Source organism: Enterobacter cloacae complex sp. HYC003_NIDB (genome assembly GCF_056673375.1).
Genome location: NZ_CP114221.1, coordinates 113602 through 171272, shown reverse-complemented (window position 1 = coordinate 171272; position 57671 = coordinate 113602). Strand labels below are relative to the sequence as shown.

At 44.7% G+C, this 57671-nt stretch carries 55 protein-coding genes and 2 pseudogenes (2 of these 57 only partly in view); 15 read left to right on the top strand and 42 right to left on the bottom strand.

The annotated features are described in order from the left end of the window. The 4 genes from O1722_RS24385 to O1722_RS24370 all read left to right on the top strand — a co-directional run. Positions 1-431 carry the 3' portion of a vWA domain-containing protein gene (locus O1722_RS24385; protein ID WP_001253658.1) on the top strand. The gene continues 208 nt to the left of window position 1, outside the view, so only the last 431 of its 639 coding nucleotides appear in the window; its start codon lies off the left edge, out of view; the stop codon is at positions 429-431. A gap of 84 nt (positions 432-515) precedes the next feature. Next, a complete protein-coding gene (locus O1722_RS24380) occupies positions 516-1556 on the top strand; it encodes a TerY-C metal binding domain-containing protein (protein WP_001253656.1) in 1041 nt (346 codons plus the stop codon). Continuing rightward, positions 1556-3193, top strand: a complete 1638-nt coding sequence (locus O1722_RS24375; protein WP_000081059.1) for a PP2C family serine/threonine-protein phosphatase — start codon at positions 1556-1558, stop codon at positions 3191-3193. Before O1722_RS24380 ends, O1722_RS24375 begins: the two co-directional genes overlap by 1 nt. Positions 3194-3218: 25 nt before the next feature. After that, the gene (locus O1722_RS24370; RefSeq protein ID WP_001284318.1) at positions 3219-4718 is read left to right on the top strand and encodes a helix-hairpin-helix domain-containing protein; all 1500 of its coding nucleotides are present in this window, start codon (positions 3219-3221) and stop codon (positions 4716-4718) included. Between the two features lie 165 nt (positions 4719-4883). Here the strand turns inward: O1722_RS24370 and O1722_RS24365 are convergent, their stop codons facing one another. Both O1722_RS24365 and O1722_RS24360 read right to left on the bottom strand, forming a co-directional pair. Continuing rightward, positions 4884-5966, bottom strand: a complete 1083-nt coding sequence (locus O1722_RS24365) for a competence protein CoiA family protein (RefSeq protein ID WP_001232447.1) — start codon at positions 5964-5966, stop codon at positions 4884-4886. 360 nt (positions 5967-6326) lie between these two features. Next, positions 6327-6539 (bottom strand): Hha/YmoA family nucleoid-associated regulatory protein, encoded by a 213-nt coding sequence (locus O1722_RS24360; RefSeq protein ID WP_001285422.1) that lies wholly within the window; start codon positions 6537-6539, stop codon positions 6327-6329. A gap of 169 nt (positions 6540-6708) precedes the next feature. On the opposite strand from O1722_RS24360, the gene O1722_RS24355 reads away from it, so the two are divergent. Then, positions 6709-7884 carry a tyrosine-type recombinase/integrase gene (locus tag O1722_RS24355; protein WP_000795949.1) on the top strand — a complete coding sequence of 392 codons (1176 nt, stop codon included), beginning with the start codon at positions 6709-6711 and terminating at the stop codon, positions 7882-7884. Between the two features lie 301 nt (positions 7885-8185). Here O1722_RS24355 and O1722_RS24350 read toward each other — a convergent pair whose 3' ends face one another. The 23 genes from O1722_RS24350 to trhI form a co-directional block, all read right to left on the bottom strand. After that, entirely contained in the window at positions 8186-9091 is a 906-nt protein-coding gene (locus O1722_RS24350) for a hypothetical protein (protein WP_001198595.1), read from the bottom strand. Positions 9092-9100: 9 nt separating this feature from the next. Next, a complete protein-coding gene (locus tag O1722_RS24345) occupies positions 9101-10063 on the bottom strand; it encodes a DNA replication terminus site-binding protein (protein ID WP_000119428.1) in 963 nt (320 codons plus the stop codon). Between the two features lie 90 nt (positions 10064-10153). Next, a complete protein-coding gene (locus tag O1722_RS24340; protein WP_000549069.1) occupies positions 10154-10600 on the bottom strand; it encodes a hypothetical protein in 447 nt (148 codons plus the stop codon). Between the two features lie 16 nt (positions 10601-10616). After that, a complete protein-coding gene (locus O1722_RS24335) occupies positions 10617-11153 on the bottom strand; it encodes a hypothetical protein (RefSeq protein ID WP_000107167.1) in 537 nt (178 codons plus the stop codon). Between the two features lie 73 nt (positions 11154-11226). Next, positions 11227-11484 carry a hypothetical protein gene (locus tag O1722_RS24330; RefSeq protein ID WP_001371933.1) on the bottom strand — a complete coding sequence of 86 codons (258 nt, stop codon included), beginning with the start codon at positions 11482-11484 and terminating at the stop codon, positions 11227-11229. 7 nt (positions 11485-11491) lie between these two features. Next, positions 11492-12082 carry a hypothetical protein gene (locus O1722_RS24325; RefSeq protein ID WP_000578891.1) on the bottom strand — a complete coding sequence of 197 codons (591 nt, stop codon included), beginning with the start codon at positions 12080-12082 and terminating at the stop codon, positions 11492-11494. A 44-nt stretch (positions 12083-12126) separates the two neighbouring features. Then, positions 12127-12402, bottom strand: a complete 276-nt coding sequence (locus O1722_RS24320; protein ID WP_001004200.1) for a hypothetical protein — start codon at positions 12400-12402, stop codon at positions 12127-12129. A gap of 263 nt (positions 12403-12665) precedes the next feature. After that, on the bottom strand, positions 12666-13622 hold the full coding sequence (locus tag O1722_RS24315; RefSeq protein WP_000149830.1) for a hypothetical protein: 957 nt from the start codon (positions 13620-13622) through the stop codon (positions 12666-12668). A 171-nt stretch (positions 13623-13793) separates the two neighbouring features. After that, complete coding sequence (locus tag O1722_RS24310) at positions 13794-14732, bottom strand: hypothetical protein (RefSeq protein WP_000472041.1); 939 nt, start codon at positions 14730-14732, stop codon at positions 13794-13796. Between the two features lie 66 nt (positions 14733-14798). Next, entirely contained in the window at positions 14799-15719 is a 921-nt protein-coding gene (locus O1722_RS24305) for a hypothetical protein (protein WP_000991697.1), read from the bottom strand. A 68-nt stretch (positions 15720-15787) separates the two neighbouring features. Further along, positions 15788-16723, bottom strand: coding sequence for a hypothetical protein (locus O1722_RS24300; RefSeq protein ID WP_000691119.1), 936 nt, complete (start codon positions 16721-16723; stop codon positions 15788-15790). A gap of 69 nt (positions 16724-16792) precedes the next feature. Further along, positions 16793-17671, bottom strand: coding sequence for a hypothetical protein (locus O1722_RS24295; protein WP_000762003.1), 879 nt, complete (start codon positions 17669-17671; stop codon positions 16793-16795). A gap of 78 nt (positions 17672-17749) precedes the next feature. Beyond that, positions 17750-18271, bottom strand: a complete 522-nt coding sequence (locus O1722_RS24290) for a hypothetical protein (RefSeq protein ID WP_001011130.1) — start codon at positions 18269-18271, stop codon at positions 17750-17752. A gap of 269 nt (positions 18272-18540) precedes the next feature. Beyond that, a complete protein-coding gene (locus O1722_RS24285; RefSeq protein WP_000220379.1) occupies positions 18541-19773 on the bottom strand; it encodes a DUF7146 domain-containing protein in 1233 nt (410 codons plus the stop codon). A gap of 113 nt (positions 19774-19886) precedes the next feature. Further along, positions 19887-20108 (bottom strand): hypothetical protein, encoded by a 222-nt coding sequence (locus O1722_RS24280; RefSeq protein WP_000192120.1) that lies wholly within the window; start codon positions 20106-20108, stop codon positions 19887-19889. Between the two features lie 72 nt (positions 20109-20180). Next, positions 20181-22187: a VWA domain-containing protein gene (locus O1722_RS24275; protein ID WP_000762700.1), complete on the bottom strand. Its 2007-nt coding sequence runs from the start codon at positions 22185-22187 to the stop codon at positions 20181-20183. A gap of 76 nt (positions 22188-22263) precedes the next feature. Continuing rightward, positions 22264-23391 carry a DUF3150 domain-containing protein gene (locus O1722_RS24270; RefSeq protein ID WP_000174396.1) on the bottom strand — a complete coding sequence of 376 codons (1128 nt, stop codon included), beginning with the start codon at positions 23389-23391 and terminating at the stop codon, positions 22264-22266. 63 nt (positions 23392-23454) lie between these two features. Next, a complete protein-coding gene (locus O1722_RS24265) occupies positions 23455-23628 on the bottom strand; it encodes a hypothetical protein (RefSeq protein WP_001176645.1) in 174 nt (57 codons plus the stop codon). A 131-nt stretch (positions 23629-23759) separates the two neighbouring features. Beyond that, complete coding sequence (locus O1722_RS24260; protein ID WP_000063335.1) at positions 23760-24818, bottom strand: ATP-binding protein; 1059 nt, start codon at positions 24816-24818, stop codon at positions 23760-23762. Positions 24819-24875: 57 nt separating this feature from the next. Further along, complete coding sequence (locus O1722_RS24255) at positions 24876-25853, bottom strand: hypothetical protein (RefSeq protein ID WP_000810361.1); 978 nt, start codon at positions 25851-25853, stop codon at positions 24876-24878. Between the two features lie 60 nt (positions 25854-25913). Next, positions 25914-26291, bottom strand: coding sequence for a hypothetical protein (locus O1722_RS24250; protein WP_000120822.1), 378 nt, complete (start codon positions 26289-26291; stop codon positions 25914-25916). Positions 26292-26348: 57 nt separating this feature from the next. Beyond that, entirely contained in the window at positions 26349-27221 is an 873-nt protein-coding gene (locus tag O1722_RS24245) for a hypothetical protein (protein WP_000041927.1), read from the bottom strand. Between the two features lie 394 nt (positions 27222-27615). Next, positions 27616-29400 carry an IncHI-type conjugal transfer helicase TrhI gene (gene trhI, locus O1722_RS24240; RefSeq protein WP_000517885.1) on the bottom strand — a complete coding sequence of 595 codons (1785 nt, stop codon included), beginning with the start codon at positions 29398-29400 and terminating at the stop codon, positions 27616-27618. A gap of 179 nt (positions 29401-29579) precedes the next feature. Between trhI and O1722_RS24235 the strand changes: the two genes are divergently transcribed. After that, positions 29580-30452 (top strand): hypothetical protein, encoded by an 873-nt coding sequence (locus O1722_RS24235; RefSeq protein ID WP_000771834.1) that lies wholly within the window; start codon positions 29580-29582, stop codon positions 30450-30452. A 28-nt stretch (positions 30453-30480) separates the two neighbouring features. Here O1722_RS24235 and trhN read toward each other — a convergent pair whose 3' ends face one another. The 8 genes from trhN to hdtA form a co-directional block, all read right to left on the bottom strand. Next, complete coding sequence (gene trhN, locus O1722_RS24230; RefSeq protein ID WP_000776701.1) at positions 30481-33669, bottom strand: IncHI-type conjugal transfer protein TrhN; 3189 nt, start codon at positions 33667-33669, stop codon at positions 30481-30483. Between the two features lie 18 nt (positions 33670-33687). Further along, on the bottom strand, positions 33688-34743 hold the full coding sequence (trhU, locus tag O1722_RS24225; protein WP_181231580.1) for an IncHI-type conjugal transfer protein TrhU: 1056 nt from the start codon (positions 34741-34743) through the stop codon (positions 33688-33690). Positions 34744-34887: 144 nt separating this feature from the next. Next, positions 34888-36399: a TrbC family F-type conjugative pilus assembly protein gene (locus O1722_RS24220; RefSeq protein ID WP_001256132.1), complete on the bottom strand. Its 1512-nt coding sequence runs from the start codon at positions 36397-36399 to the stop codon at positions 34888-34890. Beyond that, positions 36386-36898 carry an IncHI-type conjugal transfer protein TrhF gene (gene trhF / locus O1722_RS24215; protein WP_001286760.1) on the bottom strand — a complete coding sequence of 171 codons (513 nt, stop codon included), beginning with the start codon at positions 36896-36898 and terminating at the stop codon, positions 36386-36388. The genes O1722_RS24220 and trhF overlap by 14 nt, the downstream gene beginning before the upstream one ends. Positions 36899-37175: 277 nt before the next feature. After that, positions 37176-41480: an IncHI-type conjugal transfer protein RSP gene (rsp, locus tag O1722_RS24210; RefSeq protein WP_001232109.1), complete on the bottom strand. Its 4305-nt coding sequence runs from the start codon at positions 41478-41480 to the stop codon at positions 37176-37178. A gap of 119 nt (positions 41481-41599) precedes the next feature. After that, on the bottom strand, positions 41600-42154 hold the full coding sequence (locus O1722_RS24205) for a plasmid transfer protein (RefSeq protein WP_000235773.1): 555 nt from the start codon (positions 42152-42154) through the stop codon (positions 41600-41602). Between the two features lie 8 nt (positions 42155-42162). Beyond that, a complete protein-coding gene (locus tag O1722_RS24200) occupies positions 42163-42588 on the bottom strand; it encodes a hypothetical protein (RefSeq protein WP_000836981.1) in 426 nt (141 codons plus the stop codon). Then, entirely contained in the window at positions 42578-43030 is a 453-nt protein-coding gene (gene hdtA / locus O1722_RS24195; RefSeq protein ID WP_000952689.1) for a H transfer determinant A, read from the bottom strand. Before hdtA ends, O1722_RS24200 begins: the two co-directional genes overlap by 11 nt. A gap of 443 nt (positions 43031-43473) precedes the next feature. Between hdtA and O1722_RS24190 the strand changes: the two genes are divergently transcribed. Continuing rightward, positions 43474-44442: an IS5-like element IS903B family transposase gene (locus tag O1722_RS24190; RefSeq protein ID WP_072201439.1), complete on the top strand. Its 969-nt coding sequence runs from the start codon at positions 43474-43476 to the stop codon at positions 44440-44442. 56 nt (positions 44443-44498) lie between these two features. On the opposite strand, the gene O1722_RS24185 is transcribed toward O1722_RS24190, so the two are convergent. Continuing rightward, the gene (locus O1722_RS24185) at positions 44499-45137 is read right to left on the bottom strand and encodes a hypothetical protein (RefSeq protein WP_012695436.1); all 639 of its coding nucleotides are present in this window, start codon (positions 45135-45137) and stop codon (positions 44499-44501) included. An 11-nt stretch (positions 45138-45148) separates the two neighbouring features. Continuing rightward, the gene (gene parM, locus O1722_RS24180) at positions 45149-46186 is read right to left on the bottom strand and encodes a plasmid segregation protein ParM domain-containing protein (protein WP_000818954.1); all 1038 of its coding nucleotides are present in this window, start codon (positions 46184-46186) and stop codon (positions 45149-45151) included. A 363-nt stretch (positions 46187-46549) separates the two neighbouring features. On the opposite strand from parM, the gene O1722_RS24175 reads away from it, so the two are divergent. Genes O1722_RS24175 through O1722_RS24165 form a run of 3 tightly spaced genes read left to right on the top strand, consistent with a single transcriptional unit; the run spans position 46550 to position 48844 of the window. Beyond that, on the top strand, positions 46550-47497 hold the full coding sequence (locus tag O1722_RS24175) for a metallophosphoesterase (protein WP_000718595.1): 948 nt from the start codon (positions 46550-46552) through the stop codon (positions 47495-47497). After that, the gene (locus tag O1722_RS24170) at positions 47494-48330 is read left to right on the top strand and encodes a hypothetical protein (RefSeq protein ID WP_000700976.1); all 837 of its coding nucleotides are present in this window, start codon (positions 47494-47496) and stop codon (positions 48328-48330) included. Before O1722_RS24175 ends, O1722_RS24170 begins: the two co-directional genes overlap by 4 nt. Next, the gene (locus O1722_RS24165; protein WP_000598517.1) at positions 48323-48844 is read left to right on the top strand and encodes a hypothetical protein; all 522 of its coding nucleotides are present in this window, start codon (positions 48323-48325) and stop codon (positions 48842-48844) included. Before O1722_RS24170 ends, O1722_RS24165 begins: the two co-directional genes overlap by 8 nt. Before the next feature lie 161 nt (positions 48845-49005). Here O1722_RS24165 and O1722_RS24160 read toward each other — a convergent pair whose 3' ends face one another. After that, on the bottom strand, positions 49006-49710 hold the full coding sequence (locus tag O1722_RS24160) for an IS6-like element IS26 family transposase (RefSeq protein ID WP_001067855.1): 705 nt from the start codon (positions 49708-49710) through the stop codon (positions 49006-49008). A gap of 136 nt (positions 49711-49846) precedes the next feature. On the opposite strand from O1722_RS24160, the gene O1722_RS24155 reads away from it, so the two are divergent. Further along, on the top strand, positions 49847-50707 hold the full coding sequence (locus O1722_RS24155; protein ID WP_002904004.1) for an extended-spectrum class A beta-lactamase SHV-12: 861 nt from the start codon (positions 49847-49849) through the stop codon (positions 50705-50707). A gap of 20 nt (positions 50708-50727) precedes the next feature. On the opposite strand, the gene O1722_RS24150 is transcribed toward O1722_RS24155, so the two are convergent. Further along, on the bottom strand, positions 50728-51489 hold the full coding sequence (locus O1722_RS24150; RefSeq protein ID WP_002210513.1) for a DeoR/GlpR family DNA-binding transcription regulator: 762 nt from the start codon (positions 51487-51489) through the stop codon (positions 50728-50730). A gap of 261 nt (positions 51490-51750) precedes the next feature. Between O1722_RS24150 and ltnD the strand changes: the two genes are divergently transcribed. From ltnD to O1722_RS24135, 3 genes and pseudogenes are all read left to right on the top strand, one after another. Next, positions 51751-52653, top strand: coding sequence for an L-threonate dehydrogenase (gene ltnD / locus O1722_RS24145; RefSeq protein WP_002903955.1), 903 nt, complete (start codon positions 51751-51753; stop codon positions 52651-52653). An 11-nt stretch (positions 52654-52664) separates the two neighbouring features. Beyond that, a pseudogene (gene otnK / locus O1722_RS24140) lies at positions 52665-53917 on the top strand (3-oxo-tetronate kinase). Further along, positions 53910-54245: pseudogene (locus O1722_RS24135) on the top strand (class II aldolase/adducin family protein); the annotation flags it as partial. The pseudogenes otnK and O1722_RS24135, both read left to right, overlap by 8 nt. Before the next feature lie 41 nt (positions 54246-54286). On the opposite strand, the gene O1722_RS24130 reads toward O1722_RS24135, so the two are convergent. The 4 genes from O1722_RS24130 to O1722_RS24115 all read right to left on the bottom strand — a co-directional run bounded on the left by O1722_RS24130 (position 54287) and on the right by O1722_RS24115 (position 56863). Next, positions 54287-54991 (bottom strand): IS6-like element IS26 family transposase, encoded by a 705-nt coding sequence (locus tag O1722_RS24130; RefSeq protein WP_001067855.1) that lies wholly within the window; start codon positions 54989-54991, stop codon positions 54287-54289. A gap of 75 nt (positions 54992-55066) precedes the next feature. Further along, entirely contained in the window at positions 55067-55567 is a 501-nt protein-coding gene (locus tag O1722_RS24125) for a GNAT family N-acetyltransferase (RefSeq protein WP_000376623.1), read from the bottom strand. Positions 55568-55694: 127 nt separating this feature from the next. Next, the gene (sul1, locus tag O1722_RS24120) at positions 55695-56534 is read right to left on the bottom strand and encodes a sulfonamide-resistant dihydropteroate synthase Sul1 (protein WP_000259031.1); all 840 of its coding nucleotides are present in this window, start codon (positions 56532-56534) and stop codon (positions 55695-55697) included. Continuing rightward, positions 56528-56863 (bottom strand): DMT family transporter, encoded by a 336-nt coding sequence (locus O1722_RS24115; RefSeq protein ID WP_052238321.1) that lies wholly within the window; start codon positions 56861-56863, stop codon positions 56528-56530. The genes sul1 and O1722_RS24115 overlap by 7 nt, the downstream gene beginning before the upstream one ends. Between O1722_RS24115 and hypA the strand changes: the two genes are divergently transcribed. After that, positions 56756-57121, top strand: coding sequence for a hydrogenase maturation nickel metallochaperone HypA (gene hypA / locus O1722_RS24110; protein ID WP_025999322.1), 366 nt, complete (start codon positions 56756-56758; stop codon positions 57119-57121). The genes O1722_RS24115 and hypA overlap by 108 nt on opposite strands. Positions 57122-57124: 3 nt before the next feature. Here hypA and ampR read toward each other — a convergent pair whose 3' ends face one another. Further along, on the bottom strand, positions 57125-57671 hold the 3' portion of the coding sequence (gene ampR / locus O1722_RS24105; RefSeq protein WP_004193231.1) for a LysR family transcriptional regulator AmpR. Its footprint extends 329 nt past the window's final position; only the last 547 of its 876 coding nucleotides appear in the window; its start codon lies off the right edge, out of view; the stop codon is at positions 57125-57127.

Below are 57671 nucleotides of genomic sequence, written 5' to 3'. Positions count from 1 at the left end.
TTTCTGACATCGTTGTGCCAAGCGCAGGCGGGACGTTCACCGGTGCTGCCCTTGAATGTCTGATGCAGTGTGTTGAACGGGATGTACGTCGCTCAGATGGTGATACCAAAGGAGACTGGCGTCCTCTGGTATTCCTGATGACTGATGGAACCCCTTCTGATGCCCTGGCGTACGGTGAAGCGGTAAAAGCGATTCGCGGCCGGGGATTCGGATCCATCATTGCCTGCGCCGTTGGTCCTAAAGCAGGCCATGAGCACTTAAAACAGCTCACCGATAAGGTTGTGTCTCTGGAGACGCTAGATTCAACCGCGTTTGCAGGTTTCTTTAAATGGGTATCGGCCAGCGTGTCTTCCGGCAGCACAAGCGCGGGGATTAATAACGGAACTGATACCCTTCCCCCTCCTCCACCAGAAATCCAGCTGGTGCTCTGACAGACAGAAAGGTGCTGTTTCCGGGCAGCACCTTTCTGTACAGCAACGTTTTCTGCTGGCCGTACCAGCCGTACGAGGAAAATTATGAGACGCCTTCCCGTGTTTTTTGTCCTGGACTGTTCAGAGTCCATGATTGGTGAAAACCTGAAAAAAATGACTGATGGTCTGCAAATGATCGTCGGAGATTTAAGAAAGGATCCACACGCACTTGAAACAGCCTGGGTCTCGGTAATCGCATTTGCCGGTGTAGCCCGTACGATTGTACCTCTTCACGAAATTGCCTCGTTCTACCCTCCCCGCCTTCCCGTTGGCGGCGGTACGAGCCTTGGAGCTGCATTGCGTGAGCTGACCGTGCAAATTGATACCCAGGTCAGAAAAACCACTCATGAGGCTAAAGGCGACTGGAAACCCGTCGTGTATCTCCTTACCGACGGACGTCCGACTGACGACACAACCGCAGAAGTGAAGCGCTGGAAGGATCACTACGCGAGTAAAGTGAATCTCATTGCCGTTGGCCTGGGGCCGTCAGCGGACCTGAATATCCTGCGGCAACTGACAGAGAATGTCATGCTGTTCACCGAATCTCAGGAAGGGGACTTTACCCGCTTCATCAAATGGATCACGGCCTCGGTTACGGCGCACAGCCGCAGCGTCGGGGACGACAAACAACCTGAGCTCAGCCAGACTGAATACATAGTCCGGCTGGCCAAGGACGAGCCAGTAAAAGCGTACGACGAAAACTGCGTTACGCTTACCGGCCGTTGCAGCAAGACCCGTCGTCCGTACCTGATGAAGTATGAACGGCCACCAGCAAGGGTTTCCGGGCTCGATTTCAGTCTGAACCTGAACAGCTTTAATATTGCCGGATGCTATCCCATCGATGAGGACTATTTTGCGTGGTCAGATGCCACCGCTACCGGTTTGCAGGTAAATACCAGCGAACTGCATGGCGTACCGGGTTGCCCCCACTGCGGTAATGCCAGTGCGTTTGCCCTGTGCTCATGCGGAAAGTTGCTGTGTATTGACGGCCCGGATGACGTGATCTGCCCGTGGTGTGAAACAGGCCTGTCATTCAGCAATGATGGCGGAAACACTAACTTCGACGTAAACAGAGGGAGAGGTTGATGTCGCAAAATGCTTTACTTGAAGAGAAGATTATCCGCTTAGTTCTGTCTGAGCTGGGCCACCCTGTTGAAGGTGAGCGGCTTTTACTTCTATCGCAGGACCCATCCCTTACCGAAGAAATTATGCGGCTTAAAGAGCGGATTGAGAGCCTTGCACAGGGTTTATCTGCGCGGGTTAGCGAAGGTGATAACGACGCAGAGATTGCCGCCTCGTCAGCATCCAGTCTTTCCGATCAGCAACAAACGGTCGTAAGTGTTGCTGATAACCCGGGCATTGACGCTACCGATACATCAGCACTGCAACCCCTGCCAGAAAATGAGCCTCATCCTCCGTTCTGGAAGCTGATGCCTTATTACGAATTTGATAAACCAGCACAGAGGGAAGACGAAAACCTGTCTTCCCTGGTATTAAAACCCGGGCAGATACCGACAGGCCAGCAGCGGGCCAGCTTAGCTGTGCCACCTGCCGTTCCCCCGAGAGCTAAAATAACGATCCCCAACGCCCGCGCAGGCGAACGTTTCTCTTCGCCGGTTGCTATCGTTCTGGGTGAGGGCCAGCAGGCTACTGTCAGGGACGTTGTCTTTCCCCGGAACATTGGCCTGTCTTTTGACAAAGAACAGGAGTTGCTGACAGGTACTCCCACCGAAAGCGGCGATATAGAGCTTTCAGTAATCTGGTCATGCACGTCGCACGACGAATGTGAAACAAAACAGCTATTTATAATCAATCCCGATCCGAGAAGCCTGTGGAAGGTGGTAGAGCCACCAGCAGACGCTCCCTACCCTAAGTCCCATCTGGACGCTGCTGGCCTGGTCAGGGGTGATATACGTATTGCTGCCGCCAGTCGCCGGGGACGCTCTCATGAGCATGCCGGAAGCTTCAGAGATGACGACTTCTACATCAACCACTGCCAGGAAACAGGATGGTCTGTCATGCTGGTCGCAGACGGAGCCGGTAGTGCGGTAAATTCCCGGGAAGGCTCCCGGATTGCAGTCAAAACGGCTGGCGATTACCTTTTAAATCAGCTCAGTGGTGTGAAAGGCGTCCATTTAAAGCAGCACATCACGGCGTGGGAAGGGAGCGATCAGCAGGCAACAATAAACGCCATGCTTCATCATTTTAAACAGGCAGCTACGCTCGCGGTCAACAGTATCCAGAACGAAGCCATTTGTGCAGAACAACCTGTGAAATCCTATTCAACAACCCTTCTGGCAACTGTAGCGCTACGAACTGATAACGAGCTGTTTGCGGCTGCATTCTGGCTTGGTGATGGTGCGATAGGTGCATACAGCCCTTCCGGTAAAGTCAGGATACTGGGAAATCCCGATAGCGGAGAATACGCAGGACAAACCCGTTTCCTTGACCAGAGCATTATCGCAGACCCCTCGTTTAGCGGCCGCATCAGCGTGGGTAAATGGAATGATGTATCTCACTTGATCCTCATGACAGACGGCGTCTCAGACCCTCTGTTTGAGACGGATAATGGGCTTCGCAGTGACGAAAAATGGACCCGTCTCGTTGATGAGCTCAACCCTGTCCTTACAGACGCCAGTATTGCGCCTGAGAGGTTAGGCGACTGGCTTAACTTTTTCTCCACAGGGAACCATGATGACCGCACTATTGCGGTGTTGTGGTAAGGGATACGCTTTTTCGGTGATCAATATGGCAAATATCGTTACGTGCAAAACAAAGGACGGCGAAACAGTCCAGTATGTTGACGAGGTAATTGGTTCGGGCTCGATGAAGGATGTTTACTTTTCGCCTGATAAATCATACGTCGTCGCTTTTTATCATAAACCGCAGAACGAGCAGGCCCGGGATCGGATTGATATGATCACCGGACGCTACAGGCAAAACATTTTTGGCCAGTCCGGAGGTGAATACTGGAAGGACCTGTTTTGCTGGCCGACCCATGTTGTTGAGCATGGGCATAAAATCGGCATCGTGGTTCCAACCTACAAAAGCTACTTTTTCTTTAAATACGGCTCTAAAAACGATGATTTTCTTGGCATAAAAGGTCGTGAAAAGGAAGGCAAATGGTTTGCCAGCGCCAGCAACCAGAACAAATTTCTCGACCCACGTGAACGAGGCAATACGCTTACCTATCTCAAGGTCTGTCTGCTGCTGACAAGAGCCGTCAGAAGGATGCATGCGGCAGGTCTCTGTCACAGCGATCTAAGCTATAAAAACGTGCTTATCGATCCAGAAATGGGACATGCCTGCATCATTGACGTAGACGGCCTGGTTGTCCCTGGAAAGTATCCTCCCGACGTGGTGGGCACCCCGGATTTTATCGCTCCGGAAGTGGTGAAAACCAGTCATCTTTCCAAAGAGGATCCGAACCGCGTATTGCCAAGCATTACTACTGACCGTCATGCGCTGTCGGTGCTTATCTACATGTATCTGTTCTTCCGTCATCCGCTACGTGGCGGAAAAATACATGACATGTCGGATGAAGTACGTGATGAGACCTTATCTATGGGTGAGAAGGCACTCTTCATTGAACATCCGACAGACAAAAGCAATGCAGTCAAAGTCAGTCAGCTATCGTCCTTTTCACTGCCCTGGGCTGACCCGGAGAAAATTCCTTACACCATCATGGGCCCTTATCTGACACCTTTGTTTGAGCGCGCCTTTATAGATGGCTTACACGATGCCACTAAACGCCCGACCGCCGATGAGTGGGAAAGCGCCCTGGTTAAAACAGTCGATCTGATACAGCCCTGCCAGAACAAGGCGTGTGAACAGAAATGGTACGTTTTCTCGGGTAAGACAAAGCCGGTTTGTCCCTACTGCGGTACGCCATACAAGGGTAAATTACCGGTTCTAAATTTATATTCTTCCCGAAAGGAAGGCAGTTATCGTCCTGACGACCACCGGTTGATGGTGTGGAGCGGGCAGTCAATCTATGCGTGGCATGTGAATCGCCTCATTGCGCCAAATGAGCGTACAACCGATTTGCAAAGGAAACGAGTTGGGTATTTTGTTTTCCATAACGATCAGTGGTGGTTAGTAAATGAAGGCATAAATGGGCTTATGTCATTACCGGATAAACGACAGATTGCCATTGGGGAAAAAATTGAACTGACGAATAACGCTCAGTTTGTTCTGTCAAAGGAGGAAGGCGGCAGGCTGGTCGTCGTTCAGTTAGTAGAAAACTAACGGACGCCCATAACGACTAAAACGTTCTGGCAGCATACTGAACCTGTTTAATGAATCACTATATTAAGCTGTGTCAAATTTAAGCTGCCAGAAAAACTGACTGTCTGTGCCGGATATGCGGTACACCTCCTGCGGCAAGGGTTTAATGCGCAAAGCCCAATTTATTTATAAGAGTGAATAGTTTTGTGGCTCTACCCTGCCGCTCTCCTTTCCTGTGTCATGGTTTTTAACATCTGAAATACTGACATTGTTAAGCCGGTGATTGTATAAGGCGATGCGGACAATCTCATGAAGATATTCAAGTTCGTTTTGTGTCAAGGACTGGCCTTCCTGGGTTTTTGAAATCATTTCCTGCCAGCAGATCAGTCTTTCGTAACTGACATGTTCGCTGTTTTCCAGGCAGTGCAACCTGAAATAGCGAAGGAACAAAGGAAATTCATCGGTCTGAGCGATGTCATAAGCCCGAACCGTTAACCTACACAGACATACAATCGTATCCTGCTGTAACCTGACTAACGCGTTATGACTGCCCGGAAGGATATCAGGCAATTTCATCTTACAGTCAGCAAGGCGCTGAAGAAGAGGCCCTTCCTCTGAAGGCTCCCGTCCCCGATACTCCTGAAGAGGTTCAGATTCAAGTTCATGCATTAATGGATGATATAGCCATTCCCGGGAACTGGTCTCATCAATGATCAGGCTTTCAATGCACTCACTGTATGTTGTTTTACGTCGCCCGAGCTGCACCTGACTGATTTCATATTCAATATCTGGAAGATCGATACGCAATGCGGCAACTCTTTCGGAAGGATGAAGGTGGTCAAAGGTTAACTTCGCAGAAATGCTACGATCCCTGTCCAGAAAGACGGCCACACATAAATCATTAACCTTTACGAACAGATCAGCTGTGCCTCCGAACATACTGCCGCTTCCAATAACCTCATTCAGTGAAACCGGCCCACCATCGTCGCCAGCGAGAAGATTTGGGAAACCAAGAACCTGGTGCTCGTTGATGACTTCAATAATTTTTCCCCGGATGGCTTCCATCAGACCATCACAGTCACCGGCTACAGCAGTACTGTGTGAGAAATGCCAAAGCTTGACCTCCCCCTGCTTTGCTAACAGATCAGTTTTGCAAGCGGGGCAGATGCAGTTACAGTCGATACCCCGGCTGACCTCTGTAATATCTAAAAAGAGTCCTGATTCTCTCTGGAGTCCAAATGGAATACCAAATGTGTAACTCTTACGCATGGCTGCACCCCGTTTTTGATAATTATTCAAACTATATCCGAAATAACGGAGGAGGATTTCTGTAAAACGAATTAAAAGAAATGATTTTTTAGTTTTCCAGATTAATGTTTGACAAGAATCAAATGAGAGCCTTACAAATATGGAGAGAGAAGTTTAGGTAAAGTAACTTTTATCACAACTTCTAAAATTAAGGAGAATATCGGATGTATTTAGCAGTGGGCTTGGCTTATGATTAAAGTCTTTCTCCGAACTTAATAAGAAAGTTAAAAAGACAGGCTATTACAGTGCCTTTAGCCCCGAAAGGGGCATAAACTATTTTCAAATCCAGACACAGTCTTTTTGTTGTGCCAATATCAATAATTACTCGCGAACAAAGGTCCACACACTCGCAGGAACTTTGTCATATAACTTTTTCATTGTCAGTTCAGCTTTACGATGATCATAAGCACCAGAAATTTCAAGAGAGGCGACACCCGAGTTTTTTTCACATAACCTTTCAAATACTTTTTCGAGCGTTTCGAACGAACTACACTTACGGAATTTCATTAAATAAGACTGCTTTGTGTCAGACATAATCAACCTTCTTTAGACAGGCCTCAACTGGCCAGGGATAATCTTAATATCATTTTTCACTTAAGCCTAACGATTTCACAACCTTTTTCGTTGTTTCCACCCTGTTCATAACCAGGTACATGAGTGCTAAAATGACTGTAAATAAAACCAGTGTATCCCGGTGAGCAGGATGAAGAATCAATCAGTGATCAGACAGTTTTCGGAAAGCGAATTGCATCAGCAGCTGGAAACGTTCGGCAACCATGATAAACAGCTTTCACGCTTGATCCGTTACTTTTCCCATCTGAGATACAACACAGCTAAAACCTATCTGCACTGGCTACGAGTATGGAACGAATGGTATCAGGCGAATGCCCGGTTGCATACAGACTGGCCAGTAAGTTCGCTCCCCGTGTCTGAGGAAGCTCTGCTGGCGTTTATGGGGCATCTTGAAGGCAAATTGTCACGAAGCAGCATAAACAGCTGTCTTCAGGCCTTAAACAGTATCCATAAAAAAGGGCTTAACCTGCCCGGGATTATTACGTCTGAAGCATGGTACATGCTGGAAGCCTTAAAACAATCGGAAGCCCGGAAGCGAAAGACGACTAAACAGGCAACTCCCTTTCTTATTGGCGATCTCAAGGCTCTGATAAAGTTACGCAGTACTACAAACTCAGTTCGTAAGCTTCGTGACCTGTGCCTGATCTGGACAGGCTTTGAAACACTGCTCCGTTCATCCGAAATTCGCCGTATACGTCTGAAAGATCTGTCTCTGGATAGTATGACCGGTGAATTTAACCTGACGGTATACCGTACAAAAACGAACATCAGTACACTTCTTACCTACCGGCTGACACGTCAGTTAACTAACTGCCTCTTGAGATTGATGAACCTTGTGAAAATGGATCAGCACAGTCATCCGGATGAATACCTTTTCCAGGCCGTAAATTTCCATGATACAGGCTATATGCCACCCGGCTGGAAGCTTCGGAGTAAAGGGAATGAGCTATCTGAGCTTCTTAAACGGCATAACCTGCCCTACCGTGCTAAACAAAGTCTTCTGAACGATGAAGATGAGGAAGACACTGTGGACGATGCCGGTATGCTCAGCAAAAATTCCCTTTTACGGGCATTTAAAGAAATGTGGAATGAGCTTTATCCAAATGAGACTAAAACCCGTTACTGGACAGGGCACAGCGTTCGTGTAGGCGGTGCGATACAGCTGGATATTGAAGGTTACTCGCTACCACAGATTATGGAAATGGGGAACTGGTCGAATGAAGAAATGGTTATGCGCTACATTCGCAATATTGAAGCTGGTAAAAAAGCCATGATCAAGCTTATGCGAAATGCCTTTGATGAATAGCGCCCTCACGGGCGCATAACTTTATTTTTTCTTGAACGGGTTAAGTCTGGTGAGATTAGAGAGTGCCCCTCCCGGAGGCAAAATTCCCGTCCTTTTATATTTGTACACGCCATTTAATTTCATTGTCTGGATTCCAAGATTAATAAGCGTGACAAGTTTAAGGGTATACAGGAGTGTAAATTGGGGAGCAACCTGAATAAAAACTAATAACAAGCCTGCACACATTACACGTAGCCATGCCGCGTACTCCATGCTCAGCGGACGCTTGAAATAGAATCTTTCGAGCAAATCAACTGTCTTATTACTGATCCACGCCGCCGCCACTGAGAGTAACAACACGATGCACACCATAATGCCCAGTTCCATTTTCACTCCCTTCTCTTTTAGTCTGTTTAAGTTGAGGCTTAGCCACAGTAGTTTTGTTTTTTGCTTTTTTCTTAGGTTTGGTATGGTGAAACAGAAAACAATCCACCATTACCCAACCATTTTTATATCGAGCCACCAGCATCTTCTGGCTGGGGTAATGAGCATGAAACAGCATTTTCACGTCCATGGTGCCCATCAACGACTGTTTGCGCTTTAGCTCATCCTCAGCCATCTGAAATTCTTGTAAGAATTCTGAAGACAGACGCTGACGCAGAATTCTTATGGCACTGGAGTTTTCATCATTCTTTGCCAGGTGCCCGAAGCGTACAAGTGCCTTGTGGGTTATCTGGATGGGTCCCAGATGAGAGCTGAGCTGTTCGTACTGCCAGAAGTAGGTCAAATCCACCTTAACCCAGCTGATGCTGTCCAGCAGAGCCTCGTTCATGATGGTTCCGGACATAGGTACCATTGTCAGCCTGGCCAGACGCATATGTATGTAGTCCGTAAGCAACCTCAGCGACTCAGGAACGTTTTTATTGAGTAGGAGATGCTGAAGCACCGGGGTTGCGGTCTGCCAACACAGATTGCGCCCGTCAGGCAGGAAAGCAAACTTTTGATCGTCAGGCGCAGAGTTCGAAGCGTTTTCCTTACGAAGCAAAAAATAATGGCCGCACAGCAGCTCTGCTCTTACCTGGTCCTCGTCAGGGTCATGTCGGGCTTTACTTAGATCAACGGTTAGCACAACGCGGTTAATCGCATCAGCGTGATATTTTTTTACCCAGACGCAGACACGATAGAGACGCTCATCGATTTTCTGGCTGGCTGTGGAAATCCATTGCATTGTTGTTCCTTAATTTTCGGGGCTGACAATGAAAATGCCCAGCTCAGCCCCCGGCACGAGTTCTGTATATTTCAGGCTCAGCTTCCGTTGGTTGGACGGACCCTGGCTGTTTTCAGGAGCCCAGTCAGAGAGCGTTTTTAATTGAGGTATGTTGCCTGCTGCGAAAATGGGCAAGGATGCTTTTACTACTGAATAATCAGTCTCAGCATATTTATTCCCGTTTCGTTCCTGCCCTTCAGGCCTAAATGCAAAAATGTGAGCAATCGGAACAGGGAAAGAGTTAGTTCGACAAAGGCGATAAGATTCGCCCTGCTTCAGTGGGTGAAATTCAAGACGGTGTAAAGCCTTATCGATATTAGACACGACATTCAAATTGGTAGTTGCTACATTTTTTACTTCTGAGGCTCTCCTGCGCTCCAACAAACTCACAAGTTGCTCTGCTGTTTTAACTTCCTGGTTTCGGTTTAGCCGCCATGAAAAAGTAACTTTTTTAAGCTGGGACTTGATGAAAAGGATATTTCTTGTTGAGTGCATAGCGACAAGGCCCGGGAGCTTCTTGTGCACTTTATCAAAACGGACATTCTTTTTATTATCGATACGCCTCATTGCCGCAGCAAAATCATTTTTTGCTTCGTTTATAGAAGTGATCAAGCTTTCGAGAAGATCTGCTCTTTCGGGGACAATGATTAGACCCGGGTATTTAGTGGTTACTTTGGTGGAATCATGACTTAATGACTCTATGTCATCCACACAGATGTCAGTAAGTGCCTGAATAATTTCCTCAACCGAAGCATCGTCTTTAATACTAACCCTGATGGGTTTAACCTGCTTCAAGCGCTCTTCTGTTCTAGATACGGTGGAGACAGTCATCAGGTTTGCCATCATCGGGGGGGTGTTCGAAAGAAAACACTTGAGCGAGTCGATGCGTTCCAGAATCTGGTCACGAAAATAGGGCAAATCGTCATAACTCATACGTTTCTCCAGGCTCATGTTATTTCCAATCAATTTTGCTGCCCAGGCTGACCTTGCAGAACATAAATGTCATGTAAACCTCTAAAGAAGTCATTTTGAAACAGCTTTCACAGCATGCGATTTATGTTCGATAGGGCTCATGAACAAAGGATGATAATGGAGACGCCATGGATAGTGGATAGTCTTACCCACCTGGGTGATCCGATTGAGGCGAAAACGACCATTTATACAGTCAACTGACCAAAGCCCGGGAGAAACTAACCTCTTCCAGCGGTAAAAAGAGAAACCTGCAACACAGAGGTCATGCTCCAGGAAATGTTGAGTTTCGACGACGCGAACTTTTATCAAAAACCCCAGCATTGGCGAAAACCAGATCAACAACCATGTTGGCGGCAGGATGACTTTGTTCAGGAGATGATCTGTCATAAGCAAGGCAGATAACATCAGAAAACTGATAGTCAACCACAGGGCCATCCAACCGGCCCATACGCGGCTCTGACAGGGTTTCCATTCGAGAAGAAAAAGTTTTTTATGCATTCTGCCCCGCCTAATTTTAATGTATTGCCGAAGTATGCTGCATCATGATGGTGGTGCGGGGAAAGATTTCAAACTTCCACAATTCTGAAGCCGTGTTCCAACCATGAAAGATCCCGTCTCCACAGCGAGTGTTAAAAGCAAGAATTTCATCCCTGACCTGGTAAGCGAGCACTTCTGGCATATCAATAAACTCAGGTAAGGAAAGAAGAATTCCATGGATAACTTCTCCGGTTAACTTACTCATAACCTCTTCCTCAGACAGGGCAGCGTCCGGGAACAAACACAACGGAAGTGAAAAACAACATAGGTCAAGACCAATAGCAGCCCTTCCTGCGTCGTAGCCTTCTTCATTAACGACAAAACGAAAGAATTTTTCTGTCTCACCCCGTAATGATGACGGTCCTTCAGACGGAACTTCAATACCACTGAAGACTTTATCGGTCCAGTTGGTAAAAGGACTGGTGAAAACCCAACAAATTAAGGATAACGCCAGCTCTTCCTTAAACATACGTTCAGTGCCGGTAGTTCTGGAAAGTTGCTTTTGAGTACTCATGTTTTACCTGTTGCATGAAATTATTGATGTTATATAAACACAACCGGCATTTTATCTAATAGGTTTGAAAACACTAAAAATCGCAAATGCTGGTACCTTTCTGTTTTAAGAGATTTTCAAGGTAAAGTGAGGCTAGATCAATTGGCTGGTTCTCTTCAAGACAGGCTCGCACAAGATCTTCAATAGAGACCGAATCAACCCCCCTTCCCTGTAAAATTTCTTTAGCAGATGCCAGCGTTTTATGAACGCTTCGACTTAGTTGTAATCTGACTTGTGTGCGGGTATCAAAAAGACAATCTTCTGTGACACTTTGTGAAACGGTTCTACTCATTGAAAAATCACTCCATTTCTGGGATCGAATGAAAATTAACAGCTATAGATGTATCAGGTTTCCCATTTTCTACGATACTCAACCACGTACGCGCTGAGATTTGTTGTTCACAGACGAGTATGTAACCTGTTCCCTGTTGATGATGTAGCTCAAGAGCTTTTAGGATAGGCTCTGAATGAGGTCCGAGAGCATCACGCGTGTGAATAAGCGTTTGCTCTGGCAATACGTTGCTAAGCATAGACAGCAGAACATTACGCTCATCCTCATTATCCGACAAAACAAGAATTATACGAAAACCCGTTTTTATACGAAATCTGATTTCTGAAACTAACTTTCTTAATCTTAATTTATATATGACCAGGCGGAATCGAGTCATCAGTAAAGAGACCACTGTGAAGATAACGATTACTGCGCCATATTTTGACCTGTAGAACCACCAGTTAAGGCCTCCAGCAACTATCAGGATTAACATTAAAATTAAACTCCCATAGAAAAAAAGTGCTGGGTAGCGAGTTGTCTTTCCTTCAATTAGTGCTGAGGCAAATATCAAAATGGATATTCCGTAAATTACCCAGTCAAAAATACTTTCTCCAATCATTCTTTAGTGAACATCCTTAAAAGTGGAAATGTAGGTTTATGGGTTTATGCATTTTCCTGATGGCCTTGACAACCAAGGATTTCACAGAAATTGTCACAGTGTGAAGCTGTAACAAAGCGCTCTCCACGTTCGAATCGCTCAACCAAATCCTTTCTTACTTCACTTCCAGGTTTCTGGAAGATGTACTCAAACTGGAGATCCTCGGCCGTTGAAAGTAGTCGTTCTATGCTGAAATCAACATGGTAAAAGCAAAACTGATTATCAACCGGGGGAAAGTTGCTTTTGGTACTGTTCTCGTTTTTGGATTTTAGTTCATTCATGAGCTCTCCTTGGTTGAGAACAGTATACAAATCTCTTTAGGGATTTTTTTTCGTTAATAGCACTTTTTTGAGTTTAAAGAGTATGTTCATACCAGAGCATTAGAGGCTACGAAAAGGATAATGGAATTAGAAAGATAGATTTTAAGTGGTGATGTAAGGTGGGATAGGTAGAAGAGGAGTAGACGCTTGTAAGCGAGGCAAAAAAAAGGCACGGAAACCGTGCCATAAGAGTATGTGAGAAAAAATCAAAATCAGGGAAAGAATCAAGCAGCTTGTGAAACTGAATCTCCAACTGCAAGATTTAAATTTCTTAGGTTATCGAAAACTTCAGATACTAAGTCATTACGGTCGTGGATTTTAATCCGCCCACCGGTTAACTCTGAAACATAAACGGTATGGCAGAGGTCAGTAACCACTTCGCCGTATTCATCAACGACTTCCAAAGATGCAATCATCGGAATATAAGAAGCCGCAGCATAGCTCTCATAAATACTTATTATGGAGTCATTGTTGCGTCGAGAAATTACCCTACCAGAAGGTAAAGCCTCATCTTCCATATAGCAATCAGATAGGTCCTCACAGAAGTCATTTTCTTTAAGTGAAATATTAAGGGTCAATTCACTGTTGATAGAGCGTGAATAAGAATATTCACTCAGTTTATAGCAAGCCAAACTTATATCACTAAAAGTTTCATAAGCTTTATAGAGGCTCGATGTTATAGACTCAGATACAAATGTTATTAGTCCAATAAAATGAGTATCCCAGAACTGTTGCAAAGCAAAACGGGCAATCATAACCTGACCATCAACCTGCATCAGTCTGTTATATTCATCCCGGTCATAACCTTTCGACTGAGAAACATCATTAGACATGCTAAGAACTTCACTACAAACATCATCATATTCAAAACGGCTAGTTGCAAAGTGTTTTCCTGAAATCTCAAGGTACTGACCAGAGACTGCGTCAAACACCTCAAGAAAGTAACAGAGTCGAGATTTTAAAGATTCTCTGTTTAAAGCTTCTATTTCATTCTCAGAGATACTATCGACATATAAATCAACAGCATTCTTGAGTTCAATAGCTTTGATATTACAGGTAAAAGAAAGCTCGTCACTTTGACAATGGCAAACACTTAATACTATATCCGCCTCATCAAAATCTATGCCAAGATAGCTCAGAACTGCTCGGACATAGTTTTTATCATCAGATGAATGTGTCATATACACTACCTCAAATTTGAGAGGAAGTGCCCCAGAAGGGAAGCGACTTCCCCACTGGGTTAGATAAAAGTTTGGTTAAGCTAAAAGAAGATGCCAGCGACAGATTTTACATTGTCATAGACAAGTGTCTTCAGCCAACCAAAGTTACTTTTTTGGACTGAAGCAAAAGGATCATTGAGACGCGTTACGAAAATCGTCAAAAGCTTCAGTTATTAGTAATGTGCGATCAGTTACTCTGTATCGGTCATTACTTTCGAGAGATACGTAAGTTGAATGCGAAGAATCACAGACAACACGCCCTCTTTTATTGATCAATCTTACTTCCATCATCACCGGCACATTGATAATTGAAGCAACATCGGTATAGAGGGATATGAGGGCATCATTGTCACAATATAACGCCCCGTTCCCATCAAATGTATCGTTAAACTTAATATATATATCTGGCATATTTGCCGGATAATCATCAGTATTGAAATCAATGCATAACTTTAAGTCATCATTAATACGGCGATTAATCTTATGCTGCCCAACACGTACAAAGCCATGTTCAACAGCTTTGATAATCCTTAAAGTTTCATTAAGACAATCTGTAATTCTTTTCTCGACAAATGAGATAAAGTCACCAAAGTCGGAATGAAAAAACTGTTTAAGTGCAAATTTCGCAACTAACACTTTCCCATCCACCTTCATTTTATCGAGATAAAGATTTCTTATAGCATCAGTAGAAGAATTAGCTTTAGATAACTCTTCACAGTCATTAATAATCATTGAAACAATATCAATAACTTTAACTGGGCTTAAAGTATTACTATATCCGCGAATATCAAACGTAAAAAATCCGAAATTCTTAAATACTCCAAGAAAATAAATTATTTTTTGTTTCAAAAGAATAGAATCGGAGTAAGATGCGTTGTGCTTTATTAGTTCAGATATGTAGAGATCCAACATACAATTTAAATTATCGATATCTACATCGTAATCAAAGGTTACTTTGTCGAACGAAGTATCAGATAATTGAACGGTTATATCGTCAGCGGGAACATTAAGGCCTAAATTTTGATAAAGAAAGGCACTAACAAATTCCACGTGGTCAGATTCTTTAAACATTTACACTACCTCATGACTAAAAAGGAAGTGCTTCCCACCGGGAAGCAAGTTCCCGGATGGGTTAGATTAATTATAAAAGAGTTCTTCAGAAGGTACATGCATTTCTGGTTTGAACTGTTTTAAGGAGTTGTTTATAGCTTTTCGATATAACCCTGAAGAGTGTGGCTTAAACATTTGATATTCCGTAACGAGCAGAGGAGACGTAAAGCATCCTAAGTTCACTAGTGAAATATTTGATGTTTCTTCACAAACATCTAATTCAGCGTATATCCGCCTCTTCATTACCCTGCCTGCTAAATAGCGACGAACATGATTTATAAACTTGTCCGCATCTGATATAGAATTAACTATATAATCAGATGTGACTATCTGATTAGATACAGTTTCAGGTATAGCTTCGGCTATTATTTTTACGTTCATTTCATAATCAACACTATGGAAGCAAGCAAGAATTTGTGGCTTCGCGCTTTCTAAAATCTTTTCAAGAACAGAAAAAATCAGAGAGAACTCGTTTAAAATTCGCTTTTGTATAAGTCCATGTAGATGTTTTATGAAAGGAGAACCGTGTTCAACAAGGCCTAGTATAAGATCCTTAGAGGCCAAATCTGAGCGGTAATAAACGTATTCTAGATTATCCCGGTTAAATCCTTTGATAAGCAAATCAGGCTGCTCTGAGACCAGTCGTAAATGAGTTGAAGCTATAGAAACTTCAAAACGAAAGTTCGCGAGATTTACAGGGCCTGCTTTTAATGTAGCCGCTTCGGAAAAATAAATGAAAAGAGGATGCAAATCATCGTTACCACAGTAAAGATGGTCTGCGCCCTTAAGATATTTCACCAAATGAGGTAGAAAAGATATTACTGGAATATCAGCCACAAATCGAATATGCCGAAATGGTTTTGAATCCAAATATATATTTTCCACTACAGCGCCAACAAAACCCATTTTAACAAGAATAGATTCAACTAACTTTTGTATCGCATTCATTTAAATACCCTCTTAATAGAGGGGTTTCTCCCAAAGGGAGAAATCCCTATGGGAGAAAATAATTTTAATTAATAATTGTAGCGAAGCGCATGTTCTTTTTCACTAAGATGGTTTTCATATTCCGACTTACCAGAACTTAAACACTCTTTGAAAAAGACCTTTGAAAAATTCTTCAAGTCACTTCGGTTGTTAATTTCTTTGTCAGACATCAACTTAGCTGAGTGTGAGGTATCCACAGGCCCCAACCACCATTCATATTTAATATAAACACAATTGGTTTTTGTATGTCCATTTAGAAATCGTTTTGCATTTCTAAGTATTTTTCTACAACCGTTAAGGTCTGAAAGTAAGATATCTGGAGCAATGAGCTCTTCCAGAATATGACCAGGTAAGCCTTTCCTAAAAAGCTCAACATCGTAACTACAATACCAGTCACGATAATTAAAAGCTTTAATAAGTCTTTCAGGTGTATCCAAAGATATCTTATTCAGGATTTTTAATGCAAAGCATACAGCATCTTTTAACAACTCGTGCACCTCAACATTGATAAATGAGAAAAACGAGCTTAATTCTTTCTCTAAGGAATTATACAACTTACCGTAAATATCCTGAGAAAAAAGATACTGCAATCTTTCTTTATTATAAGTGCAATTCGAAATTGAATAGACTTCTCCTCTTTCGATTTTGCACCCTTCCCTTAAAACTATAGGAAACCTCAAATGGTTAACAATGAAAGAATGATTCTTTCTTTGCTTCAAAGCATCTAATTGAAATTTCGTAATTTCCTCCAGATTTGCATCTTCAAAACCTGGAAAGGGAATATCACAGAAACAAGAACTATATGCTTTTGCTGATTCATACATAAACTCCAGTGAAACATCAGCATCAAAAGACATACCAGAGAACATGCCCTGCCCATTGTCTAAAAATGTAATGTTTTTAACCTGTATTTTTTTATGTTGAACAACCAAAAAGGCATTAATGATTTTTTCGATAATTTTCATGTGATCCTCTCTCAATAAAAAAGGGATCACTCCCATATGGGGTGTGATCCCCACATGGGTATAATTTAATTAAAAATCTGTAAGACCTAAATCTTTATTTCTACCACAAACTGTAGAAGATATAAGACGTTTTACTCGCTTTCGAGCACTTCGGCCTGACGTATCTTTCAAGTACATCGGTAATGACAATGATGAGATTTGATTACTTCGCTTATGATGGCAGACTATATAGCCCTGCCTCCACCCCGAACGCACAAACTCACGGATGCGGTTAATATATGCCGAAGCTTGAGATTTTGTACTTATCGATTCAGAACACTTTAAGTTCTGTTCGATAGAGTAAAGCTCAGCCGCCATTAATTTCACCTCATACAGGTCATCCCCATAACTTATAGTTTTCAACAGCTCTTCCTTTTCCCGAATGAAAAATACTTGCTGCATTCCAAGGATCAGGTCATAGGCCTCTCGAAAGAGGTCGATAAGCTTATTACGAACATAAATCATAAACTCCTCAAAGTGCTGAAGCCAGAAATAAGCCGCATTACTTATTTGTGAATTGTGAGAACAAACAAGCCCTTTAGCAAGCTCGACCTCTTCCTCCCGAAAAGTAAAGTTACTTTTCTTAAACCGACTTTGTTCAAAAATGCTTTGATGCATTTCTATCCATACAGAAACAAAACCGAGGGATTCAAATTCTTCGTTTAACAAATGTAAACTTTCGAAGATTTTCTGAATTTCGATCCCGATGTCATATGACAGTGGACATTCTTTTATAGAATAAACATAACCGGGTAGGAAGTGAGATAAATGCTCAGTTCGCAAATATAAACTGAATTTAAGTTCTGTCAGTGGTTGTTTCAAAGATAATTTAGATGATTCGCTTATATTTACTGGTTCAACACCATTTCTAATCAAAATAGCTTTTACCAGGTCCGTAGCTAACTTCATACAGCCTCCAGTCGTTATTGAGGCCTCCCTGATGCAGGTTGGCCATCAGGGAAAATATGTAAATCAATTAGCAACCAATCAGACCGTTGCCATTACATTGTCAATGTATCTGACAAGGGATGGGCGGTCGTCCTGTAAGGCAAAACGGCGAAGGTCATCAAGATTATACGCAGGAAGATAATCAGCGTAACCTCGAATACGAAGGTCCTCAACCACAACTTTTATATACTCAAATCGTCCAAGATTTCCTTTTAATGGGGGTTTTCCTGGACTAGACAGCATATCGTCTGCTTGCTCCCATGTGATTTCTTTAGCTTCACCACTATGTAGATCAAGATGGACATATATGAATGACTTATAATCTCCACGGCAACGAAGATAATATTTCGGATAGAAATATTTGTCACAACGCAACAAACACGTTCCTGAAGGACGAACTACGTACAACAGGTTTCTGTCATTTTCTAATATGCCATGTTTCAAAATCGTTATATCTATCTCATTATCATGCAGCAAATAGCATGACGATGGTTCATTGACGATGCGCGATTTTATAACAGCAGCAAATTTATTAAAAACTTCGTTAGTTTGAAAATTCATTAAAATGCTCTCCGATGTAAAACGACGAGCATCACCATAACGGTAATACTCCCGTTATGGGTTTTAATAGTTTATGGAATAACCATGTCATACAACCGACCATAGCCAGTAGTACCGCACATTTATTTAACTGAGCAAGCATCTCAGCCGTGAAAAGACCTTAAAGGCAGGTAATTATCACGAAGGAAAGCGGTTATCTTATCAATACAATTTAAAAAATAATATTGATAAGATAACCCCCCCCGCAAAATGCGGGGGAGTTATCGTTGTTACAGCTGATTAAGACATTCAGGAGCCCAGTGAATCGGGAATCCATCCTGCCCTGTTAACTGGAGAACATCGTTCCAGTCGATACCCTTTTTCCCATCAGGAATATCTTGTGCTGGTTCGAAGACTTCAATTGTCAGCTTTGATGCGGGATATCGTTTAGCCAAAAACTCAACCATGCGGCTTTGAAGTCGCTGAGCAGCTTCGATACCGGCACGAGTGCCTTGTGAGTTAGCAATATCCTTATCCGCCCAGATATAAAAGTTTATATATTTTACATCCGGCGGAGGCAGTAAAAAATCAGGAACAGTAACGTTTTCAAGGCACCATGCGGAGCTGGCTGCCCAGCATGGTGTTGAAGTCGCTTCTACAACAGAAAGCGCATTCTCGATCCCTTCAGCCACTCCCAGTGTCCAGGTCGAACTACCTGAATCATAGTGAGGGTCAAACAACTGAATTGAGCCACCTGTCATATCGGCAGGAGGCTTCATCATCAGCTTTGGATTTTCTACAGGTGCCTTATCACCGTTTTTGTCTACGTATGTTCTATGGATAGTCAGAGGCCGACCTCGGGTGTCACGATAGATTGCAATCATTCCCGGATAGATAATCGATTTCTGCTTATCTTTATCCCAATAGTAGATCCGGTTATTAAAGCCTAAATCCTTTGGTAAGTGACTCAGTAAGCGGGAGATCCCACGATTACGGAGGTACAAAGCAACAGGAGTATTAGGCTTTATTTCACCGGTATAGTGATACATCACATCAAGTTTTCGCATTCGCTTTGCCACTTCCTCTCGGTCAAGAGTTTCTGTGGCACGAACTGCTGATTTATAGCGTCGTTCATTTTCAATGTCGGCGTCAGTTAACGGAGCATGCAGATCCATCCCGAAAAAATCTGAGAGAATCTTTTTGCAAGTCTGCGTTTTACTTAATTCATAATATTTCGCCAGAACATCAATTCCGTCGCAAAACTCATTTACCGGAAAGTCATTATGGATCGCACATCCGGTATAAAGGTCTTTTTGTCGGAAACGAAACTTCGATTTCCCTGCGCCAGTAAACGGGCAAGGAACCTGGCTCGGGGCTTTTGCACAAGCGTCTTTGAAAGCAGGTATTCTTTCGAATATATACTTCCAGCCAGACACTTCAGCAATTCGAGCATGAACGAGTTTAATAAAGTGTTCAGATACTTCCTGTGGTTTACGACGAAGAGCCGGGGATGCATAAGTCATGATGATCTCTCTTATCTGGCATTGTGAGTTTCTCAATGCCTTCTGCGGTGCAGAAGACAGGGAGAAACCCACAACGCAGAATTTAAGAAAGAGGGCCCGGGGGCCCTCAACATTTATGCTTCAGTCGTGAAGCCATTATTCTCAAGACGCTGTATGTAGTTATCTACAAGTAACGCAGCCTGCTGGCTATTACCCTCCGCTATAGTGACTTCGCGGAAGATTCTTTCCTGAGGGCTATCATTGCTTATAACTTCACCAACACGTCCGAAAATACGGACTTTATGCATCGCACCGACTTTTTCATGTTCTACACGGTAAGTTTTTATCTGAGTCATATTTTGCTCCTTATTCCTTCATGGAGCAAAAAGACCCACCGGGGCCTTTTTGCCCCGATTGGGTAGAGTTTATTAAGAAAGTATTTGATGAACTAGCTTACTGACTTCAATAGACAATAAAGAAGTATCATCAACTGTTACGAAAGTGTCCGTTTCAAAACCAATTATTTCATCAGTCTTAATACCAACACCAACGATTTCTATTCCATTACATTTAGCCTTTTCCATAACTTCGACGATAGTAAATTCCGATTTATTCGGATAACCATCAGTTATAAGAAAAATTATTTTCCTATCGAATTGGCTGTCAAGTAACAGATCAACAGCTGCCATTAAAGCAGATCCCGTAGGGGTATAATAACCCTTACATCCAAGAGTGAATTTCGATAGAGATTCCTCAACGCTTTGATCAAACGTTTTGATAATCTCAAATTCACTTTCCTTGAAGGGAAAAACTATATTGGAGACATGCATTTTTGACAAACTTTCAGCGGCCATCGATAAAGCAAGATCTGACTTAATGGCATGAATATATCTTTCATCATTAGCCATTGACGCTGAAATATCACGAACTAATACGAGGCCAACATGCCCTCTATTTTTAGATTCGCTTTGAGCTCTGAAGACATCACGAACTCCCATTTGTGACAGAATTAATCGATTTCCATCGAAGGTAATTCCACGCTCATGAGTTTTGTTTCGGCCACGCATTTTAACCTGCTGTAAAACAGACAAGTCGCTACCGATTGAATGACTCAGAGACAAAGCCTCATTGTAAACATTCAAATCGATAAGGAGATCAGGGATATCCCATTCAGAAGCACCGAATTCGGCTTTCACGTCATCGGATACTTTTGATGCAATACCTTCAATCTCTTTAGCCAAAGCATCGTGATAATCTTCGCTATCCTCATCACTGCTAAGAAAGGCATCCAACAAATCTGCCAGTATCTCCCATTGAGCCGATGAAAAGTTACTTTCATCTTCAACGTTAGTCGAACTGGCTTCATCTGATTCACTCTCGGAAGGGTTAATCGCATCAGTATCGTCTTCAATAATGTTATCACCCGTGGGATTGCCACCGGTGGGTTCATTATTTCCCTCGTTATCTTCAGCAAGTTCTGAAGGCTCAGAACATCCCTCTTGAGCAAGATCAGCGTTATCGGAAGTATCTGCCTGACCTTCACTATCGTCCTCAGAATCATCCTCACGACTATCAGTCGACGTAAGCGATTTATCTTCTGATTCGGTATCGGTATCGGTCTCGGATTCATCATATGCCTCCTGCTCCTCCTGCTCTGTCTGCTGCTGTTGTTCCTTTGCCTCATCCCGCAGTCTCTCTAAAAGAGCCAGGGTCTTACGAGCAAGGGATTCACAGCCCTGAGTATTTTCACAACCAAGAGCATCATGAAAAATTTCCTCAACATCAGAAATTACTGGAGAAAGTATCTTTTGGGCATAGTCAAAAAACGGATCGAGGGTTTCTTTGTGACCTACCTGCTGAAGGACTTTTACTCGCAATGAGTTAAGCAGATACCACTCAATAAATAGGACAGGATTTTCCGGACGAGAAGATATATCAGGAGTCATCCTTCCGGCTTTAACCATCAGTGCGTAAGTGGCTGCAAGCCGCCGCTTTGCATCCGGATAATCGTTACCAACCTTCTCTTCCATCTGTACATCATCGAACAGATTTATAAGCCCGGTAAGACGTTTTGCCCTGCTATAAGCTTTACGTTTCTCAGCGAGGCTCTCAAACTCTGCATTCATTCCGTCATCGAAGCGTGTAAACCCTTCAGATGACATGAGAACACTATTAAAGGCGTCACTGTAAACCTCACTGACGGTATAGCGACCATGACCAGCTTCATGACAGGTAAAACCTTCAATCAGACTGACAAAGTCATCATCGCTATAATCGCCGTTTGGTAAAACACAAACTTTATTGACAGGATCAAAATACGGTCCTTTGGTATTGTCGTCTATTACAACTCTTACATCGCCTAAGCCGCTAATGACTTTTGCTATATTCTGTAAACGCTTAATATGGCGCGGCGATGATTTAAGATCTAATTTCATAGAATACCTCTTTATAAAAAGGGGTACTCACCCAGATGGTGAAGTACCCATCTGGGGTTTTTAATAAAGCAAACAGTTACCAGCCTTTGAGCTCGATATCAAAACCATTTTCAGCATTGTCTTCCTGTTGCGAAACTGATTTCTCAGGTTCAGCTACAGAATCAGTGTTTGAAAACGTGCTGTTTTTTATATCGTTCTCTACGACAGGTTCAACCTGAAACACATTTGTTGAATCTAAAATAGCTTCAATACCTGTGTTCTGTAGCGCGTTCGGTTCTGTTTGTGAGCTTTGATTAAATGATCTGGTAATAGATTCCAACCAGTCAGTAACCTTTTGCTCTCCTGAAATAATACGCTTTAACATTGAAGCATCACTCATGAAATAAAACCACTGCTGTAACACCGCAACGTCGCGAGGTTCAGAAATGGCACCTTTAGGTAAATTATTCATTATGTGTTTTATAGCTTCTGCAAGTACTGCCGCCTCTTTATGTATAAACATGAAGCTAATGATCTTATTTTGCATTTGCTTCAGTCGGTCAATAGTACTTGAGCGCAAATTATTATTTTTACTAATTTTTTCATAAACCCTCATTGCTTCTTCTGCCAGATCTGTTATCAATTGTTCCTGATAGTAGTCCTGGGTTTCATCACCTTCAACGCTAATAGGCGTAAAAGGAATAAAGTGAGCAATATTAAATCTAAAGGATTTTATGAAATCATCTTTAGTTAATTTCAACTGATCAATCAAAGAAGACATTCTTGGGCTTCTATTTTTTTCAGCCTCAATATGCATCTCATAATTGTCTACAACGTTTTGAATACCTGCCTGAAACTCTCGTTCAATCTCTTGGGCCCCTTCCAGAAACTCTTCCATACTGGAAACTGGTAAAATCCACATATTGCTATAGCGGATGCACAAGCGTGAGCAAAGGGTTGATATTCTGCTGGTAATCGTACTTTTGAAGCTAAGGGCTTTTATGTCAATCCAACGTACTTCGCTTTTAGATACGCTTTTTTGATCCGTAATATCATCTCCATCATAAGACAAATCGATTTTATCGGTTCGACGCGATCCTTGACAGCCACTTATTTCAATTTTTGTTATAACTGCACCTTCCAGTAAATCTGGATATGATTTTGCAAAATTCTCAGAGATTTGTTTTGCAGATACTTTGTTAAGCATTGAAGTATTTAAAGTCATGGGTTTCTCCAAAAAAAAGGGGAAACCCTCCCCAACGGGAAAGATTTCCCGATAGGGTTGATATTAAAGCTTCTCTGGTGCAATTAAAAGAATACCGGGAAACTCAGCGGCAACATCATCATTGCCCATTGCTCCCTGATACATATAACCTTTTAATTCCATTTCTTTAATTAGACCTTCCATATTTATTTTACCATCATGATAAAACAATAAAGAATAGTCGTTATTCAGTTGCATAAGTCCAGTAAAATTAGTTCCGTTTTTTGCTATAGCAATGGTAGCAGCACCATCCGTACTTAAAAACGCACTAAATTCAAGATGGGATAACTCTGAGATACAAATATCAGAGGTTTCATAACAAATCCCATCTAACTCGACTTTTTTGCTGTGAAATACTCCAGCGATTTATCCTTGTCTTCGCCAAGAGAAAGATCTATAGCTTGAAGAACAAGATCGACCACATGTAAAGGTAAAGCAGAAGCAAAAGCTATTTTGAAAGTGTCAAGAAGACTAAAGGTTTTTAACGTCATCGACGTGCCAACCCAAGCTACTAATTGACGAATATCCATCACACTGTCTTCTGTACCAGAGTCATTTACTGCAATCGCTACTCTTACGAACTTCTCAATGACCTGAAAAGGCAAAGAGCTATATCGTTTAGTAAGCACATTGGTTAAAGCAACTTTGTCGGGCTTCTCCATTTCAACTATCAAGAACCGCTTTATAAAAGCTGCATCTTGACGTTGAGAAGAAACGAACCGGCGAGCGCCTCCACTCATGTTTGTGTTTGCAGTACCAATAAATCGCGTGTAGCCATTAGCAGTTATAACCTCACCACCATTAGCACTGAGTGACCAGGGCTTACGTTCAATGGGCATGTGAAGTTTTGCTGCCGTATCAGGATCGATTTTGTCCACTTCATCCAGAAGAATGAGGTGACCATTACGAAATCCCGTTACCAAATCGCTGTGTACAAAACCTGTATTACCACCATTAAGACTGCGCTCACCTTCAAGCTCATCAACTCGAATATTGCTGTTGATCTGCTTAATTGTCAGCGGCCAATTCATCATGTGGCTAATGTACATTACCATTTCAGTCTTGCCAGAACCGGACTCACCTTTAAGACACACACTTAAATCTATATCCGGACTGATAAGCAGTTTAACCACTTGTTCAAGTATTCGGGGATTTGGTATGTAGTCTTTGTTCAGCGGAGCTCGATACGAGGTTTTAGTTTTGAAAACAGGCACAGCCATCTTTGGATCCATTTCTGGAATACCAAAAAGGTCCTTTGCTAGAACTAAAAGATACTCACCTTTATCCACATAATGTTTTAACTTTATAACATCCGGGGAAAGAAGAGCTTCTAATTTTTCATAAGCATCAGAAGATGTTTCATTTAACTTCATAGCGGCATTAGACATTTTTAACTCCGGTAAAATGCAAACACCGCCCTCTGGCAGATGTTTGCCAGTGGCATTTTATTTGAGATTCATTTGGCAAATAGTTGCCATCAGTTTCCTGATTTGAGGCACATTATAACCAAGATGATTTCCCACTATTTCAAAAGCTTCAGACATGATCCATTCAAAATGATTTTCGAATATTGGATTTATTTCTAACTTGCCAAAAGCGTTTCGTTTAGTTAACAGATCACATGAAACAAGCTCGTCAAACAACTCTAATGTGGATTTAAAAGCTTTTATGTAAACATCCATAATTTCCCTGTCAGTCCATTTAACAGCCAGTTTTTTTTCTGACATTAAATAATCCTGATCAAAGAAGATGTCCCAGCCCATATCGTCATTGCAATCATGCAAAATGATTTCATCATCATTCCTGCATTCAGCTAATTTCGTGTTTTCACTAATCGAACGATGCGAATGATAATAGAGCCATGATTTTAATTCCGCTCTAAATTCACATGCATCAAGTCCATGAGATAAACAAGTGTATTCAAATGATTTTGACATATACCACCGTGTTTCAGCTTCTAAAAGTGGATTCACTGTGATATTACCATTGTCATCTTTGAAGAATAACTTTCTCCTCAACACTAGTTCTTTAATGATTTCCAAAGACTCTTCCATAGCGGATAGAAAAACAACATACACATCCTCAGGGGTCCATTCTATTACCAGACCACCCAAATCTGGGTTATATTCTTCAACCGAATATAGATAATCTGTTTCTGCTGCAAAATTAATTGTATGCAAAATCTGATTTTTAAGTAATTTGGATTTTTCATAAAGGTGATTTTCACGCCTTTCAGAATCATAATTTATCTCAGAAATGTTACTTTCATCTGATTTAAAGTTTAATCCGGACGTGTATGCATCATTTAAATGCTCTTTGGGTGAATCAACTATTTGCGTTATTTCATCTTCATCTATATCGAATATAGAAAAAAAACTAAGTTGATTACTACTTATTGCAGTAGCCCTAAATTTTTGTTTCATGGGGACTCCAAAAGGAGAAATCCCATGAAGGGATTTCTCCCCTTTAGGGTGGGTTTAATGTCAGATCTGATTAAAGCTACTTTGTCCAAAACCTTTTAGAGGTTTAGGTATGTGAGCCAACTTACTTGTTGCTACCACTCTCATGTAGTCAAGAGGATGTTCTCTCCCTTCAATCATAATAGTATCGACAACAATATAACCGGAGACCATCAACTCATCACCCTGATTTATACCAGTGAAACAGGTTGAATACATTTCAGGCGACACCTTGATTTGAACTGAAAATTCTCTCTCAGTGATTTCACCATCAACTTCTGTCTTCATCCTATTTTTGAGCTTTATTAACAAACCTATACTCTGGTCAGTCATTTTTTTCTCCACAGCACTGATAACTATCCCGGACACTTTTACTTCATTGATATATTCAAGATATGACATTTTCCGCTCCTCGATTTGTTCAAAGAGAAGCCCCGTTAGGGTTCCCCCTTAACAGGATTAAATAAATTTATTAGTTACATACATGAACGTGCAGACTACCAAACAGGCAATTCCGGCAATATGTAACCAATTTCTTGTTGGTTTAGTTGGTGCAATCGCTAAAGAGTTCTCCAACTTCTCTGTTACAAGACGTCGATTCTCTGCTTTAGCCGCATCATCTAAATATTGAGTTTCACGCTTAGCGAGAGTCTCAATTTTCGATTTTATTGCATGGTCCCATCCTTTAGTTTCAAAAACGCTTAACTCACTAAAGGTGTGCGTCATGAGATCTTCTGGGAAACCCAGTTTTTTCATTAACGGACGAATGGTATCATACATTTTTTCTACATTTTCGTAGTGGGCCTTTACTGCGACATCAAAACGCTTACGTAAAGTTAATTTTTCACGTTTGCAAATGATGTCCGAAACCCAATTTATTAACTGCTCATTTTTGAGTTCACTGGCTTTTTCAAGTGAGTAATCCAGATTATCCACGTCAAGAAATGAATTTAATCCGTATTTTTCAAACTCCTCAACAAGATATTTATCCAGTTCAGTTAAGCTTTTAAAAAGTGGTACATCTGGGGAAGCTTTAAGAAGCTTATAAGCTCCTTCGAAATCAATTTTCTTGACCACGAGCTCCACAACATCCACATGATAATAGCTTGAATAAGCAGAAAGCTTTTCGGCCAACAAAGACACAGGCTTAAGAGACTTAAGTTCAATGATATTTGGGCCGTCCTCATTCAAAATAACAATCAGTTCATTATCACGTTCTGTATATTTCATCAGAACTTCTAAGAGCTGTTTGTTTAGCGCCTTATCCATCTCTGGAATAATTTCACTAAAGGTTTGATGAAGGGCTTTACTGCGAGCTTTATTTTTAGACATTTGGGGTCACCTATATATAGTAAGAAGGAAGAAACAAATTTTTGTTTCAACACGAAGGCAAAGCCTGTCATTCATCTCCCGTAAGCTATGAACCGCCTGATTTATACTATCTGGCATTAGAAGTACGCAACAAAAATAGCCCCAGGAGGAGCTAAATTAGTTACGGTTTGGTAAATTCAGATTGCCTTTTGCAGGCATGGGAAGTGCACCAGCGACAAAGGTGACATTTTGCCGGTGGTGTCTTACAGCTTGTTTAAGCTGGCCGCTTTTCACGGCTAAATCAACGCTTAACGCGAAAGTAACTTTAAGCAAAGTTACTCAAATTTGGGAGCTGATATTTAAGCTCATTGTTTTTATACTATAGCTTTAAGCATAAGTAAATGCCCATATCGAATTATTCTGTATAAAGTGGAGAAATTCGAATATTAGCTGCTTCTTTTATCTTTTCTTCACTGCATTCTCTTAAAAAGAAAGAAGGATCACCATACCACATTACAAAAAGTTGCTTTTCTGCACGCGTAAATCCAACATAAAGCAAACGTCTTTCTTCTTCTATTGCCTCCTCCCCAACTGATCTTTTACTTGGTATCTGATCCGCATTACAACTCATTATTATTACTTTATTCCACTCAAGACCCTTTGAACCATGCAAGGTTGATAGGACTACTTTCTCTGGGCTGTATTCCTCGTCCTTCTTCCTAGGGCCTAATGACATTGCAGCAGCACGATTTATCATATTCATCCAACCAGTCTTTTCTGCCCACTGTTTACAAGTGTCTAAAGCAATTTTTGTTAAGGTTGCTGTACCTTTATTACTCCTCATCTTGATTGACGACGATTCCATCCATTTCGTAAGGTTGGCGAAACGTTTTGCTATCTCAACTTTATCAGAACTTTCCTGGGTAAAGCGCACGAAGTTTGAATGTAATGTTTTTGTTTCGAGAGAACTGTCCTCCGGGATGGCAAGGTCGCCAAAAGTAACTTTTCTTCCTCTCATACTCAATGCCACTTCATCCAAAACTGATTCCTGTTCTCCAAACAATGCCAATACTCTCTTCATTAAGCGAGGATCATTTGATTGTCGGAAAAAGGCCATAAGGCTTAACACATCGCTTGTTTCTTTTTCATCCCAGAATGATTTACCTCCGTAACGAATTACTGGCTGTTCGATCAAACTTTCTAGCTCATCCAAGTGAGCATTATTGCGGCTTAGAATTGCCCATCCATGTGGATCCTGATTTATAAGGCTTAAAATACCCTGTATCTGTTCCTCCATATCTACATATGAACGAAAAGTGACCTTTCCCCCTCCCTTTTTTGCCGAGCGTAACTCTTTGGCATAACGGTAAACATTCTTTCCTATCAGTGCTCCGGCCACCTCTAAAATTTCAGGTTCACACCTAAAGCATGTGTTTAAGTAAAATATGTTAGGTCTGAAGTGTTTTTCAAACTGTTGAAATATTTTGACTCCTCCTGAGGATCTGAAGGAGTAGATGGCCTGATCATCGTCTCCAACTATACTCGTATAGACTCCAGCTCTTGTATGCAATGCTATCCATGAGAATTGTATAGAGTCAGTATCCTGAACTTCGTCTACTATCAAATGTGTCAAATCTAACGTGCGCATTTTTCCCGAATGCATTTGACCGACAACAAATTTTGAAAGAGCATTGAGGTCCGCCACATGGTCTTTCTGGCATAACGCCTGATAGGTATTAAACAAATGGATCTGTTGTCTGTTATGCCGAACTGAAATCACATCCGTATCCATTTCTCTGCCGATAGCATCAATAACGAATTCAGCTTCAGCAAACTTCATCGTTACACCGGATTCTTTCAAAGCCCGGTGAATGACAGATCTCTGTGCTGGCCCTATCAACATCTTTCCCGGCCAGCGAATCATGTCCAGTTGCTTCTTAACGAGTCCGTGAAAAGTATCCACCAGCACCCGGTCAAGATCCTTCTTGCTCAATCGCTTTTGTAACTTTGCTGCAAGTGCGTTTGTTGCAGCGCGAGTAAAGGTCACCATCCCGATTCTTGCATATGGATACTTTTTGAGAATCGATATAACCGCTTCTATCATGGTGAACGATTTGCCTGATCCAGGCGCTGCTATCACCATATTGTTTGCGCTAGCATTCTCGATAACAGGTCTTTGCTCTTCTGTTGGCTTACCCATTTCAACCTCATTACTTCGTTTTAATAATTATACATTTTTATAAAAGCGCTTTTCTTGTGTACTGCTGGTTCTACTGGAAATCACTTTTTTTCCTTTTTTATGCAATCAGGTTGTTTGTGAAACGCGTGACTATGGAATAATGGTTCCATCTCCAAAAGACATTACAAAAAGGGCTTTAAATGAAACTTTTACGTTTAGTATCTCTGGTCTCTTCTGTCGTCATTGGTTTTTCCCTATCGGGTTGTGCCGGTGACACCGGCACTACGCCAGGCACCGCTCTGAATGCGTACAGTCACGGCCAGTACTGGCATGCTAATGCAAATGATTCTGTCGCCAAGAATGCCTATTCGTTTGCTGGTTTCGACGTTAATTTTAAGGAGCAAGAGGTTACTCCTGGAGGGGATGCCGACAACTTTCTTTCTAAGTATCTCATCAATAGTTCGATGGGCTACGTAACAGGCGGTCTAAAAGGTTTTGGGATCATGAGCCTCAGCTCTTTGTACAGTTCTTCTGACGCCGAATACATCCAGGTCAATCAATACCTAGTGTTCGTCCCCAATCCAAAAAAATTGCCTTACAATGATGAAAGTTTGGTACGTGAGGGAGCTAAGTATGTTTTTGAGCATACAAAAGCAACTCAGGCCTCATTTGGATACAACCCTGAAAAACAGAAAGCAGCTCTGGCCACATGTAAAATTGATATGGCAGTCGTCAATAAATGGAGTACCTGTGATCTGCCCTCTAAGCCTGATGCTGATGTTTTCCCTACAGATTCAATGTACAGCTTTCAGGCGATTCGCCCCGCAACAGGAACCGAAATTCCTGAGCTAAACCTTCCCGCTGGTGATTACGCTGTAATTCGTTATGTGTTCATCCCATTTAAAGGAAACGAAACAAGCGCTGATTTTTCGGGTATCATTTTCCGTTCTGATAGCCCAAATACAACAACTCCAGGGGGTGTTGCAGCCTCCATCAACGGAAAAGATTATTACCTCTTTACCGGTGAATACGGTAAAAAAGGCTTCCCAGAAAAAACATTGAAAGCCAAGTAATTAAAAAAGGGGCCTAACGGCCCCTTCTTCAATATTTCGGCAACTGCTTGCCCGTAACCGGATCCAGCGTAGTTGAACCTACCTCACATATGGCCGGTCGAGGTAAATAGCTACAATCTACATTTTCCTCTTTTATAGCCTGAGCATTTTCTTGTCTGGCCTTTATCATATTTTCTTCACCGCCCATTGCTTCCTTGGTACGTTCTGATGGAAGTTGATAGTTCTCATTCTGGAATGGTAAGTTTTCCACAATTGATTCTTCGGAGAATTTTGAATATTGATCAGGAACTTCTCCTACCTGAACTGCATCATTAATCCACTCCGTCAGATCAATTTTATCGAAATCCAGTTGCTGTATTTGCTTTATTGATAGCCCCACGCAATTAGAGGCGACAGGGTCTATTCCTAATTGCGGATAAGCTTGTTGCATAATAACGCGTGACAACATGGAATTATAACAGCACATGTCTGTTGCTTTTTTAACGCATTTCTTTGTGAAACCAACATTCAGATATTTGACGCATCGTTCCGTATCTAATGTAAAACAGGATTTTTGATTCTTATGAATAGAAGCTTCCATCTCTTTCTGGTCGCATGCTACCAACATTTCTAAAAGCATTTTAGTGACCTGATAGGCTGTATAAATCCAACCGATCACGTTTAATGCAAGCATAAAGTTTTGAACCGCAGCCGAGAAGACAACCTCTCCTCCGGTAGTAGCAACGTTCTTAAAGACAAAGTCACGAACTGTATCTGGTAGCAATTCGTAGGCTTTCTTCATTGCCATCTGCTTAAGCTGACCTATACCGAAGCTGGACATTGTTTCCTGTGCCAACTGGCCAGCACCTCCTGCCCCTCCAGAAGTTGCGGAAGACCCAACTGCCCTGCTTAGATTACCAGCGACGTTTTCATATACGCTCGTTAAGGAGCTCGTGACGTTGTTCCACATTTGCCCTACTGTTTTACCAGCTGATGCAGTCCACTCTCCGACCGCATTAGACATAGAAGCCCATGTACCTGTATCACCGCCGGTCCATTTTATTAGCTGAGCATTAACTCTGGTCCAGTTTGTGTTTCTGATCATAGATCCGGCAAGCATGATACCTTCAAGTGCTCCTGCGGTTCCCTGTGGTGCTTCGCAGCAGTCCGTCTTTGCCAGGCCATTTACAAAGCCTACTGAACGACCACACCATTCAGGTTTTCCTTCAAAGACGGAACATGAATTGGCATCGTTAGGGTCTTCGCATTTGGCTTCGCCCTGCATGTACTGAACCATGTTTGAATAAGCCGCAACTTTTCCAAAATCGTTGTTCTCTTCCTTTGGCCCAGTTTCGCATGTTCCACCTGAACATGGGATCATGCCAACACAGGCATTTGTAGAAGATTCAACCTCCCGAACTACATCCTTCCCTCTGTCACAGGTGTATTTCTGTTCATACATGTAGCAACTGTTAGTGCCCTCATCGAACCAACCCTCTGCACATGTTTGTTTATCGAGTACACATGCTGCATCATTTTTATAAGCACTACATGCATCAGGCATACTCTTTATTTCTTCATAGTTGTAACAGAGGTCCTTTCCATTAGCGTCTTTCATAATTTTTCCACTAGCGTCATAAGAGCAAATTTTGTCTTTGGCCAATGGATCACAAAAGTAGCCTTCAAGGTTTGTCTTCCAGGTAAGAAATCCTTTATCACCTTCATACAGAGGCTTTGCCAATGAAAGCACGCTTTCCGGAAGCCGTTTTGTGCCAACATCCATATCTTTAAACCGATCGAAACGGCAGAATGTATTCGGAGCTTGTACAGCATCGTAACAACCAGCTGGTTCCTGGACGTGCTTATCTTCGAGCTTCATATTTTCAAAAGTCAGCTCAACCTCAAAATACCCTTCACCCTTCCCACCAACCCATACTCTGGATGCCATTGTCACTTCTCGATCAGGCTCCTCATACACCGATTTTCTGACCTTATCAGTCACATCGTAAACCTTGTCGAGTTTCCACGATTTTTTTAACTCCCAAGATCCCTTAGGAGCCGGATAGTCACTTTCTCGATATGCACCATCTATGTGAGCAAAAATCTGCGTGCCATCAAGTGTTACCCGCATGTGGTCATCCCACTCCGCGTTAACAATCTTTGCTGAGGCCAATTTTGCATCCGGATGGAATTTTAATGTCAGTTCGTTATCATATACCCCGTCACTCCAGTAGTTGTCATCACGGCGACCAAACCATATACGCACACAATTATCGCCGCACATCGACATGTCTCCGTTTCCGCCTGAAATGTAAACAGGGACTGAAAAATCACGGGTTATCGTGCAGCTGCTGAAGTTATCTTGCTTAGGCGAGTTACAGTAGAACTCTTTGTAATCAGGATAGTGTGTGGTTACTGTTTTTTTAGAGGTCTCAACATTACAGTTCTGAAGCCAGTTTCCAGTACCAGCAACAGCATTTGTTATCTCATTTCTCCCCGCAGTAAACATGGGATCGTTAGGCTTTATAGATGATGCCGGGTTGTCCTTGTTAGCATTTACGAGGGTGCGGTAGGCAACGCCATCATAACTTTGAGCATCAAATAACTGGCTTTTCCGATTCTTTATATCGTTTACAAAGCCATCCTCATCCCCATAACGATCTGCGGCATTGAACTTAATATCGCTGTGCTTTTGCTCTGAGCTGAAAATCTCTCCGGTATTTGTTTTGGTTCCAGGAGTAGTATTGGGATTACTGCTTATACCAATGTTGCCATTAGCATCCCGAGAGAGCAGCTTTGCCCCTTCCTTGGTATAGTTTGAATTGATTGTCCCTCCAGACATACTCGGCAGTTGTACGGCGCTACCAATGGACTTTCCATCGGATGCGGCATTTTTCATGACACTTTCATTTGAGTTCCCTGCCCCATACTTTCCGAGATTAAGATTAGCGGATTCGGCTTTACCCACGTATTTCTCGGTGATCTTCCCACTGACATTCTCGCCTGAATCCGCATTCTTGTACTTCTCAACAATGTCCTGAGCACTGGTTGTCGCATTGCGATTTGCGTTAGGATTAGCAAGATTAAAGTTACTTTCGAGCTGGTCAAATATAGCGTCTGCCGCATAAATACGAGGAGTCATTACCATATTTATGAGAGAGATATAAAAAGCCCAACTCATAGTATTGGCAATCATTGATGCAATAATAGTTGAAGCTATCGTTTTTCTAAGTTTCATTATTTTTACCCTTAGAAATCAAGCGCCTGGTATATATCTGACGCAACAGTCATTGTAACGCCACAACATATAGACATAATTATCATTGCCTATTTTTTTGCGCCCACCTTTAAGGGTTGACCAGTCATGTACCGAATCACCAAGACGATGACAGCAATCCGGCCCTTTCGCCTCAGGAGTTGGGAAAAGCATTGAAAGCCGATACTGGGAACGAGGTGTAAAGTATTCCCACGTTTTCTCACACATTGCGTCTGCTCCCATCGTTCGCATCAGCATTCCCTGGCGATGTAGTTTAGTCAGAAGACGCTGGGTTATCAGTGAACTCGTCCTTACAGCGTCATCATTTGCGTAAATGTGGCCGGTTAATGGATAAAGGTTGCCATCGCATCCGGCACAAAAGTATGCAGCGAGATTATCCTTTCCTGCTGTTACTGCTACACAGTCAGCAGCGCACACCATTGAGGCAATTGGGTTTGCAAAAACTACTGCCTCTGGATTCAGGACGAGTGTAAGCAGATCACTTTCCCACATAGGGTCCACTTCGCTTATATAGGTCAGGCTGGCATCTATATAGGGTTCAGCAGTGCACTCGCCAATAATCAGTAATTTGAGCATTGTCATGATTGGGAACTCCCAAAGATGAACATCGTAAAATCCGGCTTCAGTTGCTGTCATTGGCTGATTTGTGTTGCTTTTACCAATATCAAACTGCGATTTTTGAAGCATCGTGCCTTCAAGAAAGGGGCTGCACCAGGGGCTCTTTACAACTTCTACAATCTTCACCGGCTGAAAGAAGCTCAATTGCCAACCTATTTCCGGTACGCCGTTCTGATCTGTGCAGTAGCAACCCGGACGTGAAGGAGCAGCGCCTTCTGGAGCTGCCCCTATGCCCATTATCCTCATGGGAAAAATGCAGCTCCAACAGATATTCTTAATCAAGCCCTGCCACACTCCAGCTGACTGACACATAGCCCCAGGGACTCCAGCATCTGCTGCCATAGCCATACCCGGTATAGAAAGCGAAAGCATAACTGCTACAATGAACTCTAAAAGTAACTTTTTGAATTTTTTCACCATCATGCTCACTTGGATGTAATAAATGTTGCAACACTTTCGATATAGTCGACGGCTTTGGTAAAATAACTTCTCATCTGGTCCGGATAATTTAGCGTCAGCCATGTTGCAAAGAGAGCGCCTATAATAAATCCGAGTTTCATCTTATTTTTCCTCTGAAAGATTTGGGGCTCCGATACCACGGACTTCTGCCTCGCTAAACAGGGTGATCCGGAATTTATCTTGGTCAGTAGTTATAAGCGCAGGTGTGTTTTTAATCTGAAAGCGTGAGATGATCTGTTCGTTAACTTTAAACACCTTACCGTTAAATTTTTCACGTAAATCATTTAGGTGATCCCATCCATTATCTTTTTGGATACGGGTAAACATTGGCATTACTTTTCCACTACCCAGACGTTGTCGATACTGCTGCTCAGCCCATACCAGCTGGCCCGGATTGAGTGGATCGAAAATTATCATCGTCAGGTTTTGAGGAAATCTCGAAAGTGGATTAATCAACTCACCGGCGGAAGCTATTACACGGCCCTGCTTATCTTTTACGTCCTGAGTGACCCTCACTGTAGGGTCAATTAAAAATTCTTTGTGTTCCTGGGCAGGAGGGAGGTCGACCATCCATTGATTTTTCCATGTGTCAGAAACGGCCCTTTTTTTTGCACCTTCCCAGTCATATTTTTGTGCACGTTCTTCCAGTTCTTTAATGATGCTCTTTTCTTCAACGGGATAAGTGGTACCAGCAACCGGGAAAATATCCTGATCGGGTTTTTTAGCAAGTTCTCGCTGAAAAAACTCAACGTTGAAGGAGCCTACCATTTTTGCAAAACGAGCTTGCTCCCTAGAAATAATTGTCGGTACTTGAGTTACTTGATACTGACTGAAGCTATCAGGATCAATTGTAATCAAAGGAGATTCAAATTTTCCTTTGACAATCATTTGGTTTATTGCTGCCTGTGTCTCTGGTAGCCGAGTAGTTCCTTTCTTTAGACCATTGAAAACTACACGAGCTTTATGCTCTGAGGCCGTACGTAGAAGGTCTTCCAGTACATAATCCGGCAAGCTAAATGAAGCAAAGATCGTTATTCCATTTTCAGTTGATAGTGCTTCTTCACGTGTGCTATCCATTTTTCTTTCGAAGTCAGCAGCTGTGATGCCCGAGGAACCAAACAATTTTTCGATATTTTTAGATTGTCCTCGCATGACTTCCGGCTTATTTTCCACAGCTTTCAGAGCCGCTTCATTAAGGCTGGCGTTTTCTTGAATTTCATCACGTCTTCTAATTATATCGTTGACAGCTTCAGAGTTATTACTTTGGGCCCTGATAGCCTGGGTATGGTCTATAACTGCTTGAACACTATCCGCATTCATACCGGGGACGTAACCACGGTTTATTTGCTTGCTCAGGTCCTGGTTTTTTTGGAGTGCTTCAGCTTGCGCTATGTACTTCTGCACATCTGGTGATTTTAGCGTAGCATCAAGGCTAAGAGCCCCATCTGGCTGCTGTGCACCTTTAGCCTGTGCCCCAAGCCCTTTTGCTTGCTGAGCGATTAGGTCAGCATCATGTTGATACTCAGTGCTTGCATTTGTATTACTTAAAACTGCACATAACGCAAGTCCAGGAAGTATTGGTAAATATTTTTTATTTACATTAAAAGATCGCATATGTTTTCCCAATTACTGAATTCAGCTTTACTGTTCCCCAAAAACGGGAATCCCATGAGTGATCGGTTTGCCCAATTAGGAAAACTTCGCCTTCAGGAATTATCAATTCTTTTTCAATCAAAATGGACGGAATATTGTATTTCTTCGAAATACGACGTGCATTAGCTTCAAAAAATTTGTCCCCGTTATAAACCCCATCCATTGTTACTTTAAGTTTGTCACCGCCCACACCGGCAACAATTTTTATGACTCGTTCATTTTCTGGGATAAAACGTACCGATTTCGGCATGTTAAATGCTATGAGTTCACCAGTTTTAATACTTTTATCCGAATGATCAATCATATAAAAATCAGCAGGCAGGCACCCATTCAATAAACCGTATCCAAATGTATAACGGGTGAAAAAGACACACATAACGAGAATCAGCAATAAAATATTAAGGGGGACATACCAATCCAGTATAAGCAGCCCTCTCTTTTTAGGTATGTAGTCGCTCATATTTTTCTCACTGGCACTGAAGAATATTTTTACTAGGCAGATGCACCTCTATCCAAGTAATTATTATCCATGTTTTTCAACGCTCGGAAGTCTGCAAACCAACCTAATATTCACCTATAAGAATGTTAATTCCTCAGCATGTATACGCAGCTTTGTTAGCGGCCATGAAAGATGCCTTTGGAGCAAAGTTACTTTCCGACATTAATTTTTCAAAGGTCCAATTATTGGGTATAAAAAAGCCGGGACATAATGTCCCGGCTTTATATTTAAAAATTAACTACTCACTGCTTGGTATTGATACAGTGTTTTCAGACTTACTTGCCTCTTCAGCCGGTCCGAAAACTGTCACGTGCTGTGTTGCAAAGTCTCCACTATCATCATAAGCAATTACTTTTATGTCCTGCTTACCACGGTTAAGGTTTTTAGAAAGTGTAGCCGTACTACCGAAAACGTTCCTTAATTCGCCGTTGATGAACCATTCATATCTAACCATTTTTCCATCAGTATCATCACATTTATTGGTAAAGCTCCAGCTTAGGTTGGTTTCCGTGTAGCTCAATGTACAATTAGGCACTGCGTTTTTAACGACATCAAACTCAACAGATGCTGAACCTCTCTGTCCAAGTTTACTAACAACATCAATTGTAATCTCGTATTTCTTTTCTTTTAAACCCGAGATCAGTTGAGCCCAATAATTTTTGCCGCTGGGTATTACTTCACCGTTCACCTTGTATGTGACCGTATCTATCGAGTCCGCCGAATGAGATAGCTTGATGTTTGACCTTAAGGTTACATCGAGTGGAGCTCTCATATATTTGTTAGAGAACTTGGGTGTCATCTCAACGTTCATTGGCGTTTGTTCATCGACAACAAAGGTATTTTCGATACGCTGTTCATTGTTTCGGTTATCTTTGAAAACAACCATCAATGTATATTTGCCAGGATTTTCAATTGTAAATTCTTTGGTGTCACCTTCATCTTTAGTGATTACCAGATTCTCTTTGTCGTAGATCCATTCACGGGAATAAGTAACACCAGGATAGTCTCCATCCTTAATACCGCTCAACGCAACGCGTAGGGTGGTCGGTGCCATGTCGTATTTAAGTTTGGAGCTTATTTTCATCTCGGGAAATTTATAAACCCACGATTTGACAGAAACTCTACGGGTAGAAACCGTATTCTCCTTATTGTCCGCTAACCATGCACTGTATTCAAAAGCAGCATATCCCTGTTTATCCAACATTTGCTCAGTAAGGGTAACAGACAGTGAAGAGCCCTTAAATGTCTGGCCATCCGGTGTTTTCCATTCTTCAACTACGTTATTACCATTCTGGTACTTACTGTTAGGGTTCGTGAACTTACCTTCCAAAGTAACTTTTTGACCAACCTCTACCTTTGAAACCCCCGTTACCGAGACAGAAAGGCGCTTGGGTTTTGCGGCTGCCAACCGAGCAGACGTTTCCTTCCATGAAGACTCCTCTGCCAGTTCATCGGAATCAAGGTAACGCATCCGGGCATAAATCGTAGACGGTAGGGTATCAGCTGAAGCCACAGTGTAAGTTGTATCTCCCTGCACCCAGTTGACTTTATCCTCTGACCAGAGAACCTCAGCGGTGCCTGCTGGTATAGGTTCATCGTTATCAAGCAGGGTTACAGGTATATCTGAGCCCTGAAGAATGTCTGTAACATCTATACTGAGCTTAGGCTGCTTGTAGGTAACTACCGTTAAGGCATCTGTGTAGGAAATCTTGGATGTGAATTTATTAGTCATTTTTGCCCTATAAAGCCACTTTCCTACTTCTGTCTTTTTGATACTTACACTTCTCTTTCCGGTCATGTCGGAAAGCATGGTCCAGGTTTGACCATTATCAGAGGACTGCTGCCATTCGGTGGGGGCGAGTGCATCAGAGTTAGCCGTACTGGCAGATTTGAAGCTTACCAGAGTACTAAGTGGGATCCTTCCGATAATAAGGCTTTTCGACAGGTTACCCTCCAGTTCCTCACCTTTATAGATTCGAATGCCTACAGCACTGGTCTCACGTTTCATTTCAAAATCAGAGAATGGCGATCTGACCTTAGCCACACCAACCAGACGCATATTACCCAGATCCATATTTTCAATTTTAATCTTGGTTTCGACAATGCCCGCATCATTGACCGGCAATGCTTCAGTCAGCGCAGTTCTTTCGTATGTAGTTTTATAACGGCCTGTTTCTGGATCTTTGCCGTATACACTTTTTTGAGAGTATATCGTGACGTCCCATTCTCCCATTGTTTTACGGTCAAATGCACTTTTACGTGTGGAGTTGTTATAACGCCCCACTGTTACCTTTAAGGGCACTTCAAGAGATGTGGCTGTTTTTTTGTCATCCACTTCCATCGATGCTCGAATATTGAAATCAGGCACCGTATATACGTTGAGGGTGTCTGTAGTTCTTAATTCTGGATCCTTTGAGTATTCTACAGCTATGTCAAAGACGTTCTTTGTCCACAATGGTGCAGCAGCAACCTTGACCCTTTGTACAAAGGTCGTTGCATCGTTGTTTGAGGAACGATTTTTAAATGACGTTTTGACAGCCTCAGAGCCGTTTTGAGAGACGATCATCGTAACGTCAGCTGGTACCACCTTCGCTAATATTCGAGCGGCCTCCCCCCCGGTCGTATAAGCCAGAGCAGTGTTCGGATTGATGCCTGCTATGACTTTATTCTTTTTGTAAGAGATGATCGGGTTGTATGGTAATTGTGTGGTCAGAGTACGGCGATTCCTTGCGGAAACCGCTTTAGAGCCCTTCCCGTTAATCATATAGACTTGATAGTCGAGCAGATTCTCACCTGTTTTATTAAAGAATCCAGTTAGACCCGGGGTACGTCCTTTAAAATAGAACTCCAACCCATCAGGGACATTGTTCCACTGAGGGTAGCATGCTGTAACATCTGATTTTTCCCCATACCAGGCGAGGTAAGCATTCGCATTTTCCTCTGTGGTAAACAGAGTGCATTTATCACCAGCTGTTTGACTAAGCAGGTCCGTATACTGACGTACGCGCGAGTAAAGAGTTACGTTTTTTTCCAGATTCTTAAGAGTGAATCCAGTAGGTTGATAAGTGAACACGGTACTGAAATTTACGTTTTTTCCATAAAGGTTTTCAGCCACCACAGTAATCTCGTGATCCGAATTAACTGCTAAATCGTCTCCAACCGGCAGGTAGTAAATACCTTTATAATTTGTAGGTGTTAACGAAACTACTTTGTTGTCTATTGTTACTGATTTTATGTCAGCAACCCCAGCCTGCCCCTGGAAAGCTGCAACGATAATCTCGTTCAGGAAGTATACGGGTGCTCGTTTAGTTAATACCTGCCCATCTTTGAGAACCATAAGCGTTGGGTTATCAGACAGCATCAGTTTGCTTTCAGGCTCAGTGTACGTAGAAGAGTTTTTGCTCGTATTTTCTACTGTAAAAGTCGCTGCGTAGGACCCGTTTATAAGATCCGTTAAGTCAAAGATATAGAGGTACTCATCACCGACTTTTTGAGGTCCACTTACCGGCTGTAAAGTTCTACGTAAAGGGGTTGCCCAGGACTGTTTGAAATCAATCTCAGTGCCATCATCTAAAGTCACTTTAGTCGTCGGCTTAAACACGCCATCCGGAGTCATAGTGAGCGACATAGCTGTTGGGAGCCACCATTCACCTTCTGTTTCTTGCTGGGGTACCTTAACGGCCACAGCAACGGTTTTGGCTCCGGTATAGATGTCCTGGCCACCTACTTTGATTGTTTTAGCCTCATCGGTAAAATTCCAAAGTGTATGGTCTACTACAGGAGGCCGATAATCCCAGTTAACAACAAGCTTTTTGGATTCAGGAGGTGCGAAATAATTATTCTTAGAGTTTGCTGTAATTGTGATATCACGTGAACCCAAAAGTTCATCTGTATCACTGGCCTTAATGCTTCCAACTTCAATGGTACAGGAAGTTCCGCCAATAGGTACTTCACAGGCGGAGCCTGAACCTATTGAGATGTATTGAATATAATTGCGGGGTTCAACAGAAACAGCGATATCTTTGATCGCTTCATCCTTTAAATACGATTTGAAAGAAAAGCCGTCATAGACTAATCCGTTCAGGGATGATTTAAGACCGGTGATAGTTGGTTTTACCGGTGCCACACTTTTGATTGAATATTCACCTTTTACTATTTCAACTTTTTTCCGTTCAGAACCAGAGAAGTAAGAAATCTTGTAAGGTAGTTTTAAATCACCGGTGGTGTTGGGAACGCCTGAAAGAGTGAAGCCGTTAGAAGTTAATCCCAAGGTATTGGGTAACCACTCGAAAAAACAAACGAGGTTATCAACAGAGGAAGTCGCTCGATCATCAACCGTTACATTACAGGCTGTGCCTGCACCTGAGGCAGTGATAGTGTTAGAATTAACGTATGCAACAAAGTCGCCCGGCCCCGGGTCAAAGGATACGGCTGGCAAATCAGCCTGTAGCTTTCCTGAAATCATAATCGCTTCAGCATAGACCGCTTTAATCGGAGCAATTAAAGAAAACAACAGGGCTAAACCTAAACCTGATTTTCTCATGACGAATACCTGTTTTTCTGAGCAAAATTAAACTCACTTTACGATGAAAAACAGAAATATCCGTTCGTATAACATTTAAAAAAACCTGTATTTTTCCGTATATTCCGTATGTTAATGCGCTATTTTGAATTCTTGGCTTCAGATAAGCGAAGCGCGGTAATTATAGACTCGGAGCTTACCCAGGGCGTTTTTTGAGCAAGATATCCAAGTATGTAGAGGCCAATTTTAACGCAATCCATTTGTGAGACGGGGACCATGTGCATGAAGGGTTTTAAGCCATCTTTATCGACTGGAACTATCCCTGCGGATAACAACAAACCGCCCCTCTCGTTTGGGGTAACGCTTATATTTTTGTATACGACGTGGCCATGATGTGAGGTTTTCCTCTTATCAATCTTTAAAGTATGCATGATTCTAAGAAATACAGATGCCATCTGCATAACTTCATTCGTCGACAATTTTAGAAGTACAGAACGGTTTGAGCCCCAGTCATAATCTTTTTTTGCGTTCCTTGGAGCGACGTGCAATGTAAGATAATAATTATCAATCTCATTTGAAAAAGGTGAAGGTTTTGATGAGCTAACATCTTCATTGTTCATCTCAATGACAAGGGCTGCATCCTGACCAAATGCTTTAACATTATGGTTTTTAAGAGCGAAGTCTGAAGTTGCCATATAAAAAGTCACTTTTGATAAAACCACATACCGCCTAATGATTCATCATCGGCAAGATGCTTGAAATTTGATAGTGTAAATCCTGTTTTGGTTTCAGAAATCACCAGGCTGTAAGATGCCGTATGTACAAGGCGAGAATTGTTTAGATCAAGATCATCACAAAAACCAGGGCTTTTGACGGGGTCAGCCTTTTCAACAAAAGTTACTTTTGAAGCGATGCCGTTGATCACGATTTTCTCGTTATCAGCAATTTTAATGTTTAAAGAAGGCGAGCTTTTATCACATGGCAGGAAGAGTGATGTCTTTTTAAATGTGTTTCCAGTGAAGTCCAAAAGGTCAGGTTTAACCGGAACATTGTTTAGGATTTTATAAACTCCAGCAAATGCACATAACACAACAAAACCAGATAAAACATATCTAATCTTAGACTTCATCCCCCAGTTCCTCTCCTAAAAGTTTTAACGCGCTTACGCACATAAGCCTCAACTGATACAGTAAGTTATCAGCGGTTATTCCACCAACGAAGGTAACTGTACGTCGTATTGATGCTCCGCCAGGCTCGCACTGGATATGGCCAATACCAGAATCACGGAGGAAGTCATTTTCTGCACTTACAAGGTCTGACTCTACAGGTGGAATGATAACTTCAATGAGTATTGTATCAACTGGGGCCCACTCCCAATCGAACTTAAGAGAGGAAATTGGGGATATAGAAACAAGAAGCTCATCAATATTAAAAATTACGGGTTTTATTCCCATAACCTCAGACTGAATGAAGTGGCTTTCTACCATAACTACCGGAAACTCTGAAATAGTCAGAACTCCGATTAACTGGTCTCGGCGTAAACCATGTATTAGTGAGTTGCGAGATAGCATTCGATCAGCCTTTATTATAATAATCAATCATTTGGGACAAGGACAAAAGGGATTACAGAAACGAAGATTCTACATGAACATCGTTGTCAGTGACCTTAGGTCCATCGGGTATAAGGGTATCAAAAAATCCTTACATAACCATTAAACCACAAAGACTTTTTACGTAAAATAATAATTAAGTACCAGATTTATTAAGATAATTCTTAGGTTTTTTACAAATTTAGGAAAAATCCGCACTTCCTGTAACAGCATCCAAATTAACCTAAAATACCGTTTCATTAACAGTAATTTTACAGATTCAGCTGAAGCCTGAGTTTATTATAACAAAAAAAAGGCCAGCAAGTATGCTGGCTTTCCTGGTAAGACAAGTTGAACTCAGAAGTCGATTGTACTGTCTCTCACCTATCTTGCGGCTTTGTTGAATAAATCGAACTTTTGCTGAGTTGAAGGATCAGATCACGCATCTTCCCGACAACGCAGACCGTTCCGTGGCAAAGCAAAAGTTCAAAATCACCAACTGGCCCACCTACAATAAAGCCCTCATCAACCGTGGCTCCATAACTTTCTGGCTGGATGATGAAGCTATTCAGGCCTGGTATGAGTCAGCAACACCTTCTTCACGAGGCAGACCTCAGCGCTATTCTGACCTTGCCATCACGACTGTGCTGGTCATTAAACGCGTATTCAGGCTGACCCTGCGCGCTGCGCAGGGCTTTATTGATTCCATTTTTTCTCTGATGAACGTTCCGCTACGCTGCCCGGATTACAGCTGTGTCAGCAGGCGGGCAAAGTCGGTTAATGTCAGTTTCAAAACGCCCACCCGGGGTGAAATCGCACACCTGGTAATTGATTCCACCGGGCTGAAGGTCTTCGGTGAAGGCGAGTGGAAAGTCAAAAAGCATGGCCAGGAACGCCGTCGTATATGGCGAAAGTTGCATCTGGCAGTTGACAGCAACACACATGAAATCATCTGTGCAGACCTGTCGCTGAACAACGTTACGGACTCAGAGGCCTTCCCCGGGTTAATCCGGCAAACCCACCGGAAAATCAGGTCAGCCGCCGCCGATGGCGCTTACGATACCCGGCTATGTCACGATGAACTGCGGCGTAAGAAAATCAGCGCGCTTATCCCTCCCCGAAAAGGTGCGGGTTACTGGCCCGGTGAATATGCAGACCGTAACCGTGCAGTGGCTAATCAGCGAATGACCGGGAGTAATGCGCGGTGGAAATGGACAACAGATTACAATCGTCGCTCGATAGCGGAAACGGCGATGTACCGGGTAAAACAGCTGTTCGGGGGTTCACTGACGCTGCGTGACTACGATGGTCAGGTTGCGGAGGCTATGGCCCTGGTACGAGCGCTGAACAAAATGACGAAAGCAGGTATGCCTGAAAGCGTGCGTATTGCCTGAAAACACAACCCGCTACGGGGGAGACTTACCCGAAATCTGATTTATTCAACAAAGCCCTATCTTGCCAAAGTCGCTAGTCGCTTGTTTGCCTTAGCTTTAGATTTTATGCTTATGGAGGCGGTTTGATTTTCATCCGATACTTTTTCTAGCACTGGCACCACAGAGGAAATGGACTTTTCTTTTGAAATTTTGGATGCACCTGAAGAAAGTGGGCTTTCAGATGGTATAGAGGTATCGCTTCCCTCATTTTCAATCTTCACACCAAAGCAGGCATGTTCCTTTTGTACAAGGAAGGTTTCTTTTACAGAAACAGAATCCTGCTTTGAATTATCTAATTGTAGAGGTGTTAAATACTCCTTAAACTTTTGATCTAAGACATTCTCTAGCAATACATTAATAGGAGGCTTAGGTTCAGTATCTATAGTATTTCCATCATTCAGAAACCTATTAAGATCTGCAAGTGTTAATCTTTCGTTTAAACCATTTATAAAATTTGCCAAGTCAGGAAATAAATTATTTAATACCAACCCGGTACTAATAGCCGACCTAATTAAATCCAGTTGGTCACCCCTATGACAAAGTTCTGTTTTTTTCAAGAAACTATAAACATAGGGTGCTTTTCTTTCGGATATCCAGAAAGACCGGATCTGAATCCGGTCGTTATCTGCCTTATTTGAGATAGGGTATTTAGCCATGTTCTAGCTCATTATTCTGAATAAATAGTATCAGCAATTGCCAAAGATAATGCGAACTGCGGATTGTCTACCATGATAACTTTAGCCGTTTCAAAATGTTTACGAATAGCTGTTTCGATGAGATATGAACCTCCCCCAACAAGGAAAACATTATGAGGCCTCTCTTCGACTTGTGTAACCGCTCTGATTACTTTACTTTGCAACTTCTGTACCGCAGAGTTTACCGCATCAAAAACACCGTCACGCTTGTCCTCTGCAACCTTCAAAGCTGATTTATCATGACGATTATCAACAAGATGATGAATGTAAGCATTACTCGTATTCAGTTTCTCAGATTCAAGATACCTGCTGATCTCATCGTAAACAATAGAACAACCAATACGGTCAAAACCTTTTACTTTCGAAATCTGTTCTAATTGCCCAGTAATACTTGCAACATCAAGAGTAGTACCACCAAGATCAATTACCAAACTTGATTCAAATGAAGCAATATCCTCAATTTCATCTGCCCGGGTCACAGCTGGTAAAGATTCAGGGAAAACAGTCACAGACAAAACGTTAAAAGAATAGCGTTTACCGTCAAGATAACGCTCTACTGGTTTCATCAGATTATCTTTTTTTCTCTGAATATTTTCAATATTCGTTTCCCCTAAAGCAGTATAGAACTGGCTAAGTGGTAAAGTAACAAAGAGGTGAACATCCTGAGGAACTAAACCAGAAGCATGAAGTGCATGGTGAACATTTAACCGGCTAATTTCATCGTATTGGTGAGATACATCAGTCGATTCCAGTGAGTTACTAGATTCGCTGTGATGCGAAAACCTTTCCAGCCCATCAATAAGATAGTTAAAAGGATTGAGACCCTCATGGCGAACACGGAAATCTGGAACAAAACTATTTTGTGTAAGCAAGGGAACTAATTCGTTTCTTTCATTAAGACAAACCAGTTTTGCAGCTTTACTTCCATCATCGACAACGATTTTTAAAGCTTCAGTGATATCCTGCACTGATGGTGAAACAGGACTTTCAGATTTTAATAGTTCAGCCATAAAAACTCTCTTTTATTAATAGGACCATATTAGATATTAACTTTATACATTAATGGTGACCTATTATCAACATTAACACTATTAAAAAAATACGTAAGTCTATGTTATTTCAGCATCCTTCCATTTTAAATACCTTACCGTTAAATTTCCTGTATTCATGTATTAACCATGTTTATAAAGGAGCCAATTATAATCAGAAAGTTACTTTGCATCCTAAGTATGAACTGTTTGAGAGCCAGGACTGGGGCCTTTACCTGTAAGTAACAAAGGTCCTTAGGCTTAGAATCCAAAATGACGCCTTTTTGTAAAAAAATCATAGTTCGAAATACCGTATCATCGATGTAAACATACGTAGAGGAATTTATGGCAGCTGAGCACGTCCAAACTATAGACCTTACAAACTTCTCCGGAAGGATTTTCTTTCTGGCAGATCCTCATGGACATTACTCTGCGCTGTGCAACTTGATCCAATCAGTTACAAAGCCAGAAGAAGAGATAGTAATTTTCTCTACTGGAAATTTGTTTGACTATGGGCCGGAACCCATAGAATTGATGAAGGCGATAAACAGTGGCTTTTTCGATGGACGTTTTGTGAGGCATTTCTCAGCTGCCGGAGCCGGAGAAGAAATGTTAAAAAAATTGTTACCATTAAACAAAGACCGGAGAACATTTTACCCCAGCACATACCTCAATGAGAGATGGTGTGTAATGGGCGGAAAGTGGCATAAAGCTGTGAATCGTTACTATTTAGAGGAAGAGGTAAAAAAACTTCTTAATACCCAGCTTGGTACGATGATGCAGATTTTACTAAAAGGCGATATAAAAATTGGGGTTTGCCCTTCTGATTACGCCCCTATCCGCACATCATTCACTGATACTTATAATGCGCTTCAAGCATTCAACTATGCCAATGTGAATATTTTTCAGAGCCAGTTTCTATTCGGTATGGACCATGCCGTAATACCAATGATGATAAATGACGTCAACCTTATGGTCCTAGGTAGGAATCCTGTAAACAGCATTCGAAAAGCCCATGGTCGTACTCAAAACAATCTTCCAGTACTGATCGGTAATTGTTTGCATATAAATACTGGATCACTCTATATGTCAAAATTAGAAGACCAGGTAATAGTTGCTCCGGGTATACCGCAAACTGACTCACCAGCACTTACATTAGTAGAAATAATCATGAAGAACAATCCAGTTTTATTGTGTCATCAGCTAATACAAACAACAAACAAGTTTTATTCACTTAAAACCTATCCTTTAGAACTCGATTCGATTGAAAACAACATTGAGGTAACAAGATGAAGATAAATTGGAAGATTATCTCAATTTCAACATTACTTTTGCATCTTCACGCAGCAGCTGCACCACATCAAGAGAAAGAGCATAGAAAAGATGCTTTTTCTTCTGCCGCACAGAAAAGTGATTCACTTATATCTGCTAAAGCGGAGCTTATAAACGGAAGGTGGTTTATAAATGGTAAATATAGGCCTGTTCTAAAGACCAGCATGACCAAAACCAATTTCTTAGAAATCATGAATGTTTCAAATAAAGAATCACTTTTTATTGTGATACCAAAACTTGAGTATAATATCATTGCCAAAAATAAAATCTTACTAAATGAAAAAATTGCATTAAGCGAAGGCACATCCGGAAAAAGCATTGTTTGGGTCGAGCCAAAATCAAGTCTAACTATATCGTTTATAAATGACCTTGCTAATACGCCCCTTCAGGCTATCGTTTCGATCACAAGAAACAACAAAGATATAATTGCCATCTTTGGACCGGATCAGGGTAAAGGGTTTACTCTTCCCGGAAATACGTCTAATGATCAAGTGTCCGTTCCTGACTATTCTGACCTAAATATAAAAAAACTTAACATACCTCAAAGTGTTGGTAATCCAGTAACCATCAATCCTAAAGAGAAGAATTACCTCTTAGTTGGACAAGGAAAATATGAAATCTTATCTCTTCCTAAATATCAACATTTAGTATTTTCTGAACCCGTTTATATTGAGAAAAGAAAAAATATCCTCGGTGGTTATGGTTATTGGACGAAAGAAACAATTCTCTACCCCGGTGAATCATTATCTTTTATAACGAGCGCCAAAAACAATCTAAGGAAGCGGGATGATTAAAGTTATCACACTTTTATTGTTTGCATTACTGACTGGTTGTCAGTCAGTAGAAAGTAAAATCGAAGAACTCCCGACAGTTGGTTTTGACCCTATTCTATACAATAAAAGTGAGGCCTTTACTGACGGAAAAGTTACTTTACGTGTCGAAAGTTCAGGAACTGATGTTTGGCTTGTCGCCAAGAATGGAACCAGAAGTTTTATTGAGCTTTCAGGCCTAACGCTAGGTGGTAGTCGTTGTGCTTACAATGCCCGTAGTAAGCAACTTTTGCCCCCAGGCAGCGTAAGCACATTCGTAGTTCCTACGGTTGGAATGCTTGGACTTTGCTTCAACAATGAAGATCAACTTATGTTTATTAACCGTGCTTTTAGCAGAATCTCTCCCAAAGCAAAAGGAAAAGATTCGCTTTCGCTTTTATTTTCTGTTAGTTACGATTTTCCCGGAAAAGCGGACCTAATTACTAACCACGATTTTCAAGAGTTATATCTTTTATTTTTGAATGAGGATAATCTATGAAACAAACATTAATTGTTATTTTAATATGTTTTTGTCACACGGCTTTAGCATATCCATACCGTATCTATACTGTCCCGGAAGGGGCATTAGTAAAAAACATACTAACTAAGGCACTGTTGCAAAGTTAGCGATGAGGCAGCCTTTTGTCTTATTCAAAGGCCTTACATTTCAAAAACTCTGCTTACCAGGCGCATTTCGCCCAGGGGATCACCATAATAAAATGCTGAGGCCTGGCCTTTGCGTAGTGCACGCATCACCTCAATACCTTTGATGGTGGCGTAAGCCGTCTTCATGGATTTAAATCCCAGCGTGGCGCCGATTATCCGTTTCAGTTTGCCATGATCGCATTCAATCACGTTGTTCCGGTACTTAATCTGTCGGTGTTCAACGTCAGACGGGCACCGGCCTTCGCGTTTGAGCAGAGCAAGCGCGCGACCATAGGCGGGCGCTTTATCCGTGTTGATGAATCGCGGGATCTGCCACTTCTTCACGTTGTTGAGGATTTTACCCAGAAACCGGTATGCAGCTTTGCTGTTACGACGGGAGGAGAGATAAAAATCGACAGTGCGGCCCCGGCTGTCGACGGCCCGGTACAGATACGCCCAGCGGCCATTGACCTTCACGTAGGTTTCATCCATGTGCCACGGGCAAAGATCGGAAGGGTTACGCCAGTACCAGCGCAGCCGTTTTTCCATTTCAGGCGCATAACGCTGAACCCAGCGGTAAATCGTGGAGTGATCGACATTCACTCCGCGTTCAGCCAGCATCTCCTGCAGCTCACGGTAACTGATGCCGTATTTGCAGTACCAGCGTACGGCCCACAGAATGATGTCACGCTGAAAATGCCGGCCTTTGAATGGGTTCATGTGCAGCTCCATCAGCAAAAGGGGATGATAAGTTTATCACCACCGACTATTTGCAACAGTGCCAACGCCGGGTTATTCTTATTTGTCGCTTCTTTACTCGCCTTTATCGGCCTTCACTCAAGGATGTATTGTGGTTATGCGTTATATTCGCCTGTGTATTATCTCCCTGTTAGCCACCCTGCCGCTGGCGGTACACGCCAGCCCGCAGCCGCTTGAGCAAATTAAACAAAGCGAAAGCCAGCTGTCGGGCCGCGTAGGCATGATAGAAATGGATCTGGCCAGCGGCCGCACGCTGACCGCCTGGCGCGCCGATGAACGCTTTCCCATGATGAGCACCTTTAAAGTAGTGCTCTGCGGCGCAGTGCTGGCGCGGGTGGATGCCGGTGACGAACAGCTGGAGCGAAAGATCCACTATCGCCAGCAGGATCTGGTGGACTACTCGCCGGTCAGCGAAAAACACCTTGCCGACGGCATGACGGTCGGCGAACTCTGCGCCGCCGCCATTACCATGAGCGATAACAGCGCCGCCAATCTGCTGCTGGCCACCGTCGGCGGCCCCGCAGGATTGACTGCCTTTTTGCGCCAGATCGGCGACAACGTCACCCGCCTTGACCGCTGGGAAACGGAACTGAATGAGGCGCTTCCCGGCGACGCCCGCGACACCACTACCCCGGCCAGCATGGCCGCGACCCTGCGCAAGCTGCTGACCAGCCAGCGTCTGAGCGCCCGTTCGCAACGGCAGCTGCTGCAGTGGATGGTGGACGATCGGGTCGCCGGACCGTTGATCCGCTCCGTGCTGCCGGCGGGCTGGTTTATCGCCGATAAGACCGGAGCTAGCAAGCGGGGTGCGCGCGGGATTGTCGCCCTGCTTGGCCCGAATAACAAAGCAGAGCGCATTGTGGTGATTTATCTGCGGGATACGCCGGCGAGCATGGCCGAGCGAAATCAGCAAATCGCCGGGATCGGCGCGGCGCTGATCGAGCACTGGCAACGCTAAGCCGGCGGTGGCCGCGCGCGTTATCCGGCCCGCAGCACCTCGCAGGCGTGCCGGGCGATATGACTGGCGGCGGCATCGGAAAGATGCCGGTCGGTAATGATGGTGGTGAACCGGGTCAAAGGTAACGCCATAAACGTGGCCACCTGATTGTATTTCGAACTGTCGCACAGCAGGATGCTTCTCGCGCTGACCTGGCTGACGGTCTCCTTGACGGTAACCTTGTTCTCATCAGGGGTGAATATCCCGCGACTGTCCCAGCCGCTGGCGGAGATAAAGGCCGTATCGATAGCCAGGTGGCGTAACGTACGCGCCGCCGATTCGCCCACGCAGGAGCGGTTCTCCCGGCACAGAGTGCCGCCGGTGTGGATCACGCCGCACTGGCTGGCATCGATCAGCAGCTGGGTTATCTCAAAATCATTGGTGACCACCTGGAGATCGTTCCGGTCGAGGATCGCCCGCGCCAGCGCCAGGGTGGTAGTCCCGGCATCCAGATAGATGCAACTGTTTTTAGCGATATGACTCGCCGCCAGCGCGCCGATCGCCTGTTTCTCCTCACTCTGCAGCGTGCTTTTCACCAGATGACTGGGTTCCGCGGCCAGCCGGCTGACGGCGCGTACGCCGCCCGAGACGCTGACCAGCAGCCCCTGCTCCTCCAGTTTACTGACGTCCCGACGGATGGTCATATGGGACACGCCGAGGATCTCCGTCAGCTCGTTAATGCTTACCGCCCCACGCTGCTCCACCAGGGCTAAAATACGCTGATGTCGTTCTATTGGAATCACCGCTCTCCCCTTACCATTTTTTCACACCAGGCGTCACCACCCAGGCTACGGCCCTGGCGACACCCGGTGTTGTTATCGCGCTTTGCCGCTGTTTTTTACGCTATTTTAGGGCAAGAATCGCCGCTGTGCAGCCTCTTTCCGCCTGTGAATTTTTTATATTCATGTGGGTTATTCGTGATAACTCTCACATAAATTCACATGATAACGCTTTATTCTATCATTAAATCACATTAATTAACTAATGTTCACAAGGAGACCAGCATGGCTGCACACACTAACGTCTGCGTGATTGGACTGGGTTCAATGGGCATGGGCGCCGCCCGCGCCTGCCTGCAGGCGGGCCTGAACACCTGGGGCGTTGACATCAATCCCGACAACTGTCGCGCACTGCTGGCGGCGGGCGCCAAAGGCGCGGGCCCCAGCGCGGTGCCGTTCGCCGCGGAACTGGATGCAGTTGTGCTGCTGGTGGTCAATGCCGCCCAGGTGCGGGGGATCCTGTTCGGCGAGAGCGGCCTCGCCGCCCATCTGAAGCCGGGCACCGTCGTGATGGTGTCGTCCACCATCGCCTCCGCCGATGCTCAGGCCATTGCCGAGGCGCTGGCGGAGTACCAGCTATTGATGCTCGACGCGCCGGTATCGGGCGGCGCCGTGAAAGCGGCCGCCGGCGACATGACGGTGATGGCCTCCGGGAGCGATGCCGCCTTTGCCCGACTCGCGCCGGTGCTGGACGCCGTGGCCGGCAAAGTCTACCGCATCGGGAGCGACATTGGTCTTGGCTCGACGGTAAAAATTATCCATCAGCTGCTGGCCGGGGTGCACATCGCCGTTGCCGCCGAAGCGATGGCGCTTGCCGCCCGCGCCGGGATCCCACTGGAGACGATGTATGACGTGGTCACCCACGCGGCGGGTAATTCCTGGATGTTTGAGAATCGCATGCAGCACGTCCTGGATGGCGATTACTCGCCAAAATCCGCTGTCGATATTTTTGTCAAAGATCTCGGGCTGGTGAATGACACTGCCCGGGCGCTGACCTTCCCGCTGCCGCTCGCTACCACCGCGCTGAATATGTTCACCTCCGCCAGTAATGCCGGATTCGGTCGGGAAGATGACAGCGCGGTGATCAAGATTTTCAACGGCATCACCCTGCCGGGCCATAAACAGTGAGGAGAGACAACATGCAGCTTGGTGTCATTGCCGATGACTTCACCGGCGCCACGGATATTGCCAGCTTCCTCGTGCGCAACGGCATGCCGACGGTGCAACTGAATGGCGTGCCGACCCGCGATATTCCGCTGACCAGCGAGGCGGTGGTCATCAGCCTGAAAACCCGCTCCTGCCCGGCGGAAATGGCCGTCAGCCAGTCGCTGGCGGCCCTGCGCTGGCTGCAGGCCCAGGGCTGTCAGCAGTTTTATTTCAAGTACTGTTCCACTTTCGACAGCACCGCGCAGGGCAACATTGGCCCGGTGCTGGATGCCCTGCTGGCCGAGCTGGGTGAGACGCGGACGGTGATTTCCCCGGCGCTGCCGGTTAACGGCCGCACGGTCTATCAGGGATATCTGTTCGTCGGCGAGCAACTGCTGAATGAGTCCGGGATGCGCCACCATCCGGTGACGCCGATGGAGGATGCGCACCTGGGCCGCTTAATTGAGCGCCAAGGGCGCGGAAAAGCCGCGCTGATTGCCTGGCCGATTGTCGCCCGGTCGCCGCCGCGCTGGCGGCAGTCAACGATCCGGCGGTGCGCTATGTGGTGCTCGACGCCCTCAGCGAACAGGATCTGCTCACCCAGGGCGTGGCGCTGCGGGAGATGAAGCTGGTCTCCGGCGGTTCCGGCCTCGCCATCGGCCTCGCCCGCGACTGGGCGCAGCGCCATGGCGCCAGGGGGGAAAGCGCTCAGGCCGGCATGCCGCTGGCCGGTCCGGCGGTGGTGCTCTCGGGCTCCTGCTCGGTGATGACCAACAGCCAGGTGGCGGCCTATCGTCAACAGGCCCCCGCCCGCGCCGTCGACTTAAGCGCCTGCTTTACCGATCTGGAGAGCTACGTCAGGACGCTGACTGACTGGGTGGACGCGCAGCGCGATGCGCCGCTGGCGCCGATGATCTATGCCACCACCGAGCCGCAAACGCTGCAGCGGATCCAGGCGCAGTATGGCGACAAGGCCAGCAGCGAACGGGTGGAACAGCTGTTTGCCGCTCTTGCCGCCGCCCTGAAGGCGAACGGATTTACCCGCTTTATTGTGGCCGGAGGGGAAACGTCGAGCATTGTGGCGCAGACCCTGGGGGTTGAGGCGTTCCATATTGGGCCGACCATCTCCCCTGGCGTGCCCTGGGTGCGTGACACCCGCCAGCCGCTCTCCCTGGCGCTGAAGTCAGGTAACTTCGGCGATATCCAGTTCTTTGCCCGTGCCCAGCAGGAGTTTCGTCATGACTGAGCAACAACTGCGAGAGGAAATGGTGCAGATTGGCGCCTCGTTGTTTAGCCGCGGCTATGCCACCGGCTCCGCTGGCAATCTGTCGCTGCTGCTGCCGGACGGCAACCTGCTGGCGACGCCGACCGGCGCCTGCCTCGGCGAACTGCAGGCTCAGCGGTTGTCGGTGGTGACGCTGCAAGGGGAATGGATCTCCGGCGACAAACCGTCGAAAGAGGTCACTTTTCACCGGGCGGTCTATTTGCACAACCCGGCCTGCAAGGCGATCGTCCACTTGCACAGCCACTATCTGACCGCGCTCTCCTGCCTGCAGGGGCTCGGGCACTGTTGCAAAGTTAGCGATGAGGCAGCCTTTTGTCTTATTCAAAGGCCTTACATTTCAAAAACTCTGCTTACCAGGCGCATTTCGCCCAGGGGATCACCATAATAAAATGCTGAGGCCTGGCCTTTGCGTAGTGCACGCATCACCTCAATACCTTTGATGGTGGCGTAAGCCGTCTTCATGGATTTAAATCCCAGCGTGGCGCCGATTATCCGTTTCAGTTTGCCATGATCGCATTCAATCACGTTGTTCCGGTACTTAATCTGTCGGTGTTCAACGTCAGACGGGCACCGGCCTTCGCGTTTGAGCAGAGCAAGCGCGCGACCATAGGCGGGCGCTTTATCCGTGTTGATGAATCGCGGGATCTGCCACTTCTTCACGTTGTTGAGGATTTTACCCAGAAACCGGTATGCAGCTTTGCTGTTACGACGGGAGGAGAGATAAAAATCGACAGTGCGGCCCCGGCTGTCGACGGCCCGGTACAGATACGCCCAGCGGCCATTGACCTTCACGTAGGTTTCATCCATGTGCCACGGGCAAAGATCGGAAGGGTTACGCCAGTACCAGCGCAGCCGTTTTTCCATTTCAGGCGCATAACGCTGAACCCAGCGGTAAATCGTGGAGTGATCGACATTCACTCCGCGTTCAGCCAGCATCTCCTGCAGCTCACGGTAACTGATGCCGTATTTGCAGTACCAGCGTACGGCCCACAGAATGATGTCACGCTGAAAATGCCGGCCTTTGAATGGGTTCATGTGCAGCTCCATCAGCAAAAGGGGATGATAAGTTTATCACCACCGACTATTTGCAACAGTGCCCCCGAACGGACGTTAGATTTCGAGTTCTAGGCGTTCTGCGATGAAGGTTGGATCCCAGCCGGGATTGAAAGTGTCGACGTGGGTGAATCCGAGCCGCTCGTATAGGCCACGCAGGTTCGGGTGGCAGTCGAGCCGCAGCTTGGCGCACCCCTGCGTTCGCGCGGCATGGCGGCAAGCCTCGATCAGCGCGGAGCTGACACCCCGGCCCGCATGTGTCCGTCGCACCGCGAGCTTGTGCAGATATGCGGCCTCCCCCTTGAGGGCGTCGGGCCAGAACTCGGGATCCTCGGCCGACAAGGTGCAACAGCCGACGATGCCGTCGCTGCAACTCGCGACTAGGAGCTCGGATCTCAGGACGAAGGTCTCCGCGAATGTCCGGTCGATCCGCGCGACGTCCCAGGCGGGCGTTCCCTTGGCGGACATCCACGCCGCAGCGTCGTGCATCAGCCGCACAACCTCGTCGATATCACCCGAGCAGGCGACCCGAACGTTCGGAGGCTCCTCGCTGTCCATTCGCTCCCCTGGCGCGGTATGAACCGCCGCCTCATAGTGCAGTTTGATCCTGACGAGCCCAGCATGTCTGCGCCCACCTTCGCGGAACCTGACCAGGGTCCGCTAGCGGGCGGCCGGAAGGTGAATGCTAGGCATGATCTAACCCTCGGTCTCTGGCGTCGCGACTGCGAAATTTCGCGAGGGTTTCCGAGAAGGTGATTGCGCTTCGCAGATCTCCAGGCGCGTGGGTGCGGACGTAGTCAGCGCCATTGCCGATCGCGTGAAGTTCCGCCGCAAGGCTCGCTGGACCCAGATCCTTTACAGGAAGGCCAACGGTGGCGCCCAAGAAGGATTTCCGCGACACCGAGACCAATAGCGGAAGCCCCAACGCCGACTTCAGCTTTTGAAGGTTCGACAGCACGTGCAGCGATGTTTCCGGTGCGGGGCTCAAGAAAAATCCCATCCCCGGATCGAGGATGAGCCGGTCGGCAGCGACCCCGCTCCGTCGCAAGGCGGAAACCCGCGCCTCGAAGAACCGCACAATCTCGTCGAGCGCGTCTTCGGGTCGAAGGTGACCGGTGCGGGTGGCGATGCCATCCCGCTGCGCTGAGTGCATAACCACCAGCCTGCAGTCCGCCTCAGCAATATCGGGATAGAGCGCAGGGTCAGGAAATCCTTGGATATCGTTCAGGTAGCCCACGCCGCGCTTGAGCGCATAGCGCTGGGTTTCCGGTTGGAAGCTGTCGATTGAAACACGGTGCATCTGATCGGACAGGGCGTCTAAGAGCGGCGCAATACGTCTGATCTCATCGGCCGGCGATACAGGCCTCGCGTCCGGATGGCTGGCGGCCGGTCCGACATCCACGACGTCTGATCCGACTCGCAGCATTTCGATCGCCGCGGTGACAGCGCCGGCGGGGTCTAGCCGCCGGCTCTCATCGAAGAAGGAGTCCTCGGTGAGATTCAGAATGCCGAACACCGTCACCATGGCGTCGGCCTCCGCAGCGACTTCCACGATGGGGATCGGGCGAGCAAAAAGGCAGCAATTATGAGCCCCATACCTACAAAGCCCCACGCATCAAGCTTTTGCCCATGAAGCAACCAGGCAATGGCTGTAATTATGACGACGCCGAGTCCCGACCAGACTGCATAAGCAACACCGACAGGGATGGATTTCAGAACCAGAGAAAGAAAATAAAATGCGATGCCATAACCGATTATGACAACGGCGGAAGGGGCAAGCTTAGTAAAGCCCTCGGTGCGGCGGACATTATCCGCGAACAGGCTGAACAGCACGGCATTGCGCGGGTAACGGATGTCTGGCTGGAAGTCGGCGCACTGGCGGATGTTGAGGAGAGTGCACTGCATTTCTGTTTTGATATCGCCTGCCGTGATACCGTGGCGCAGGGCTGCACACTGCATATTGATGTTATCCCGGCACAGGCATGGTGCTGGGATTGCAGCCGTGAGGCCGAAATCATGCAGCACGCCGGATGCTGTCCGCACTGCGGCAGTGAACGGCTGCGCATCAGTGAAGGTGATGATTTGCGGGTAAAAAGCCTGGAAGGTGAGTGAGTTTTACGCCGCCGCCGTATTCAGCAGCCAGCGGGCGAATTGCTGCATGGCCGGGGTTTCCGTACGGGACTGTAACCGCGTCAGCCAGTAGCCGCCGAGGGTGATTTCTGCGGCAAACGGCTGTACCAGTGCGCCTGACTGTAACAGGCGGCTGAACATACATACCGGTGCGATCGCTACCCCGGCACCCAGTTGTGCCGCCTCGGCCATGGCCAGTGAGGTATCGAACACCATTACCGGCTGTGACGGGGAAGGCGGTGTGCCGCCCGCACAATCCAGCCAGCGGCTCCATTCATCCCGGCGGAATGAGCGCAGCAGGGTAAAGCGGTGAACATCATCCGGCTGCTGTAACTGTTCTGCAATGGCCGGTGAGCACAGCGGAGCGTGTGGTGCACTGAAAATCAGTTCCGCATCTGACTCATGCCACGCGCCGTTACCGAAACGGATCGTATAATCATGCCCTTCCGCCGCCGGGTCCACATGATTGTTATGGGTGGAGATATGCAGATCAATATGCGGATGGCTGTCATAGAATCCGGCCAGACGCGGC

Excerpts from the sequence above, each read along its gene's own strand:
- O1722_RS24380 (WP_001253656.1), top strand. The coding sequence starts at position 516 with ATGAGACGCCTTCCCGTGTTTTTTGTCCTGGACTGTTCAGAGTCCATG.
- O1722_RS24375 (WP_000081059.1), top strand. The coding sequence starts at position 1,556 with ATGTCGCAAAATGCTTTACTTGAAGAGAAGATTATCCGCTTAGTTCTG.
- O1722_RS24370 (WP_001284318.1), top strand. The coding sequence starts at position 3,219 with ATGGCAAATATCGTTACGTGCAAAACAAAGGACGGCGAAACAGTCCAG.
- O1722_RS24365 (WP_001232447.1), bottom strand. The coding sequence starts at position 5,966 with ATGCGTAAGAGTTACACATTTGGTATTCCATTTGGACTCCAGAGAGAA.
- O1722_RS24360 (WP_001285422.1), bottom strand. The coding sequence starts at position 6,539 with ATGTCTGACACAAAGCAGTCTTATTTAATGAAATTCCGTAAGTGTAGT.
- O1722_RS24355 (WP_000795949.1), top strand. The coding sequence starts at position 6,709 with ATGAAGAATCAATCAGTGATCAGACAGTTTTCGGAAAGCGAATTGCAT.
- O1722_RS24350 (WP_001198595.1), bottom strand. The coding sequence starts at position 9,091 with ATGCAATGGATTTCCACAGCCAGCCAGAAAATCGATGAGCGTCTCTAT.
- O1722_RS24345 (WP_000119428.1), bottom strand. The coding sequence starts at position 10,063 with ATGAGTTATGACGATTTGCCCTATTTTCGTGACCAGATTCTGGAACGC.
- O1722_RS24340 (WP_000549069.1), bottom strand. The coding sequence starts at position 10,600 with ATGCATAAAAAACTTTTTCTTCTCGAATGGAAACCCTGTCAGAGCCGC.
- O1722_RS24335 (WP_000107167.1), bottom strand. The coding sequence starts at position 11,153 with ATGAGTACTCAAAAGCAACTTTCCAGAACTACCGGCACTGAACGTATG.
- O1722_RS24330 (WP_001371933.1), bottom strand. The coding sequence starts at position 11,484 with ATGAGTAGAACCGTTTCACAAAGTGTCACAGAAGATTGTCTTTTTGAT.
- O1722_RS24325 (WP_000578891.1), bottom strand. The coding sequence starts at position 12,082 with ATGATTGGAGAAAGTATTTTTGACTGGGTAATTTACGGAATATCCATT.
- O1722_RS24320 (WP_001004200.1), bottom strand. The coding sequence starts at position 12,402 with ATGAATGAACTAAAATCCAAAAACGAGAACAGTACCAAAAGCAACTTT.
- O1722_RS24315 (WP_000149830.1), bottom strand. The coding sequence starts at position 13,622 with ATGACACATTCATCTGATGATAAAAACTATGTCCGAGCAGTTCTGAGC.
- O1722_RS24310 (WP_000472041.1), bottom strand. The coding sequence starts at position 14,732 with ATGTTTAAAGAATCTGACCACGTGGAATTTGTTAGTGCCTTTCTTTAT.
- O1722_RS24305 (WP_000991697.1), bottom strand. The coding sequence starts at position 15,719 with ATGAATGCGATACAAAAGTTAGTTGAATCTATTCTTGTTAAAATGGGT.
- O1722_RS24300 (WP_000691119.1), bottom strand. The coding sequence starts at position 16,723 with ATGAAAATTATCGAAAAAATCATTAATGCCTTTTTGGTTGTTCAACAT.
- O1722_RS24295 (WP_000762003.1), bottom strand. The coding sequence starts at position 17,671 with ATGAAGTTAGCTACGGACCTGGTAAAAGCTATTTTGATTAGAAATGGT.
- O1722_RS24290 (WP_001011130.1), bottom strand. The coding sequence starts at position 18,271 with ATGAATTTTCAAACTAACGAAGTTTTTAATAAATTTGCTGCTGTTATA.
- O1722_RS24285 (WP_000220379.1), bottom strand. The coding sequence starts at position 19,773 with ATGACTTATGCATCCCCGGCTCTTCGTCGTAAACCACAGGAAGTATCT.
- O1722_RS24280 (WP_000192120.1), bottom strand. The coding sequence starts at position 20,108 with ATGACTCAGATAAAAACTTACCGTGTAGAACATGAAAAAGTCGGTGCG.
- O1722_RS24275 (WP_000762700.1), bottom strand. The coding sequence starts at position 22,187 with ATGAAATTAGATCTTAAATCATCGCCGCGCCATATTAAGCGTTTACAG.
- O1722_RS24270 (WP_000174396.1), bottom strand. The coding sequence starts at position 23,391 with ATGACTTTAAATACTTCAATGCTTAACAAAGTATCTGCAAAACAAATC.
- O1722_RS24265 (WP_001176645.1), bottom strand. The coding sequence starts at position 23,628 with ATGCAACTGAATAACGACTATTCTTTATTGTTTTATCATGATGGTAAA.
- O1722_RS24260 (WP_000063335.1), bottom strand. The coding sequence starts at position 24,818 with ATGTCTAATGCCGCTATGAAGTTAAATGAAACATCTTCTGATGCTTAT.
- O1722_RS24255 (WP_000810361.1), bottom strand. The coding sequence starts at position 25,853 with ATGAAACAAAAATTTAGGGCTACTGCAATAAGTAGTAATCAACTTAGT.
- O1722_RS24250 (WP_000120822.1), bottom strand. The coding sequence starts at position 26,291 with ATGTCATATCTTGAATATATCAATGAAGTAAAAGTGTCCGGGATAGTT.
- O1722_RS24245 (WP_000041927.1), bottom strand. The coding sequence starts at position 27,221 with ATGTCTAAAAATAAAGCTCGCAGTAAAGCCCTTCATCAAACCTTTAGT.
- trhI (WP_000517885.1), bottom strand. The coding sequence starts at position 29,400 with ATGGGTAAGCCAACAGAAGAGCAAAGACCTGTTATCGAGAATGCTAGC.
- O1722_RS24235 (WP_000771834.1), top strand. The coding sequence starts at position 29,580 with ATGAAACTTTTACGTTTAGTATCTCTGGTCTCTTCTGTCGTCATTGGT.
- trhN (WP_000776701.1), bottom strand. The coding sequence starts at position 33,669 with ATGAAACTTAGAAAAACGATAGCTTCAACTATTATTGCATCAATGATT.
- O1722_RS24220 (WP_001256132.1), bottom strand. The coding sequence starts at position 36,399 with ATGCGATCTTTTAATGTAAATAAAAAATATTTACCAATACTTCCTGGA.
- trhF (WP_001286760.1), bottom strand. The coding sequence starts at position 36,898 with ATGAGCGACTACATACCTAAAAAGAGAGGGCTGCTTATACTGGATTGG.
- rsp (WP_001232109.1), bottom strand. The coding sequence starts at position 41,480 with ATGAGAAAATCAGGTTTAGGTTTAGCCCTGTTGTTTTCTTTAATTGCT.
- O1722_RS24205 (WP_000235773.1), bottom strand. The coding sequence starts at position 42,154 with ATGGCAACTTCAGACTTCGCTCTTAAAAACCATAATGTTAAAGCATTT.
- O1722_RS24200 (WP_000836981.1), bottom strand. The coding sequence starts at position 42,588 with ATGAAGTCTAAGATTAGATATGTTTTATCTGGTTTTGTTGTGTTATGT.
- hdtA (WP_000952689.1), bottom strand. The coding sequence starts at position 43,030 with ATGCTATCTCGCAACTCACTAATACATGGTTTACGCCGAGACCAGTTA.
- O1722_RS24185 (WP_012695436.1), bottom strand. The coding sequence starts at position 45,137 with ATGGCTAAATACCCTATCTCAAATAAGGCAGATAACGACCGGATTCAG.
- parM (WP_000818954.1), bottom strand. The coding sequence starts at position 46,186 with ATGGCTGAACTATTAAAATCTGAAAGTCCTGTTTCACCATCAGTGCAG.
- O1722_RS24175 (WP_000718595.1), top strand. The coding sequence starts at position 46,550 with ATGGCAGCTGAGCACGTCCAAACTATAGACCTTACAAACTTCTCCGGA.
- O1722_RS24170 (WP_000700976.1), top strand. The coding sequence starts at position 47,494 with ATGAAGATAAATTGGAAGATTATCTCAATTTCAACATTACTTTTGCAT.
- O1722_RS24165 (WP_000598517.1), top strand. The coding sequence starts at position 48,323 with ATGATTAAAGTTATCACACTTTTATTGTTTGCATTACTGACTGGTTGT.
- O1722_RS24160 (WP_001067855.1), bottom strand. The coding sequence starts at position 49,710 with ATGAACCCATTCAAAGGCCGGCATTTTCAGCGTGACATCATTCTGTGG.
- O1722_RS24155 (WP_002904004.1), top strand. The coding sequence starts at position 49,847 with ATGCGTTATATTCGCCTGTGTATTATCTCCCTGTTAGCCACCCTGCCG.
- ltnD (WP_002903955.1), top strand. The coding sequence starts at position 51,751 with ATGGCTGCACACACTAACGTCTGCGTGATTGGACTGGGTTCAATGGGC.
- O1722_RS24130 (WP_001067855.1), bottom strand. The coding sequence starts at position 54,991 with ATGAACCCATTCAAAGGCCGGCATTTTCAGCGTGACATCATTCTGTGG.
- O1722_RS24125 (WP_000376623.1), bottom strand. The coding sequence starts at position 55,567 with ATGGACAGCGAGGAGCCTCCGAACGTTCGGGTCGCCTGCTCGGGTGAT.
- sul1 (WP_000259031.1), bottom strand. The coding sequence starts at position 56,534 with ATGGTGACGGTGTTCGGCATTCTGAATCTCACCGAGGACTCCTTCTTC.